45 protein-coding genes are annotated in these 40,584 nt (G+C 58.3%); 29 read left to right on the forward strand and 16 right to left on the reverse strand.

Annotated features, from left to right (window positions below; all coding sequences use genetic code 11):
• Window positions 1-125 precede the first annotated feature (125 nt).
• Together QMM04_RS04045 and fumA are read left to right on the forward strand one after the other, a co-directional pair.
• On the forward strand, window positions 126-1,637 hold the full coding sequence (locus tag QMM04_RS04045; RefSeq protein WP_282995691.1) for an anion permease: 1,512 nt from the start codon (window positions 126-128) through the stop codon (window positions 1,635-1,637).
• A gap of 163 nt (window positions 1,638-1,800) precedes the next feature.
• Entirely contained in the window at window positions 1,801-3,444 is a 1,644-nt protein-coding gene (gene fumA / locus QMM04_RS04050; protein ID WP_058769655.1) for a class I fumarate hydratase FumA, read from the forward strand.
• A 71-nt stretch (window positions 3,445-3,515) separates the two neighbouring features.
• Here fumA and QMM04_RS04055 read toward each other — a convergent pair whose 3' ends face one another.
• Both QMM04_RS04055 and QMM04_RS04060 read right to left on the reverse strand, forming a co-directional pair.
• On the reverse strand, window positions 3,516-3,680 hold the full coding sequence (locus QMM04_RS04055; RefSeq protein ID WP_021506344.1) for a hypothetical protein: 165 nt from the start codon (window positions 3,678-3,680) through the stop codon (window positions 3,516-3,518).
• A 167-nt stretch (window positions 3,681-3,847) separates the two neighbouring features.
• On the reverse strand, window positions 3,848-5,368 hold the full coding sequence (locus QMM04_RS04060; protein WP_104092836.1) for an aldehyde dehydrogenase family protein: 1,521 nt from the start codon (window positions 5,366-5,368) through the stop codon (window positions 3,848-3,850).
• Between the two features lie 272 nt (window positions 5,369-5,640).
• On the opposite strand from QMM04_RS04060, the gene QMM04_RS04065 reads away from it, so the two are divergent.
• Complete coding sequence (locus tag QMM04_RS04065; RefSeq protein WP_150361712.1) at window positions 5,641-6,204, forward strand: methyltransferase; 564 nt, start codon at window positions 5,641-5,643, stop codon at window positions 6,202-6,204.
• On the opposite strand, the gene QMM04_RS04070 is transcribed toward QMM04_RS04065, so the two are convergent.
• Complete coding sequence (locus QMM04_RS04070) at window positions 6,192-6,905, reverse strand: glutamine amidotransferase (RefSeq protein WP_141495542.1); 714 nt, start codon at window positions 6,903-6,905, stop codon at window positions 6,192-6,194. The two genes, QMM04_RS04065 and QMM04_RS04070, sit on opposite strands and share 13 nt — an antisense overlap.
• A 186-nt stretch (window positions 6,906-7,091) precedes the next feature.
• Between QMM04_RS04070 and QMM04_RS04075 the strand changes: the two genes are divergently transcribed.
• Both QMM04_RS04075 and QMM04_RS04080 read left to right on the forward strand, forming a co-directional pair.
• A complete protein-coding gene (locus QMM04_RS04075) occupies window positions 7,092-7,976 on the forward strand; it encodes an EamA family transporter (protein WP_058757622.1) in 885 nt (294 codons plus the stop codon).
• 46 nt (window positions 7,977-8,022) lie between these two features.
• Window positions 8,023-9,384 carry a CoA transferase gene (locus QMM04_RS04080; protein WP_282995692.1) on the forward strand — a complete coding sequence of 454 codons (1,362 nt, stop codon included), beginning with the start codon at window positions 8,023-8,025 and terminating at the stop codon, window positions 9,382-9,384.
• A gap of 4 nt (window positions 9,385-9,388) precedes the next feature.
• On the opposite strand, the gene QMM04_RS04085 is transcribed toward QMM04_RS04080, so the two are convergent.
• The 3 genes from QMM04_RS04085 to ghrA are packed head-to-tail and all read right to left on the reverse strand — an operon-like array spanning window position 9,389 to window position 11,669.
• Window positions 9,389-9,946 (reverse strand): molecular chaperone, encoded by a 558-nt coding sequence (locus tag QMM04_RS04085; RefSeq protein ID WP_282995693.1) that lies wholly within the window; start codon window positions 9,944-9,946, stop codon window positions 9,389-9,391.
• 27 nt (window positions 9,947-9,973) lie between these two features.
• Window positions 9,974-10,711 (reverse strand): phosphatase, encoded by a 738-nt coding sequence (locus tag QMM04_RS04090; protein ID WP_021506351.1) that lies wholly within the window; start codon window positions 10,709-10,711, stop codon window positions 9,974-9,976.
• 19 nt (window positions 10,712-10,730) lie between these two features.
• Window positions 10,731-11,669, reverse strand: coding sequence for a glyoxylate/hydroxypyruvate reductase GhrA (gene ghrA / locus QMM04_RS04095; RefSeq protein WP_282995694.1), 939 nt, complete (start codon window positions 11,667-11,669; stop codon window positions 10,731-10,733).
• Between the two features lie 205 nt (window positions 11,670-11,874).
• On the opposite strand from ghrA, the gene treA reads away from it, so the two are divergent.
• The gene (gene treA, locus QMM04_RS04100) at window positions 11,875-13,551 is read left to right on the forward strand and encodes an alpha,alpha-trehalase TreA (RefSeq protein ID WP_058776498.1); all 1,677 of its coding nucleotides are present in this window, start codon (window positions 11,875-11,877) and stop codon (window positions 13,549-13,551) included.
• Between the two features lie 244 nt (window positions 13,552-13,795).
• Window positions 13,796-15,892, forward strand: a complete 2,097-nt coding sequence (locus tag QMM04_RS04105; RefSeq protein WP_282995695.1) for a TonB-dependent siderophore receptor — start codon at window positions 13,796-13,798, stop codon at window positions 15,890-15,892.
• A 62-nt stretch (window positions 15,893-15,954) separates the two neighbouring features.
• Here the strand turns inward: QMM04_RS04105 and QMM04_RS04110 are convergent, their stop codons facing one another.
• Window positions 15,955-16,203, reverse strand: a complete 249-nt coding sequence (locus QMM04_RS04110; RefSeq protein WP_021506355.1) for a GlsB/YeaQ/YmgE family stress response membrane protein — start codon at window positions 16,201-16,203, stop codon at window positions 15,955-15,957.
• A gap of 184 nt (window positions 16,204-16,387) precedes the next feature.
• Between QMM04_RS04110 and QMM04_RS04115 the strand changes: the two genes are divergently transcribed.
• Window positions 16,388-17,122 (forward strand): flagellar brake protein, encoded by a 735-nt coding sequence (locus QMM04_RS04115; RefSeq protein ID WP_058757616.1) that lies wholly within the window; start codon window positions 16,388-16,390, stop codon window positions 17,120-17,122.
• Between the two features lie 89 nt (window positions 17,123-17,211).
• Window positions 17,212-18,339, forward strand: coding sequence for a mechanosensitive ion channel family protein (locus QMM04_RS04120; RefSeq protein ID WP_211727402.1), 1,128 nt, complete (start codon window positions 17,212-17,214; stop codon window positions 18,337-18,339).
• Between the two features lie 15 nt (window positions 18,340-18,354).
• Here the strand turns inward: QMM04_RS04120 and emtA are convergent, their stop codons facing one another.
• Window positions 18,355-18,984, reverse strand: coding sequence for a membrane-bound lytic murein transglycosylase EmtA (gene emtA, locus QMM04_RS04125; protein ID WP_072208977.1), 630 nt, complete (start codon window positions 18,982-18,984; stop codon window positions 18,355-18,357).
• Between the two features lie 163 nt (window positions 18,985-19,147).
• Here emtA and ldcA point away from each other — a divergent pair, with 163 nt between their 5' ends.
• Window positions 19,148-20,071 carry a muramoyltetrapeptide carboxypeptidase gene (ldcA, locus tag QMM04_RS04130; protein ID WP_136547703.1) on the forward strand — a complete coding sequence of 308 codons (924 nt, stop codon included), beginning with the start codon at window positions 19,148-19,150 and terminating at the stop codon, window positions 20,069-20,071.
• A gap of 23 nt (window positions 20,072-20,094) precedes the next feature.
• Window positions 20,095-20,757, forward strand: a complete 663-nt coding sequence (locus QMM04_RS04135) for an MBL fold metallo-hydrolase (RefSeq protein WP_021506360.1) — start codon at window positions 20,095-20,097, stop codon at window positions 20,755-20,757.
• Here the strand turns inward: QMM04_RS04135 and QMM04_RS04140 are convergent, their stop codons facing one another.
• Both QMM04_RS04140 and QMM04_RS04145 read right to left on the reverse strand, forming a co-directional pair.
• Window positions 20,758-21,171 (reverse strand): GNAT family N-acetyltransferase, encoded by a 414-nt coding sequence (locus QMM04_RS04140; RefSeq protein WP_058757613.1) that lies wholly within the window; start codon window positions 21,169-21,171, stop codon window positions 20,758-20,760.
• 21 nt (window positions 21,172-21,192) lie between these two features.
• Window positions 21,193-21,576: a hypothetical protein gene (locus QMM04_RS04145; protein ID WP_058757612.1), complete on the reverse strand. Its 384-nt coding sequence runs from the start codon at window positions 21,574-21,576 to the stop codon at window positions 21,193-21,195.
• A 217-nt stretch (window positions 21,577-21,793) separates the two neighbouring features.
• Between QMM04_RS04145 and QMM04_RS04150 the strand changes: the two genes are divergently transcribed.
• Window positions 21,794-22,150, forward strand: coding sequence for a DUF4186 domain-containing protein (locus tag QMM04_RS04150; RefSeq protein WP_010617204.1), 357 nt, complete (start codon window positions 21,794-21,796; stop codon window positions 22,148-22,150).
• Window positions 22,151-22,168: 18 nt separating this feature from the next.
• Here the strand turns inward: QMM04_RS04150 and QMM04_RS04155 are convergent, their stop codons facing one another.
• On the reverse strand, window positions 22,169-22,348 hold the full coding sequence (locus tag QMM04_RS04155; protein WP_031279245.1) for a hypothetical protein: 180 nt from the start codon (window positions 22,346-22,348) through the stop codon (window positions 22,169-22,171).
• Between the two features lie 203 nt (window positions 22,349-22,551).
• On the opposite strand from QMM04_RS04155, the gene QMM04_RS04160 reads away from it, so the two are divergent.
• Together QMM04_RS04160 and QMM04_RS04165 are read left to right on the forward strand one after the other, a co-directional pair.
• Entirely contained in the window at window positions 22,552-22,881 is a 330-nt protein-coding gene (locus tag QMM04_RS04160; protein ID WP_282995696.1) for a hypothetical protein, read from the forward strand.
• A gap of 61 nt (window positions 22,882-22,942) precedes the next feature.
• Window positions 22,943-23,491 carry a hypothetical protein gene (locus QMM04_RS04165; RefSeq protein WP_058769856.1) on the forward strand — a complete coding sequence of 183 codons (549 nt, stop codon included), beginning with the start codon at window positions 22,943-22,945 and terminating at the stop codon, window positions 23,489-23,491.
• Between the two features lie 24 nt (window positions 23,492-23,515).
• Here QMM04_RS04165 and QMM04_RS04170 read toward each other — a convergent pair whose 3' ends face one another.
• Entirely contained in the window at window positions 23,516-23,722 is a 207-nt protein-coding gene (locus QMM04_RS04170; RefSeq protein WP_021506367.1) for a DUF2767 family protein, read from the reverse strand.
• Between the two features lie 180 nt (window positions 23,723-23,902).
• On the opposite strand from QMM04_RS04170, the gene QMM04_RS04175 reads away from it, so the two are divergent.
• Window positions 23,903-24,151, forward strand: a complete 249-nt coding sequence (locus QMM04_RS04175; protein WP_021506368.1) for a DUF883 family protein — start codon at window positions 23,903-23,905, stop codon at window positions 24,149-24,151.
• A 34-nt stretch (window positions 24,152-24,185) separates the two neighbouring features.
• On the opposite strand, the gene QMM04_RS04180 is transcribed toward QMM04_RS04175, so the two are convergent.
• Both QMM04_RS04180 and QMM04_RS04185 read right to left on the reverse strand, forming a co-directional pair.
• A complete protein-coding gene (locus tag QMM04_RS04180) occupies window positions 24,186-24,383 on the reverse strand; it encodes a hypothetical protein (RefSeq protein ID WP_282995697.1) in 198 nt (65 codons plus the stop codon).
• A 100-nt stretch (window positions 24,384-24,483) separates the two neighbouring features.
• Window positions 24,484-24,681: a DUF6404 family protein gene (locus QMM04_RS04185; RefSeq protein ID WP_282995698.1), complete on the reverse strand. Its 198-nt coding sequence runs from the start codon at window positions 24,679-24,681 to the stop codon at window positions 24,484-24,486.
• Window positions 24,682-24,949: 268 nt separating this feature from the next.
• Here QMM04_RS04185 and QMM04_RS04190 point away from each other — a divergent pair, with 268 nt between their 5' ends.
• The 3 genes from QMM04_RS04190 to QMM04_RS04200 all read left to right on the forward strand — a co-directional run bounded on the left by QMM04_RS04190 (window position 24,950) and on the right by QMM04_RS04200 (window position 26,905).
• A complete protein-coding gene (locus QMM04_RS04190; protein ID WP_132462912.1) occupies window positions 24,950-25,132 on the forward strand; it encodes a type II toxin-antitoxin system HicA family toxin in 183 nt (60 codons plus the stop codon).
• A gap of 39 nt (window positions 25,133-25,171) precedes the next feature.
• Window positions 25,172-25,564, forward strand: coding sequence for a type II toxin-antitoxin system HicB family antitoxin (locus tag QMM04_RS04195; RefSeq protein ID WP_022548759.1), 393 nt, complete (start codon window positions 25,172-25,174; stop codon window positions 25,562-25,564).
• A gap of 84 nt (window positions 25,565-25,648) precedes the next feature.
• Entirely contained in the window at window positions 25,649-26,905 is a 1,257-nt protein-coding gene (locus QMM04_RS04200; protein ID WP_021506372.1) for a mechanosensitive ion channel domain-containing protein, read from the forward strand.
• Window positions 26,906-27,026: 121 nt separating this feature from the next.
• On the opposite strand, the gene icd is transcribed toward QMM04_RS04200, so the two are convergent.
• A complete protein-coding gene (icd, locus tag QMM04_RS04205; protein ID WP_282995699.1) occupies window positions 27,027-28,277 on the reverse strand; it encodes an NADP-dependent isocitrate dehydrogenase in 1,251 nt (416 codons plus the stop codon).
• Between the two features lie 101 nt (window positions 28,278-28,378).
• Between icd and rluE the strand changes: the two genes are divergently transcribed.
• The 8 genes from rluE to QMM04_RS04245 all read left to right on the forward strand — a co-directional run bounded on the left by rluE (window position 28,379) and on the right by QMM04_RS04245 (window position 36,295).
• Complete coding sequence (rluE, locus tag QMM04_RS04210) at window positions 28,379-29,047, forward strand: 23S rRNA pseudouridine(2457) synthase RluE (RefSeq protein WP_072208614.1); 669 nt, start codon at window positions 28,379-28,381, stop codon at window positions 29,045-29,047.
• 44 nt (window positions 29,048-29,091) lie between these two features.
• Window positions 29,092-29,565, forward strand: coding sequence for an NUDIX hydrolase (locus QMM04_RS04215; RefSeq protein WP_031279253.1), 474 nt, complete (start codon window positions 29,092-29,094; stop codon window positions 29,563-29,565).
• Window positions 29,566-29,606: 41 nt separating this feature from the next.
• A complete protein-coding gene (mnmA, locus tag QMM04_RS04220; protein WP_021506375.1) occupies window positions 29,607-30,719 on the forward strand; it encodes a tRNA 2-thiouridine(34) synthase MnmA in 1,113 nt (370 codons plus the stop codon).
• Window positions 30,720-30,753: 34 nt separating this feature from the next.
• Window positions 30,754-31,395 (forward strand): high frequency lysogenization protein HflD, encoded by a 642-nt coding sequence (hflD, locus tag QMM04_RS04225; RefSeq protein WP_021506376.1) that lies wholly within the window; start codon window positions 30,754-30,756, stop codon window positions 31,393-31,395.
• A 44-nt stretch (window positions 31,396-31,439) separates the two neighbouring features.
• Window positions 31,440-32,810: an adenylosuccinate lyase gene (gene purB / locus QMM04_RS04230; protein ID WP_021506377.1), complete on the forward strand. Its 1,371-nt coding sequence runs from the start codon at window positions 31,440-31,442 to the stop codon at window positions 32,808-32,810.
• 173 nt (window positions 32,811-32,983) lie between these two features.
• Window positions 32,984-33,652: a two-component system response regulator PhoP gene (gene phoP / locus QMM04_RS04235; RefSeq protein WP_010617222.1), complete on the forward strand. Its 669-nt coding sequence runs from the start codon at window positions 32,984-32,986 to the stop codon at window positions 33,650-33,652.
• Between the two features lie 3 nt (window positions 33,653-33,655).
• Window positions 33,656-35,116 (forward strand): two-component system sensor histidine kinase PhoQ, encoded by a 1,461-nt coding sequence (gene phoQ / locus QMM04_RS04240; protein WP_021506378.1) that lies wholly within the window; start codon window positions 33,656-33,658, stop codon window positions 35,114-35,116.
• A 57-nt stretch (window positions 35,117-35,173) separates the two neighbouring features.
• Window positions 35,174-36,295, forward strand: a complete 1,122-nt coding sequence (locus QMM04_RS04245; protein ID WP_104186862.1) for a cupin domain-containing protein — start codon at window positions 35,174-35,176, stop codon at window positions 36,293-36,295.
• Between the two features lie 300 nt (window positions 36,296-36,595).
• On the opposite strand, the gene pepT is transcribed toward QMM04_RS04245, so the two are convergent.
• Window positions 36,596-37,822: a peptidase T gene (gene pepT, locus QMM04_RS04250; RefSeq protein WP_021506380.1), complete on the reverse strand. Its 1,227-nt coding sequence runs from the start codon at window positions 37,820-37,822 to the stop codon at window positions 36,596-36,598.
• 300 nt (window positions 37,823-38,122) lie between these two features.
• Here pepT and potA point away from each other — a divergent pair, with 300 nt between their 5' ends.
• The 3 genes from potA to QMM04_RS04265 all read left to right on the forward strand — a co-directional run.
• Window positions 38,123-39,238, forward strand: a complete 1,116-nt coding sequence (potA, locus tag QMM04_RS04255; RefSeq protein WP_136547110.1) for a spermidine/putrescine ABC transporter ATP-binding protein PotA — start codon at window positions 38,123-38,125, stop codon at window positions 39,236-39,238.
• Entirely contained in the window at window positions 39,231-40,082 is an 852-nt protein-coding gene (potB, locus tag QMM04_RS04260) for a spermidine/putrescine ABC transporter permease PotB (protein WP_262264013.1), read from the forward strand. Before potA ends, potB begins: the two co-directional genes overlap by 8 nt.
• A partial coding sequence (locus QMM04_RS04265; protein ID WP_282995700.1) for an ABC transporter permease subunit occupies window positions 40,079-40,584 on the forward strand: 506 nt, incomplete at its 3' end. The genes potB and QMM04_RS04265, both read left to right, overlap by 4 nt.

Genomic DNA, 40,584 nt, shown 5'->3' on the forward strand with positions numbered 1-40,584 from the left:
TAACGAAGATTCATGTAAAAGACACTTTAAAACGTCCCGGTTGATCTGCTACAAGCGTTTCGTAACTAAAAAAATCAACCCGACCGGGCCGTCAATCGCATTCCCATAACTTGCAGACCAAAACTATGAATACACAAACAACCCAGAGTGAACCCCTAAAGGCGCCACCTGCCGCACCGGGGAAAAAGAACCGGCTAGTCATGTTGTGCCTGCCGATCGTGGTTGCCGTGCTGTTGCTGCTGGTGCCCACCCCTGCCGGGCTGGAACCGTATGCATGGCACTTCTTCGCCATCTTCGTCGGGGTGATTGTCGGCCTGATCTTCGAACCGCTGCCGGGCGCGGTCATCGGCCTGACCGGCGTGGTGATCATCGCGCTGTTCAGCCAGTACGTGCTGTTCAGCCCGGCAGAACTGGCCGATCCGAAGTTCAAAACGGCTGGACAGGCGTTTAAATGGGCGGTGAGCGGCTTCGGCAACTCCACCGTGTGGCTGATTTTCGGCGCCTTCATGTTTGCCGCCGGCTACGATAAAACCCAGTTCGGTCGCCGCCTGGCGCTGATTCTGGTGAAATATCTCGGCCGTCGCAGCCTGACGCTCGGCTATGCCATCACCTTTGCCGACCTGCTGCTGGCACCGTTTACGCCGTCCAACACCGCGCGCAGCGGCGGGACGATCTATCCCATCATTGCCAACCTGCCGCCGCTGTACGGTTCTAAACCTAACGATCCAAGCGCACGCAAAATTGGTTCTTACCTGATGTGGGTTGCTATCACCGCCGCCTGTATCACCAGCTCAATGTTCCTCTCCGCGCTGGCTCCTAACCTGCTGGCGCTGGCGCTGGTTAAAAGCGTGGTTGGCTTTGATATCTCGTGGGGCATGTGGTTCCTCGCCTTCCTGCCGCTGGGGATCCTGCTGATTCTTACCATGCCGCTGCTGGCTTACTGGCTCTATCCACCAGAAGTAAAAGTGAATGACGAAGTGCCACGCTGGGCTAAAGCCGAGCTGGAGAAACTGGGTCCGCTGTCGCGCAATGAAATTCTGCTGCTGGTGTTCGTGGTCGCCGCGCTGATGATGTGGATCTTCGCCACTGCGTGGATTGAACCGGCGATGGCCGCTCTGCTGGTTATCGTGCTGATGCTGTGGACCGGCGTGCTGAACTGGAACGACATCACCAGCAACAAAGCCGCCTGGAACACCTTTGCCTGGTTTGCCACGCTGGTCGCGCTGGCTGATGGACTGGCGCGCGTAGGCTTCATCGCCTGGCTGGGTAAAGAGGGTGCGCTGCTGCTGCACGGCTACGACCCGCAGGTTTCCGCGGTGGTACTGCTGGTGGCCTTCTACCTGCTGCACTATCTGTTCGCCAGCACCACGGCGCACACCACCGCCCTGCTGCCTGCCATGCTGACCATTGCCGCCTCGATTCCGGGCATCAACATGCCGGTGTTCTGCCTGATGATGTGTACCTCACTGGGTGTGATGGGCATTATCACCCCGTACGGCACGGGCCCAAGCCCGATTTACTACGGTAGCGGCTACCTGCCAACCAAAGACTACTGGCGTCTCGGGACCATCTTTGGTGCCATCTTCCTGGTTGCTCTGATGGTTATCGCCTACCCATGGATGGTGATGATGTTCTGATGATGTTGCTCCGATGTTAAAAACGGAGCCGCGTATGACCGTGAAAGTGTTATGATGCTCGCCAGTCAGCCCCTGCGGAGGCTGGCGAGAGAAAAATCGAAAAACAGATCGCCTATTTGTCGCCCGTCATGCTGGCGGGCAACACGAAGCTAAGTGAGCCAACATGTCGAACAAACCCTTCTACTACCAGAATCCCTTTCCTCTCGCCAAAGATGATACCGAGTACTATCTGCTGAGCCGCGACCATGTTTCGGTGGCCAACTTTGACGGCGAAGAAGTCCTGAAAGTCGACCCGAAAGCGCTGACGCTGCTGGCACAGCAGGCGTTCCACGATGCCTCTTTTATGCTGCGCGCCTCACATCAGCAGCAGGTGGCGTCGATTCTGGCGGACGATGAAGCCAGTCAGAACGACAAATACGTGGCGCTGCAGTTCCTGCGCAACTCGGAAATCGCCGCCAAAGGCGTGCTGCCGACCTGCCAGGACACCGGTACCGCCATCATCATGGGTAAAAAAGGCCAGCGCGTCTGGACCGGCGGTGGCGATGAAGCTGCGCTGTCTCAGGGCGTTTACAACACCTTTATCGAAGATAACCTGCGCTACTCGCAGAATGCGCCGCTCGATATGTACAAAGAGGTCAACACCGGCACCAACCTGCCGGCGCAGATCGATCTCTACAGCGTTGACGGCGACGAATACAAATTCCTGTGCATCGCCAAAGGTGGCGGTTCTGCTAACAAAACTTATCTGTATCAGGAAACCAAAGCGCTGATCACACCAGCGAAGCTGAAAAACTACCTGATCGATAAAATGATGTCGCTCGGCACTGCGGCCTGTCCGCCGTACCACATTGCGTTTGTCATCGGCGGCACTTCCGCTGAGAGCACGCTGAAAACCGTGAAACTGGCGTCAACCCACTATTATGATTCGCTGCCGACCGAAGGTAACGAACACGGTCAGGCGTTCCGTGACGTGCAGCTGGAACAGGAACTGCTGGAAGCCTCGCAGAAACTCGGCCTGGGCGCGCAGTTTGGTGGTAAATATTTTGCTCACGATATCCGCGTGGTGCGTCTGCCGCGTCACGGCGCATCCTGCCCGGTAGGCATGGGCGTTTCCTGCTCGGCTGACCGCAACATCAAAGCCAAAATTAACCGCGAAGGCATCTGGATCGAGAAGCTGGAAGACAATCCGGGTCGCTATATCCCGGAAGCGCTGCGTCAGCAGGGCGAAGGCGAAGTGGTCAGCGTCGATCTCAATCGCCCGATGAGCGAGATCCTCGCCCAGCTTTCCGCTTACCCGGTGGCGACGCGTCTGTCGCTGAACGGCACCATCATCGTGGCGCGTGATATTGCGCACGCCAAACTGAAAGAGCGCATCGACAACGGCGAAGGTCTGCCGCAGTACATCAAAGATCACCCGGTGTACTATGCAGGCCCGGCGAAAACGCCGGAAGGTTACGCGTCCGGTTCACTCGGTCCGACCACCGCCGGCCGCATGGACTCCTACGTCGATCTGCTGCAGGCTAACGGCGGCAGCATGGTGATGCTGGCCAAAGGTAACCGCAGCCAGCAGGTCACGGATGCCTGCCATAAACACGGCGGCTTCTATCTGGGCAGTATTGGCGGCCCGGCGGCGGTGCTGGCGCAGCAAAGCATTAAGAGTCTGGAGTGCGTGGAGTATGCTGAACTGGGCATGGAAGCGATCTGGAAAATTGAAGTGGAGAACTTCCCGGCGTTCATCCTGGTGGATGACAAAGGCAACGACTTCTTCCAGCAAATCCACAACCAGTGTGCTGCCTGCGTGAAATAAGCCGGCCAGCTATAAAAAAATCCGCGGCGTAAAAGCTGCGGATTTTTTTTGTCTGCCAGACCCTGCGGCGCTCACACACCGCGCAGCTGCACGTCCAGCAACAGATCGGCATCGTCGTCGTTCTGGCCAATCACGTAGATTGCCTGGCGGCCCGGCAGATTTACGGTAATGATATTCTCTTCGACCGCATCCAGCACTTCGTCGTGCTGCTCCTGAAAGTGGTACAGGGTGTTCATCTTCTCTCCTTAAAAACGGTGCGTTACTGTATAAACTCACGTCTCTTAATATCGACAAGACGCGTCTTAATAACAGGGGGAATAATCTGTTTTTTCTGTCAGCACTGTGACAGGGCTGTGTGACGTTGCCATGAAGGCGGCAGCGGCGCGCACCGCTGCCGGTTAAATCAGAAAAAGCCGAGAGGTTGCGTGCTGTAGCTGACCAGCAAATTTTTGGTCTGCTGATAGTGATCGAGCATCATTTTGTGGGTTTCACGGCCAATACCGGATTTTTTATAGCCGCCAAACGCGGCGTGCGCCGGATAGAGGTGATAGCAGTTGGTCCAGACGCGACCGGCTTTGATCGCGCGACCTACGCGGTAAGCACGGTTGATATCGCGCGTCCACACGCCCGCACCGAGGCCGTAAATCGAATCGTTGGCGATGGCAATCGCTTCCGCTTCATCTTTAAAGGTCAGCACGCCGACCACCGGTCCGAAAATCTCCTCCTGGAAGACGCGCATGCTGTTATCACCTTTCAGCAGCGTCGGCTGAATGTAGTAACCGCTGGCAAACGCTTCACCGATTTTCTCCACCCCACCGCCGTGCAGCACCTGCGCGCCCTCCTGCTGCGCAATCTCCAGGTAAGAGAGAATTTTGTCGAACTGCTGCTGCGACGCCTGCGCGCCGATCATGGTCTCAGTGTCGAGCGGATCGCCACGTTTAATGGTCTGGATGCGCTTCATCACCGCCGCCATAAACGGCTCAAAAATCGACTCCTGCACCAGCGCGCGTGACGGACAGGTACAGACTTCGCCCTGATTGAGGAAGCCCAGCACCACGCCTTCGGCCGCTTTTTCGATGAAGCTCTCCTCCGCCCGCATGATGTCTTCGAAGAAAATGTTGGGCGACTTGCCGCCCAGCTCGACGGTGGACGGGATCAGGCTTTTTGCCGCCAGCTCAAGAATGTGGCCGCCGGTGGCGGTCGATCCGGTAAAAGCGATTTTGGCGATACCCGGATGCGAAGCCAGCGCCTCGCCGGCCTCTTTGCCGTAGCCGTGCACCACGTTAATCACGCCCGGCGGCACCAGGTCTTTAATCAGCTCCATCAACAGGGTAATGGAGAGCGGCGTCTGTTCGGCGGGCTTCAGCACCACGCAGTTACCGGCACCCAGCGCCGGCGCCAGTTTCCACGCCGCCATCAGCAGCGGGAAGTTCCACGGGATAATTTGTCCGACGACCCCAAGCGGCTCATGAAAGTGGTAGGCGGCGGTGAACTCGTCAATCTCTGCCGCGGTGCCTTCCTGGGCGCGCACGCAGCCGGCAAAGTAGCGGAAGTGGTCAACCGCCAGCGGCAAATCAGCCGCCAGGGTTTCACGCACCGGCTTACCGTTATCCCAGGTTTCATTGACCGCGATGGCTTCCAGATTGGCTTCCAGCCGGTCGGCAATTTTCAGCAGCAGCAGCGAACGCGCCTGCGGCGAGGTTTTGCCCCATGCGTCCGCAGCGGCCTGTGCGGCGGCGACGGCGTTGTCGATATCCTGTTTATCCGAGCGCGGAAATTCGCCGATGGTCGAGCCATTAATCGGCGTGGTGTTGACGAAGTAGTTACCGTTCACCGGCGGCACAAACTCGCCGTTGATAAAGTTGCCATAACGCGATTGCAGATGGATGAGAGAACCGGTTTCTCCCGGAGCAGCGTAACGCATGGTGTTTCTCCTTGCGGGACAGAGTGGCGAGTAACAACTATGAAACTTGTTATTAACATTGAACGAACAATGCCAGCCTGTCAGATCGCGCAGCGGGAAACTGTGACCGCACCGAAGGAAAATGCGGCATGACGCCACCGCCCTGCCGTCACGCCATAACCTGCGCCTGTCGCAGACAGATAATTCCGAGTTTGGCCATAAGCGTGATGAAAAGCGGAACATGTGCGATTTGTGCGGTCAATATGAAGCAGACCCGTGAACAGGAGAACAAGATGCTGGCTTCAGCCCTGATGGTAATGCGCGCCAAAGCGAACTTCGTTCAGCAATTTATCCGCAATCCGCGCAAAATGGGCAGCATCACGCCCTCTTCAGCCGCCCTGTGTCGCGCCATGTGTGAAACGGTCAACTGGGAGCACAGCCTGCGCATTGCCGAGCTGGGCGCCGGCGACGGCGTGCTGACCCGTCATCTGCTGGCACATATGGCACCGCAGGCGCAGCTGGATGTGTTTGAAATCAGTCCCGAGCTGGTGAAAGGGTTACGTCGCTGGAACGATGCGCGCATGCAGGTGCGCGCCTGCTCCGCAGAGTATCTGTCCGGGGAGTACGACGTGATTTTTTCCGGCCTGCCGCTGCTGTCGCTGCCGCCCGTAACGCGCGACGCCATTCTCAGCGCAGTGCATGAAGGACTGGGGCCGCGCGGCGTGTTTGTCCAGTTTCAGTACACCTCGCTGACGCAGCCCAGCCTGTCACGCTACTTCACCTGGCAGCGCCAGCGGGTGCTGAAAAATATGCCACCCGCCTGGGTTTATCGCTGCACGCGGCATTACGCGCCCTGAGCCTGCGCCTGCGGGCGCGTCTGCTGCCAGAAACGCTGCAGCAGCTCGCGCGCCCAGTCTTCGCCAGACAGCTGCGCGCCATCATCGCTGACGCCGGAAGGCAGACAGGCGGTCATGATGTTATGGTCGAACTCCGGATGGAACTGCACTGACAGCGCCTGCGGCGAATAGCGCAGGATCTGACAACCATCCAGCGCTGAACGCGCCAGCACCTGTGCCTGCGGCGGCGGTACCAGCACCGACTGGCGGTGCGACAACCACGCCGGGAAGGCCTCTGGCAACTGTGCCAGCCACGGATCGCGGTGCGGGGTGCGCGTCAGGGTTTTAAGCCCGCGCTCCCAGCCGTTCGGGTTATCGCCCACTTTACCGCCCAGCGCATAGGCCATCAGCTGATGACCATAGCAAACGCCGAGCAGCGGCAGTTGCGCGTCGATGGCCGCACGAATCCAGGCGGCGGTGCGCTCGCTCCAGTCGGCGTGATCGGTCACCATCGCCCACGAACCGCTGAAAATCGCACCGCTGATGCCAGAGAAAGCCGGCAGCTCTTCCCCGAGATGCGGCCGCACAATGACATAATCATCCGGCTGTAGCGCCAGGGCTTCAATAAACCACTGTGGTTGTTCACCAATTTTTGCCACCACCTGCGGCGGCGGCGTTTCGAGTTGAATCAGAGCAAGGGGTAAGGTGCGGATCTGTGTCATGCCGAATACGGTCCTCAAATGATCGTGTTTCGGACATCCACTCTGACAGTAAATTTGCCCCCTGTCCTGGATTTTTCGGCATAAGCTAATGCCATTACGAAAAAAAGCGTCGCCCGCGTGCGCTAACCGATCGCCTTCGTGCCATCATTAGACGGTGACAACATCGATAAAACAAAGGACAGCAGCGTGGCGGTGCGGCATTTTTTTCTGGTTCTGATGGTGGTGTGCATCTGGGCGTTTAATAACGTGGCGATAAAGTGGGGATTGCTGGAGCTTCCGCCGCTGTTTCTGACCTGGATGCGCTTTGTGGTGGTGGCTATCGTGCTGGTGCCGTTTTGCCGCATCACGCGCGCCCAGCTGCCGTGGCTGCTGACGCTGGCGTTTACTTTTGGCTTCATGCACTTTTCGCTGCTGTTTGTCGGCATGCGCTATACCGATGCCGGCACCGGGGCCATTGTGGTCCAGCTGGGCACGCCGATTGCCATGCTGCTGGCGATGGTGGTGCTGAAGGAGAAACTGCGGCTGGTGCAGCTGTGCGGTATCGCCATCTCGCTGGCCGGGGTGGTGGTGCTCTCCGGCAGCCCGACAATTCCGGCGTGGTGGGTGCTGTGTATTCTGCTGTGCAGCGCCACCGGCTGGGCAGTGAGCAATATGATTGTGAAAAAGTCACCGCCGATTAAACCGCTGACGCTTACCGGCTGGATCTCTTTCCTTGCGGTGCCGATTGTCGGCGCGGCCTCGTGGCTGACCGAATCGCAGCAGTTTACCGCGCTGAGCCACGCCGGCTGGCGCGGCTGGTTTGGCATCCTGTACAGCGCCCTCGCCTCGTCGATTGTCGCCTACACGCTGTGGTACGCGCTGCTGAAAAAATATAACGTCAACCTGATCATGCCCTACTCGCTGCTGACGCCGGTGCTGGCGGTACTGATGGGCGTGCTGGTGCTGGGTGACAGCATGAACAGCTTCAAAATCCTTGGAGCCTCGCTGGTGGTGCTGGGGACGGCGATTGCGGTGATTAACCTGCGTAACCTGCGCATGCATGCCCGCTTTCCGCGCCTGCGCCGCCGCTAATCCACTCTGCTATGCTTGAAGCTCGCGTGTTTTCCGGAGGTTTAGCATGGATTCTCAACGCGCTGCCGCATTGTGGCAGCAACTGTGGCAGGGATTGCGGGGTGCGGAACACGCGCCGACGATCCACTTTCTTCAGACCGACAGCTTCCCCTCGGCTTTTGCCGTTAGCGAACTCGCCGCCACCAGCATCGGCCTCTCCAGCCAGGCGCTGAGCGATCTGCTGGGGCGTCCGGCCCCGGTCAGCATTAACGTCCGGCTGGCCTCGCGCTGGTTTCAGCACAGCCTGACGCCGCTGAACCGTCCGCCAGCCGCCCAGTGGGATGCGCTGGCCGGTGACTATCCGTGCGAGGATGGCTGGATCCGCCTGCACACCAACGCACCGCATCATCGCGCCGCCATGGCGCGCGTGCTGGGCGAGCACGCCGATCGGTCATCGCTGGCGGCGGTGGTGGCACGCTGGCAGGGACACGCGCTGGAGCAGGCCGTGATCGACGCCGGCGGCTGTGCCGCCTGGATGCGCAGCGCACAGCAGTGGCAGCAGCACGCGCAGGGGCTGGCGGTAAGCGAAGAAGCGCTGATTGCCCAACGGGCAACCGGCGAAGCGCCCACGCCGGGCTGGGCGCTGCTGCCGGCGCGACCGCTGCTGGGCGTGCGGGTGCTGGATCTGACGCGCATCATTGCCGGACCGGTAGCGACCCGCTTTCTGGCCAGCCTCGGCGCGCAGGTGCTGCGCATCGATCCGCCCGGCTGGCGTGAACCGACGCTGGAAGAGGAGATCAACTGCGGCAAACGCTGCGCGCAGCTGGATATCAAAACCCGCGCCGGGCGCGATCGGCTGATTACGCTGCTACAGCATGCGGATGTGCTGGTGCACGGCTACCGCGCGGACGCACTGGAAAAGCTGGGGCTGGATGCGGAGAGCCGTCAGCGGCTGGCGCCGGGGCTGGTGGATGTCAGCCTCAACGCCTGGGGCTGGCACGGGCCGTGGCGCAACCGGCGCGGTTTTGACAGCCTGGTGCAGATGGCCTGCGGCATCGCCGAACAGGGTATGCGCTGGCAGGCAGGCGTTAAACCGACGCCGCTGCCGGTGCAGGCGCTGGATCACGCCACCGGCTATATGATGGCGGCCGCGGTGCTGGAAGGATTACGCCAGCGCCGAATTAACGGCACCGGCTGGCAGGCGCGTTTGTCGCTGGCGCGTACCGCGCTGCTGCTTCAGCAGCACGGCGCAGCGCCACAAGGCGAACAGCGCGGCATTACGCCGCAGCCGCACGATGCGCTGAGCGCGCTGGAGATCAATCGCTGGGGGATTGGCGAGCGCCTGCGCGCCGCGGCTTATCTGCCCGGTACGCCGATGCTATGCGCGGCACCGGCGCAGCTGCCCGGCAGCAGCCATCCCTGCTGGTGACGACTCAGGCGTCGTCGCCCTCTTCACGCAGTTCGTCATACATCGCCTGAATCGCCTCACGGCTCAGCGCCGCCAGCGTGCGATAAAACGCGGTGGTGGCGTGGGCTTCCACTTTACCGAGGAAGGCGCCGCACCACGGCAGCAGGTAGTCATCGAACAGCGCCAGCTGGGCCGCCGCCTCATCTTCTGCAGACTGATCTTCCAGCCAGGAGGCCGCCAGCAGCAGCACGCCAAAGTGATCGACCGGCGACTCGCTCAGTGGCATACCGCGTGAGGTTAAAAACGCCCGCACCTCGGCTTCCTGCGGTCCGTTCGGCCACTGTGAGGCGTACGGCGGTACGCTGCAGTCGCTGCCGACGAACAGCGCATTGTAATCCGCCGCCAGCGCCTGTGGATCGCTATTCTGCTGCAGCCGGGTCAGCAGTTCATCCTGCTCCAGCGGCCACTGATCTTTCAGTTTGCCTTCGCGCAGCAGGGTGAACAGCGGCACCAGCAGCGGGTCCTGCGGCTGGCGATTAAACAGCGAGCCGATGACGCGGCAGAGAATGGAAAACTCATTCATGCAACAGAATTCCTTGAGGCAAAAAAGTTAAAAGTCGGCAAATTCCGCAATGTGTTTGCCGGTGCGCTGTTCGAGAAAGTCGAGCAGGCGACGCGGCGTGACATTTAACACGCGATCCTGCGGAAAATCCACTTCGCGCGTAATACGCAGGCAGTGTTCGAAATCACCGAGCGTAAAGGCGGTGTGCGAATCGGAGCCAAACGCCAGCCGGCCACCGGCGTCACGCACCGCTTCCGCAATCGCGCGGCAGTTAGGTTCACTGCCCGGACGCGAATGGGTAAACGACGAGTTGTTGATCTCCAGCGCCACATCGTAGTGCGCGGCGGCTTCCGCGATGGCGCGAATATCCACCGGGAATTTCGGGTTGCCCGGATGGCTGATGATGTGCACCAGTCCGCTGGCCATGGTGGCGATCATCGCTTCGGTGTGGTGAGCCTTGTCGCGCGGCGCATAGACCGGCTCATGGAAGCCGGCGACGATCAGATCCAGCGCATCCAGCATCGGCCCGCTGCAATCAATCTCACCCTGCTGATTTTTGATGTTGGCTTCAATGCCGCGCAGCACGCCGACGCCGTCAATCACGCGCGGCCAGATGCGCATATTCACAAAATGCCAGTAGTGCGGCGCATCGGCCATGTCCGGACCGTGATCGGTAATGGCGAACAGCTTCAGGCCGTTCTGTTTCGCCTGCGCGACGTAATCGTGCAGCGTGCTGTACGCATGGGTGCTGGCCACGGTGTGCATATGTAAATCGACGGGATACATCCTCTTCTCCTCTGCTGAATTAATAGCCACGCTGGCGATCGACCAGACCGCGCGGCTGTTGGCCCTGCTCCAGTGCCGTGATGGCACCGGCGATATAGTCCATCGCCTCATGCGGCAAGGTGGTGGCGGCATTATGCGGGGTAATCATGACACGCGGATGAGACCACAGCGGACTCGCGGCTGGCAGCGGTTCCACCTGGAATACGTCCAGCGCGGCGGCGGCCAGCTGACCGCTCTCCAGCGCCGCCAGCAGATCGGCCTCCACCACGTGCGCACCGCGCGCGAGATTGAGGAAACAGGCGCCGCGCGGTAGCGCGCGGAGAAAGGCGCCATCGATCAGGTTGCTGGTTTCCGGCGTGGCGGGCAGCAAATCAATTAATACCTGACTGTCAGCGAGAAAATCCGCCAGCTGGTCGCGGCCGTGAAAGGTGGTGACCCCCGCTATCTGCTTCGGCGAGCGGCTCCAGCAGCGCAGCGGGAAGCCCCACTGGCGCAGGCTCTCCAGCACGCTACGGCCAAGCACGCCTGCCCCCAGCACGCCAATGGTAAAATCAGCACGTTCGCGGTCCGGCAGCGGCTGCCACAGCGCCTGTCGCTGCTGCTGGTGATAGTCGGCGAAGCGGCGGAACCAGCCCAGCACGCACCAGTTCGCATACTCCTGCATCTGGCGTGCCATGCCGGTGTCTTCCAGCCGGTAGAGCGGCACCGCGTCAGCCAGCATCTCAGGGTGCGTGCGCAGCTGCCGCAAAATTTCGTCCACGCCGGCCCCCATGGCGAATACGCCACGCAGCGCCCGTCCCGCCAGCATCTCCACCGGCGGCGATCGCACAATGGCGTAGTCGGCGGGGGCACTGTCGCCCGGCTGCCAGTGGCGGATGCGCACAGCTGGCAGTCGCTGGCGCATGCCGTCCAGCCACGGCTGCGGATTCAGCGACGGGTGATACCAGATGATCTCCATACTGCTCTCCTTTTTTCTTTCAGCCTCAGTCAAATAGCGGCGCAGGGCAAGTAAAAACCCGCGCGGCACCGCAATTTTCCGGCGATTAATCGCGAAGGCTTCACATTTCCGCCGCTGCAAAAGGCTAAGCGGCGCGTTAACGTCTAAAGTTGTTCGGGTGGTCAATGCGTTAGCGCACCACCTTTTCGGACAAGGAGAAAAACCGATGATAAAAAATGTAGTGTTTACGCCTGCGCGTCTTACCCTGTTGCTCAGCGCGGCGCTGCTGAGCGCGTCTGCTGTGCATGCTGAGGATAACAGCCGCATGCTCAGCGCCCAGCCGCAGCCGCCGGATGTGCGACTCGGCCCACTATTCAGTGCCGTGCAGCAGGCCAGATTTTATCCGGACCAGAAAACCTTTGCCGATGCGGTCCCCAAATATGATCCGGCGTCGATTCTCGCCGACTGGCAGATGCAGAAAGGTCAGCGTAATTTCGATCTCAGGCGCTTCGTGGACACCAACTTCACCCTGCCCAAAGCGCAGGATAAATACGTGCCGCCCGCCGGCCAGAGCCTGCGCGCGCACATCAATGGCCTGTGGCCGGTGCTGACGCGCAGCACGCCAACGGCCAGCCAGTACGATTCGCTGCTGCCACTGCCGAAACCGTACGTGGTGCCGGGCGGGCGTTTCCGCGAAGTCTATTACTGGGACAGCTACTTCACCATGCTCGGGCTGGCAGAGAGCGGCCACTGGGATCGGGTGCAGGATATGGTGGACAACTTCGCCAGCGAGCTGGACAAGTACGGCCACATCCCTAACGGCAACCGCAGCTACTATCTCAGCCGCTCGCAGCCGCCGTTCTTCAGCCTGATGGTGGATTTGCTGGCCAGCCACAAGGGAGATGATGTCTACCGCCAGTATCTGCCACAGCTGCAAAAAGAGTATGACTACTGGATGGCGGACAGCGACAAGGTGGCTGCTGGCCAGGCGAGCAAGCGCGTGGTGAAGCTGAGCGACGGCACCCTGCTCAATCGCTACTGGGATGACCGTGACGTGCCGCGCACCGAATCCTGGCTGGACGATGTCAACACCGCGAAAAAAGCGCCTGAGCGCAATAAACAGCAGGTGTATCGCGATCTGCGCGCGGGCGCCGCCTCGGGCTGGGACTTCAGTTCACGCTGGTTCACCGATGCGCACAATCTGGCCTCGATTCGCACCACCCAGCTGGCCCCGGTTGACCTCAACAGCCTGCTGTTCCACCTGGAGCAGACGCTGGCGAAAGCCGCGAAGCTGGCAAAACAGAATGATAAAGCGCAGCAGTTTGCGGCGGATGCAGAGAAGCGCCAGGCAGCGATCAATCGTTACCTGTGGGATGACAAACAGGGCTGGTATGCCGACTACGATTTCCAGAAAAAGCAGGTGCACAATCAGCTCACCGCCGCCACGCTGTTCCCGCTGTATATGCAGCTGGCGGGCGACAAACAGGCGGAACGTACCGCCGCCGCCGTGGAAAAACAGCTGCTGAAACCGGGCGGGCTGGTCACCACGACGGTAAACAACGGCCAGCAGTGGGATGCGCCTAACGGCTGGGCCCCGCTGCAGTGGGTAGCGGTCGAAGGTCTGGAGCACTACAAGCAGAACCAGCTGGCACAGCAGATTGGTCAGCGCTTCCTGCAAAATGTGCAGCAAACTTACGATCGCGAACACAAGCTGGTTGAGAAGTATGTGGTCGACGGTGCCCAACTGGGCGGTGGTGGTGGCGGCGAGTATCCGCTGCAGGACGGTTTTGGCTGGACTAACGGCGTAACGCTGAAGCTGCTGGATAAGTATTGTCCGAAAGATAAAACCTGTAACAGCACACGCGACATTCCCTCAATGCCGACGCTAAACGCGGCGAAATAACCCTGACGTCAGGTGCGCCGCCGTGCGCACCTGCTTTTCAAGCCCGATGCCAAAGCCAGGCGATGACCACGCCCGGCGTTGCGGCATCCCCCTGCGCATCACACTTTTTCATTACTTATCTTTTACATCTTGAAACACCCCTTACTAAAAGATAATAATTCTCAATCTTAAAATGACTCTTTTTCTCATCATTAACCGCCGCGCTGGTGTGGTGCGGCTTTTGTTCTCAGCCAAAGGAATCATTATGACCGCGCTGTTCCCCCTTAACCGTGGCCGGCTGCTGTGCGCGCTGGCGCTGGCGTTTCCGGCACTCGGCGTTGCCGAACCCTCTCTGGTGGTCACCGCACAGCCGCAGGAGAGCGCCACCTCGCCCACGGCGGGCTATCTCGCCACCCGCAGCGGCGCCACGAAAAGCGATCGTCCACTCGTCACCACGCCGCAGTCCATTTCCGTGGTGACGCGTCAGCAGATTGACGATCAGGGCGCGCAGGATCTGAACCAGGCGCTGGGCTATACCCCGGGGGTTTTCACCAACTTTGGTGGCGCGGCCACGCGTTACGACACCATTTCGCTGCGCGGTTTCCACGGCGGTGACGTCGACAACACCTTCCTTGACGGTCTGCGCGTGATGAGCGACGGCGGCAGCTTCAACATCCTGCAGGTGGATAACTGGTTCCTTGACCGCATCGACGTAATTAAAGGCCCCTCTTCTGCCCTTTATGGCCAGACGGTGCCGGGCGGGCTGGTGAACATGGTCACGAAGCGGCCGCAGTTTGCTTCACAGGGCCATTTACGCTTCGCCACCGGCAGCAATGCCAGTAACAGCGCCGCCTTTGATTACACCGACGCGATTAACGATCAATGGGCGTACCGCCTGGCCGGCATCACGCGCAACAGCGATACCCAGTACGACCACACGCGCGAAGAGAAATACGCGCTGTCACCCCAGCTGCTATGGCAGCCGGATGAAGACACCAGCCTGCTGCTGCGTGCTTATCTGCAAAAAGATCCCTCAGGCGGCTATCACGGCTCGGTGCCGGCGGAAGGCACGCTTTACAGCCACAATGGCCGCTGGCTGAGCGACGGTTTTTATGAGGGCGACAGCGCGCTGGATCAGTTCAAACGTCATGAGCAGATTTACGGCTACGACTTTTCGCACCGTTTCGATGAGGTATGGTCGGTGCACAGCACCGGCAGCTACAGCCATTCCAGCGTGGCGCTCGACCAGGTGTACCAGATTGGCTGGAACAGCGACAATCCGGACCTGCTCAACCGCTACTACTCCGGTGAGCGCTCTTCGCTCAGCGCATGGGCGACCGATAACCAGCTGCAGGCGGAGTTTGCCAGCGGTGCGCTGCAGCATCGCGTCACGCTCGGCGCGGAGTATCACCGCTACAAAAATGATCTGAGCGACGCCAGCGGCGCTGCCTCACCGCTGAATGCCTGGAGCGGCGAGGCCATCGGCAGCCAGCCGGATTACCTCTGGACAGCACAGACGCGCCGCTACTATCAGAGCGGCCTCTATCTGCAGGATGAGATGGCGTGGCAGCGCTGGCATCTGGATTTGTCTGGTCGCTATGACCGCATCGTGTCAGAGAATGGCAATAGTCGTCGTCAGGACGATCACGTCAGCGGCCGCGCCGCGCTGCTGTACGCCTTTGATAATGGCGTGTCGCCGTACGTCAGCTGGAGCCAGGCGATTACCCCGGCTTCGCTGACCGATCCCGACGGGAATCAGCTGAAACCGACCACCTCAGAGCAGTATGAAGCCGGGGTGAAATACCAGCCGAACGGCACGCGCGATCTCTACAGCGTGGCCCTGTACGACCTGACGCAGAACGATGTGGCCAACCGTAACGTGCAGGACGGCACCTACACCCCGTCCGGCAAAGTGCATGCGCAGGGCATTGAACTGGAGGCGCGCAGCCAGCTGACCGAACGGTTCAGCACCATTGCCGGTTATACGCTCAACCATCTGCGCTTTAAGGATTCCGTGGACGGCAACGATGGCCATACGCCGTACGTCACGCCAAATAGCATGGCGTCGCTGTGGGGGCATTATCAGTTTGATTACGGCCTGAGCGCGGGTGCCGGGGTGCGCTACATTGGTCGCCAGTGGGCCGATAACGAAAACACCACCCGTTTGCCGTCGGTGACCCTGTTTGACGCCTCGCTGCGCGCCGATCTGGGCGCGTGGCAGTCGAGCCTGAAAGGTGCCTGGCTGCAGCTGAATGCCCGCAATCTGACGGATAAAAAGTATCTGGCAGCCTGCTACGGCACCGGTTACTGCTATCGCGGCGCGGAGCGGACGCTGACCGCCACAATCGGCTACGATTTCTGACGACATAAAAAAATCCGCAGCCCCGGACGGGACTGCGGATCTTGTTGAATCGTGATTTGGCGTCAGCTGCGGACTTTACGGTAGATCCACAGCACCACAATGGCACCGATCACCGCGACCACAAAGCTGCCAAAGTTGAAGCCGTCAACCCGGCCAAAGCCGAACAGGGTACTGATCCAGCCGCCCACCACCGCACCGACAATCCCGAGTACCACGGTCAAAATAAATCCGCCGCCATCTTTACCTGGCATGATCCATTTAGCGATAATCCCGGCAATCAAACCAAAAATAATCCATGAAAGAATACCCATTTACTGCTCCTTACGTTATGAATCAAGGTGTTCATCGCGCTAAGTATAGCCGGGAATTTTTTCTCTGCTACATCAACATCATGATGAATTCGTTCACGCCGGCTAAAGCTTTTATCGCCCCGGTCGATAACCGACGAAGAGCAGTGGCACTCGTAAAATAGCAATCGGACAGGTGGAGCAGGACGTGAAAGACGCCGATAAAGAACAATATCTCAAGCGCGGTACGCTAGCGGTGTTGAACGTGATGAAGGATTTGTTGCGTTATCAAACCCTGCTGATGGTCAATTTCTCCCGTGGTCAGTTCATCAGCCGGCTGCTGGCCGCGGATGAAGATCGGGTGATTTTTGATCTCGGCAGCAACGCGCTGGACAATGATTTGGCACTGCAGGGTGGCGAAGTGAATATTGCGGCCGAAACCCACGGTGCCAAAGTGGAGTTTGGGCTGCAGGGATTAACCCGCATCGATTATGACGGCCTGCCCGCCTTTGCCGCCGCGCTGCCCGACCTGGTGTGGCAGATTCAGCGCCGGGAGTTCTTTCGCGTCAACGCGCCGCTCGAACCGGTATTTTACTGCCACAGCCAGTGGCCAGACGGCAGCACCGCGCGCTTTCGCCTGCAGGATCTGTCGCTCGGCGGCGTCGGCGTGTTGCTGGATGAGGCGCTGCCGGAAGGTCTTAACCGTGGCGATACCTTCAAAAAGCTGCGCGTTGAGCTGGGCGAATATGGCCAGTTCGAAGTGACCGCACAGCTGCTGCACATCGGCGAGCGCAGCACCGTGACCAGCAAGAACGAAACCCGCATCACGCCGCGGCTTAGCTTCCGTTTTACCGCCATCGAACCGGTGCAGGAGCGTCAGCTGCAGCAGGTGATTTTTGCGCTGGAGCGGCTGGCGCGCGACAAGGCCAATCGCTTCCAGTAAACCGCCGGCGTCCCGCGCGACGCCAGCGTAGTCTATGCTTTCTCCTTGCACATTCTTTTCACCGGCTCCCAGCAAAGAGATGCTCCCCAATGGAAAACTGGCTTTCTGCCCACCATTTGCAACTTATCTTTCTCAATCAAAACTTCTGGATTAATAGCGCCATCATTGTGTTCGGCACGCTGATTGTTTACTGGCTGCTGCGCACCGTCATTCGCTTTGTCTCTAACCGTATCGCCCACTACAGCGAACAGCGCCACGTGCGTTCCACCGGCATTCTGGTGGAGATTCTGCGCAGCACCAGTCAGCTGCTGCTGCTGATCTTCTCGCTGCTGATCGCGCTGAAATTTGTCGACCTGCCGGACAGCTGGAGCGTCGCCATCGCCCACGGCTGGTTCCTGGCGCTGATTCTGCAGCTCACGCTGTGGATTGACGGCGGCATTCGCCTGTGGCTGCACTCGTTGCTGCGCGATCCGCTGCACGTGCGCAATCCGGTCACCACGGTGATCCTCGGTATTCTGCTGCGTGTCGTGGTGTGGGTGATGATGCTGCTGGCGATCCTCTCCAATATGGGGATCAATATCACCGCGCTGGTGGCCAGCCTCGGCGTCGGCGGTATCGCCATCGCGCTGGCGATTCAGACGGTGCTGAGCGATGTGTTCGCTTCGCTGGCGATTGGCTTCGATAAGCCCTTTGAGCACGGCGACTTTATTGTGTTCGGCGACATCGCCGGCTCTATTGAGCACATTGGCCTGAAAACCACCCGGCTGCGCAGTCTCGGCGGCGAACAGATTGTCTGCTCCAACACCATTCTGCTGCAGCAAACCATCCACAACTACAAACGCATGCAGCAGCGGCGCATCGTGTTTAAGTTCGGGATTAATTACGGCACGCCGGCGGAGAAAGTGCGGCAGATTGGCGGCATGGTGCAACGCATCATTGAAGGCGTGCCGGACACGCGCTTTGATCGCGCCCATTTCCTGTCGTTTGACGAATCGCAGCTGACGTTTGAGGTGGTCTATTTCGTGCTGAGCGCCGATTACAACAAATACATGGACATCCAGCAGGAGATTAACCTGCAACTGATGGCGCAGCTGGAGCAGAAACAGATTCGTTTCGCCTTCCCGATGCGCCGCGTGGAGTTCACCGGCGGCGTGCTGCCGCGCATTAACCTCAGTGATGCCTCAAATGAGGGCGCGGCAGAGCGCGCACAGCACTGAGCCCCGCCAGCCGTATTAGCCGATGGTGCGATAGGCGGTGGTGACTTTCCACAGGTAGCGCGGCGCCTGGGCAGCCGGATGCTTGTTCTGCACGTGCTGGTAGAACTCATCCGGCGTCATGGCGTTGATCATTGCAATGGCGCGATCGCGGTCGCGCGAGAAGGTACGTAGCAGCGCGCCGGCACCGTTGGCATAGGAAACAATGGTGGCATAGCGCAGCGTCAGCGGATCGCGAATGCCCGCCAGGGCGGAATCCTGCAGAATCCGGATATAGGCCGCGCCGATATCAATATTTTTCGCCGGGTCGCGCAGTTCGGAGTTACTCGGCTGGCCGTGGCGTCCCTGTGCGCGATACACCTCGCGTCCGGCGGTGGCGGCTTTGATCTGCATCAGCCCGACCGCGTTAGAACGGCTTACCACGGTTGGGTTGCCCCCGGATTCGACACTAATAATGGCGCTGATCAGCTTCTCATCAACGCCATAATGACTGGCGGCATCTTCGGTAAACAGTGACCATGCATCATTCACTTTCGACGGCGGCGCCTGGGTTAATGGCGTATTTTTCTCCGGCGTCACCGGTTTTTCCGGCTCGCTGGCACAGCCAGCCAGCAGCAAAGCAGACAGCATAAGTAATCGAATTTTCACTGATTTTTGGTTCCGCTATAAGATTGGCGCAAGCTATCATAACCATGACGGTAAAAGGTAAAATTACCGTTTATCCTAAATACGTAAAAAACCTTGTGCTACCGTGACTTCGGTAACGCATTTCGTCATCATCGGCAGGCCAACAGACAGCAGGATGGAAGTTATGCTCGCCCCTCGATCAATACGCCTCATCGCCCCTTCCGGTTATTGCCACAATCAGGACGCCGCCTGGCGCGCGGTACAGCGCCTGCAGGCGGAGGGCCATCAACTGCAAAATACGGAAGCCATTACGCGCCGCTGGCAGCGTTTTGCCGGTGATGACGCGCAGCGCCTGCAGGACGTGAATGCGCTGGCGTCGCTGGCGTCGCTGCCGGATATCGTACTGGCGGTGCGCGGCGGCTATGGTGCCTCACGCCTGCTCGATCACCTCGACTATGTGGCGCTGCAGCGTCGCCTGCTTAATCAGCCTGTCGCGCTGTGCGGCCACAGTGATTTCACCGCTATTCAGCTGGCGCTGCTGGCGCAAACCGGGCTGATCACCTTCAGCGGACCGATGCTGGCCGGCAATTTTGGCGCGGAGGCTTTATCTGAATTTACCGTCAGCCACTTTTGGCAGGCGCTAACATCTCCTACAGTCAATCTGGCGTGGCACAGCGCCAGTCCGGATCGCGGCCGCTGGCAGGGCACGCTGTGGGGCGGCAATCTGGCGATGATCTGCTCCCTGATTGGCACGCCGTGGCTGCCGCAGATTGAAGACGGCATTCTGGTGATCGAGGATGTGAATGAGCATCCGTTCCGCATTGAGCGTATGCTGATTCAGCTGCAGCAGAGCGGTATTCTGGCGCGCCAGCGCGCCATTGTCACCGGCAGCTTCACCAGCACCGCCCTGTCCGATTACGACAACGGCTTTGATTTCGCCACGGTGTGGCAGCGGTTGCGTGATGAGTACCAGATTGCGGTAATCAGCGATCTGCCGTTTGGCCATGATGCCGATACCGTGACGCTGCCGCTTGGCGCCAGCGCCACGCTTGAGATTGACCAGGGCGCCGCGCGGTTAGCCTTTACCGGCCATCCGACGTTGCGCTGACGTGTTGCCGCAGGAGACCGCTATTGAAGCCGCTGTACGAAGACTTGTGGATCTCCACGCCGGAATTTCCCGCCGAAGAGACGGCCAATGATTTAATGATGCACGGGTTTATGCTGCGCCATCCGCGCGGCAACCTGTTGATTGGTCGCGTTGAGCAGCTGCTGGATCATGAAGTGCTCGCGGACGCGGGCGGCGTGATTCGCCACTATTTTACCCACTGGCACGAAGCCGCGCCGGGCGCGCGGGCCATTCAGCAGCGATTCAATAGTGCGCTGTATTGCCACAGCCGCTCGCTCGGCCCGGTGAGCCTGGTGATTGAGCCGGACGAAACCTTCACGCATCAGGACGTGCACTTTGGCGACTTTCACCTGCTGCCCACGCCGGGCCACACGCCGGGCAGCTGCAGCTACCTGTATCACTCACCGCTCGGCCAGACCTACCTGTTTGTCGGCGACACCCTGACGCGCGATTACCATCGCTGGATCAGCGTGCTGGTGCCGGACAGTAATCCTGCGGAGCTGCAGCAGTCGCTGGAGCTGTACCGCTCGCTGCGTCCGGATGTAGTGCTGATGAGCACCACGCGCGGGCATCTCTCCTGGGCGAAGGTCGATTTACAGAGCTGGCTGGCCGCGATTGATGAAGCGGAACAGTCGCCGCTGGATCTGCGCCAGCAGCCACTGCTGTGATTACAGCGTCTTGCTCAGATAGTGACGCTGATGTTCGCGCGGATAGTGATCAAGGCTAAAACGTAGCGTATAGCCAAGCTTTTCATAAAACGGCCGAGCCTGAAAGCTGGCGGTATCCACCTGCGCGTAACGGCAGCCGCGTGCGCGGGCTTCCTGTTCGGCAGCCTGAATCAGCTGGCTGCCGGCGCCCTGCCCGCGTAACCCATCGCTGACCCACAGCATATCAATGCGTAACCAGTTGCCATAGGTTGAGCCCGTCAGTCCCGCCAGCTTTTTCCCGGCGCCGTCTTTAATGAACACACCGATGGCTTTCATCTCATTGATGTCAATAAAGCGGCTGTTGAAGGCGTTCAGGCCGAGGCGCATTTCATCCAGATCCTGATGCGTGACGCTATCCGTAACGCTTAATTGCATGGTCGGCTCCTTGTGGCGGCATTATGAAGAGGGGTGCTGGCGGTCGTCGTAGCGCTCCAGCGACAGAATATCAGCATCGCGTTTTTCCGTGCGGTTGCAGGGCAACAGCTTATCGCTGTCGGCGTAGACGAAAAAGGTTTCGCCGCTGTTTTTATTCACGATCAGCTGATCGCCATTGCGGAAACGGGTGATGGCGACCTTATCGCCGTCCTGCAGACGCGTGCGCTGCTGCCCGGCGGCAATCTGGAAATGCCGGGTTGGCCACATCAGCGTGCTGAGCCCGTAGGCGGCACGCGATACCGTCATGGTGGGGCGGCCCGGGCAGGTAATCTGGAATTCGCTTTCGCTCCACGCGGGGGCAATCTGGCAAGCCATCAGGAGCGCGGCAAGGGTTATCGCCTTCATGGGGTTCTCCACTGAGGTTAGATCATGATTTTACAGGAATTTAATTGGCCAGAGGGTAACATACAACCGCCGCCGGTGCGGTAACCTGCGACCGCAGTTCAGCCAGTGCGGGTAGGAAGAAATCCTACAAGTAACTGATTTTGTGATGTTTTATTCGAACGGGATATCTTTGTAACGAGTTAAGTAAAATGCGCTAAGATCGCGTCAGGAGGATGTTATGCGAGATGAACAGGCATTATTCGCGCGGCTGGCGCAATCGCCGTTTCGCCGCCGCTTCCATTTAGGCGCGAAAGAGCGACAGTACTGTATTGAGAAAGGCCCGGCGGTGATCGACCAACACGCGGCCGATTTTATCCAGCAAAGACTGGCCGCAGCCGAACCAAAGAATGATGGCAAACAGACGCCAATGCGCGGCCATCCGGTATTTATCGCCCAGCACGCCACGGCAACCTGCTGCCGCGGCTGTCTGGCAAAATGGCATGGCATTGCTGCGCATCAGCCGTTAACGGCAGAGCAGCAGCAATATATGGTGCGGGTGATTCACCGCTGGCTGGTGGGTGAAATAAATGGTTAAGACCGGGATGGGATGGAGCTACTCTGCCGCGACCTGCGCGGCCACCAGCATCAGCGCCAGTCCGGCATCGTCTGGATCGAAACGCTGCATAACTTCATGGATCGCCGTCACGCAGTTCATCACCTGCTGTTTTTTGTCGGCGTCTAACTTATCAATCGCGTGCTGAAGAATCATTAAACTGGCTTCTTCTTCTCTCATGGATTTACCCTTGTTTTGCTTACCTGGTGCGCAACGCTGGCAAGAATAACGTTTATCTGCTAGCAAAGTCACCCCTTTACATGCTTACCGCTTAACGATTAAACAAATGGCAAATGGGCAGTGGCGTCAGACATGCTATGATCGGATCAGTGGCGCGCATCGTCAGGCCAGCATAAATCAGGGAATGCACCAGGAACAGGACCATGTTAAGACTCAGTTTTCTACTCACACTTATCCTGCTGGCTGGCTGCAGCTCCACGCCGAAAGGCGTCGATTGCCCCGGCGAGGTCGCAACGCTCCATGGTCAGTCGCTGGGCCACACCGAAGGGCGCATTTTCGATTTGGTGAATTCGTTTTCGGTGGCGCGCGATGGCGTAACGCTGAGCAGCGGCGCACTGCACTCCACCGACCGTTTCCGCTATGTCCCTTCTGCCGTGACGCCGGAAGGCTTTTATGCACAGCGGCTCAGCGACAAGCAGTTCCGCCTGATCAACCCGGCGCGTAACACCATGATTACCTGGACGTGTCCATAAGCCGTGCGTGGCGCGCGCAGATAGTTTATTGTCAGCGTTTGTCATGCTGCGGACCTGCATTATGGAAAAGAGTCTGGACAATAACGGTTATATTGATTTCCCCTTTCCGGCCACCCGAGACGCGGATGGCTCGGTCAACCCGTGCGGTTTTGACCTGACGCTGGAAACCGATCGCATTGATGAGATCGCCGCCGGTAAACATTCTGAAAATTTGCGTCGTCTGCTGGAAGAGGTCAATCTGCAGGATGGCCTGTTTATGACGCTGGCCTGTGACTGGCAGCAGCGCGCAGACGGCGTGTGCGGCTTTCTCGATGTGGCGTTCCGCCCCACGCTGGACTGTAGCAGCGAAGAGACACAGAGCCTCGATCAGTTCTTTGAGATGTATCTGCGCCGCCAGGAGCAGCAGCACAGCATGCCGCGCGACGCGCTGGTCAACTATGCGCGCGCGGTGCTGGACTGGAGCTGGTCGCCGCTGCAGCAGCGCCATCGCCGCTATGAGAAGGTCACCATTCGCTATTACTGCCAGCAGGCAGACGATGCCGAATGGTGTTTTGATCATCTGCGCCACTTCCTGGTGAGCTGGTACCCGGCGTATCGCGGCCAGCAGTGAGGGCGTCCGCGTGACGCCCTGCGCTTACGGCCGTACCAGACGAATCGCGTGCTCGAGCATACGCTGTTCATCGCGTTCGTCGTGGGCGCGATCGTGGCGCGTACGCTGCAGCAAACGGGCAATCTCCTCCCGTCTGGTTTCATGACCGCACTCGGAAAGGACAATCACCGCATCGCCAATCACCCGGCAAACTTCATCGTAATCGTCTTCATTAAGGATATCGCGTTTCATTTCTCCTCCGTTCAGTGAGCGCTGCGTGAGGTTCGTGCAGCTTAACGTGGTCCTTACCAGGTATGGACAGCAATGCCGATTCCTGCAAACCACTGTTACATCCTGAAAAGCCACCAGGTTGCTGGTCTGCACTTCTCTGTCTACGCTGAAAGAGACATTCACCACTCTCAGGGAGTTAATATGACCGATAAAGCGGAAGCAAAATTGAATGAAGCGGCGGGTGCCGTACAGGAAAAATTTGGCGAGTTCACCGGTTCACGCCGCCATCAGGCACGCGGTGCCGCGCGACGCTATCCGGCGCAGGCCAGTTATGCAGTGCAGGATGCAGCAGACTGCGTGGTGAGATCGGTACGCGACAACCCGGCGACCGGGCTGGCTGTTGCCGCCAGCATCGGCGTGATTGTCGGTTTCCTGCTGGGCCGTAAATAATCCCCGGCAATCGGGGCCCGTGCGGCCCCGATACTCAATGCCGCTGCGGCACGCCGTCCCGTCGTTCCTGAATATGTTCATCCGGCGTCTCGGCGACATCTGCCGTACTGCTGTGCCCGGACAGGTGGCGCCCATGCTGTCCCGCTATCACCACAGGCCCTACCGGTAATTGCGCACTGGCCGCCAGTGATAGCAGCAATAAAAACCATCCCGTCAGTAACGTTCTTCCCATCCTGCCCGCCTTACACGCTGATTAGTGAGCGCTCAGCTTGCCGGATGTCATGCAAATTAGCGTCAGCGCGACGCAAAGCTATGTCGGCAGTTGTGAATAATCAGGCCTGTGCGCGCCGCGCTTTGTAACGCGCCACCATGGTCATTAATGCCTGATAAATCAAACCGGCATACAGGCTCATGACAATCATCATGCCCGGCGTTTTGCCCTGTGCCTGCCAGGATACAAACCACATAAAAATGCCCCACAGCAGGGAAAAAATCAGCCAGCCTTTTACAAACTTGATCACACTTTGCATAGCACCTCCGGATTGATGAAGGCTGAAGATAGCGGTTCAGCCAGCAAATGGCACGCGCGCCGGTGCCGGGATGTTAACTGTTTCAAAGTTTTACGCAAACCACTATCGCAGCGGGAAAAAGCCGTGGAAAACAGCACGCAGAACGCAGCATCAACGGGTGCCTGTCATGGCCGTCCCGGTTAGTTTGGCCATGACCCGCCGATGTGATGGCAGAGACCGCCTTGCATCAGTGTGTATTGTGTGTATAATTTCACCTACAGGAAGTCCGATGAAGAGCGCGACGCTGATTAAAGTGCTGCAAAAGAATGGCTGGAAGCTGGAGCGCATACGCGGCAGTCATCATCAGTTCTCACATCCGGATTTTGCTCATCTGATCACCGTGCCGCATCCGCAGAAGGATATGAAGACAGGCACGCTGATGCAGATTCTGAAAGACGCCAGGCTGGATTGATCCATGCTGGTTTTATTCCGCTTGCTCAGAGGTGACATGATGCTGTTTCCCGCTTTGGTAGAGATTGACGCTGACGGCTCGGCCAGTGGTTATTTCCCGGATGTCACCGGCTGTTATTTTGCCGGTGATACGCCCGAGCAAACGCTGCAGGATGCGCAATCTGCGCTGCATGCCCACTTTGAACTGATGGCGGAGAAAGGCTTGTTGATTCCGGAGCCGGCGCAGCACTGGCAGCAGGAATTTAGCCAGCCCGGCGTGTGGATCTACGTTGATATTGATGTCACCCGCTATCTGGGCAAATCCGAGCGCATCAATATCACTATGCCGCATCTGCTGATTGAGAAGATCGATAAGATGGTCAGTAATAACGCGCGCTACAGCAGCCGCAGCCATTTTCTTGCCGAGGCGGCACGCAAAGCGCTGGTCTCGTAGCAACACTATTGCGCACGCGTCGCTTATCGTCCGTGGCCGCTTTATGTTTGAATTCCCGCCTCAACCGGCCGGCATGTGGTTAAAATGAATTACTTACGCGACATACAAACGTTTATTGAAGGCAACACGGTGCTCTCCGCCACCTTCAGCCTGCTGCTGTTACTGGTTGCCGGCATGGTCACCCATCTGATCTGCAAGTTCTTCGTGGTAAAAGTGGTGCGCCGCGTGTTCTTTAGCACGCATAAAAACCAGGTGCCGCTGGATAAAGACGTCCGGCTCTCAGAAAAGCTGTCGAATTTTATTCCGGTGATCACCGTCTATTACCTGCTGCAGTTTATGCCGGACCTGCCCGAGCATCTGCTGATCGCGGTGAAAACCATCTGCGGCATTCTGTTTTTTGTATATCTGTCGCTGTTCTTTAACGAAGTGCTGGAGATCGTTAATAACTCCTATTCGCGTAAGTCGAAGCGCAAGAACCACTCGATAAAAGGTTATATCCAGATCGGTAAGATTCTGGTGCACATCATTTCCGCCATCATGATTCTGGCTATCATGTCGAACAAATCGCCGGTGATTATCATCTCCAGTCTGGGTGCGGTCGCGGCGGTATTGATGTTAGTGTTTCAGCACACCCTGCTGTCGCTGGTGGCCAATATTCAGGTGTCATCGAACGATGTGCTGCAGCTTGGCGACTGGATTGAAATGCCGGATAACGGCATCAGCGGTGAAGTGATTGATATCGCTCTGCATACCATTACCATCCGCAACTGGGACAATACGCTGTCGCGGATCCCGACCAAAAATTTCCTGACCGAAACCTACACCAACTGGCAGGCGATGTTCTCTTCCGGCGCGCGGCGTATCATGCGCAGCTTTCATCTCGACCAGACCTCGATTCGCTTTCTCGATCAGCAAATGGTGCAGCAGATGAGCCAGATTCGCGGCGTCAGTGAGCAGCTTTCAATCCTGATGGATGGCCGCGATAGCAGCGTGGTCGGTGACCGCTGGTTTGCCGAAAACGGCATTACCAACCTCACGGTGTTCCGTCACTATCTCACCGCCTGGCTGGCACAGCGCGACGATATTAAAAAAGATATGTATATCGTGGTGCGCGCGATGAAACCCTCACCGGAGGGATTGCCGGTAGAGGTTTATTGCTTTACCTCCTCGGTACTGTGGGTTGATTACGAAAATTCCCAGTCGGCGATATTTGAATTCATCTACGCCATTGTCGGTCAGTTTTCGCTGCGGATTTACCAGCATCCGGCCGGCAATGATTTCTGGCGTTTGTCGCAGGCGCGCGATAGCCAGATCGGTCAGTTACAGCCTCCGGCGGAATAAAGCCACGCATCGCACGGTCGTCATGCATGGCAAACCGGCGGTGACAGAAGTCCTTCCCGCTGCCAGCATAAAAAAAGGGAGCCCTGCGGCTCCCTTTCATGTTGCATTTGCTCAGGGCAAATTACATGTTCGCGATGATCGCGTCACCAAACTCAGAACATTTCAGCAGCTTAGCGCCGTCCATCAGACGCTCAAAGTCGTAGGTCACGGTTTTGGCAGCGATTGCGCCTTCCATGCCTTTAACAATCAGGTCAGCCGCTTCGAACCACTCCAGGTGACGCAGCATCATCTCTGCAGACAGGATCACGGAACCTGGGTTCACTTTATCCTGGCCCGCATACTTCGGTGCCGTACCGTGGGTAGCTTCGAACAGTGCGCACTCGTCACCGATGTTGGCGCCCGGTGCGATACCAATACCGCCTACCTGTGCCGCCAGGGCATCAGAAATGTAGTCACCGTTCAGGTTCATACAGGCGATAACGTCATACTCGGCTGGACGCAGCAGGATCTGCTGCAGGAAGGCGTCAGCGATCACATCTTTAACGATGATCTCTTTACCGGTGTTCGGGTTTTTGAACTTCATCCACGGACCGCCATCGATCAGCTCGCCGCCGAACTCTTCTTTCACCAGCTGGTAGCCCCAGTCTTTGAAAGAGCCTTCGGTGAACTTCATAATGTTGCCTTTGTGCACCAGCGTCAGGGAATCACGGTCATTGGTGATGGTGTATTCAACCGCGGCACGCACCAGACGTTTCGTGCCCTCTTCTGAACACGGCTTCACGCCAATACCACACTGCTGCGGGAAGCGAATTTTCTTCACGCCCATCTCTTCACGCAGGAATTTGATCACTTTGTCCGCTTCCGGCGTACCGGCTTTCCACTCGATACCAGCATAGATATCTTCGGAGTTTTCGCGGAAGATCACCATGTCGGTATCTTCAGGACGTTTAACCGGGCTTGGCGTACCTTTGTAGTAACGTACCGGACGCAGACACACGTACAGGTCCAGTTCCTGGCGCAGTGCCACGTTCAGGGAACGAATACCGCCACCTACCGGGGTAGTCAGTGGGCCTTTAATGGCCACGCGGTACTCTTTGATTAAATCGAGGGTTTCCTGCGGCAGCCAGACATCCTGGCCATAGAGTTCGACGGATTTTTCGCCGGTGTAAATTTCCATCCAGGAAATTTTACGCTCGCCGTTGTAGGCTTTCTTCACAGCGGCATCAACCACTTTCAGCATGACAGGGGAAACATCAACGCCGATGCCATCACCTTCGATATAAGGAATGACTGGGTTATTCGGAACGTTCAGTTTGCCCTGATCCAGGGTGATTTTTTGACCTTCCGCCGGAACAACTACTTTGCTTTCCATTAACCTCTCCTTCGAGCGATTTTTTGTTAATGATTTGTAAGATGCGCGTCAATACTACTTGAATATTTCCGCCACGCCAATCACCGCAGTTTCGCGCTATAATGCGCCGATTGTTACCAACTGCAAAGCCCATGCGAAAAACTTCTCAACGAATTCACCAGCATAAGCGCCCTGCTGCCCCGGCGCGCCAGCCCGCGCGGCGTGACACGCGGCCAAAAGGTCCGCGTCGCGTCATACTCTTTAACAAACCTTTCGATGTTCTGCCGCAGTTCAGCGATGAGGCTGGCCGCCGCACGCTGAAAGATTTTGTGCCGGTGAGCGAGGTGTATGCCGCAGGCCGTCTCGACCGCGACAGCGAAGGGTTGATGATTCTGACCAACGATGGCGCACTGCAGGCGCAGCTGACGCAGCCGGGCAAGCGCACCGGCAAAATCTATTACGTTCAGGTGGAAGGCGTGCCGCAGGAATCAGATTTATCCCGCCTGCGCAGTGGCATCACCCTTAACGATGGTCCAACGTTGCCGGCGGGCGCAGAAGTGGTGCCTGAACCCGCGTGGCTGTGGCCGCGCACCCCGCCGATTCGCGAGCGCAAAGCTATCCCCACCTGCTGGCTGAAAATCACGCTGTATGAAGGGCGCAATCGCCAGGTCCGAAGGATGACGGCGCACATTGGCTTTCCAACGTTACGCCTGATCCGTTTTGCCATGGGTGATTACCAGCTGCAGGATTTGGCACCGGGCGAATGGCGCGACATCAGCGACCGGACGTAGTTTATACATTTCGATAACGTCAGGTTAACTATTTGGGAGGAACGATGTTTAAACCTCATGTAACCGTCGCCTGTATGGTGCACGCGCAGGGCAAATTACTGGTGGTAGAAGAGCGCGTCGACGGCCGCGTTACCTGGAATCAGCCGGCCGGTCATCTTGAGGCCGATGAAACGCTGCTGGAAGCCGCGCAACGTGAGCTGTACGAAGAGACCGGCATCAGCGCGCAGCCCGACTATTTTCTCGGCGTGCAGCAGTGGATCGCCCCGGACCATACACCTTTTGTGCGTTTTCTGTTTGGCCTCGATCTGCCTGCCACCGTGACCACCACGCCACACGACAGCGATATTGACTGCTGCTGGTGGCTGTCGCCCGCGCAGATTCTCAGCGCAGAGACGCTGCGTTCGCCGCTGGTGGCCGAAAGCGTGCGGCTGTGGCAGCAGGGGGCCCGCTATCCGCTGCAGCTGATAGCCCCGTATCAGTGGCCGTTTCATGAGGGTGCGCACAACGCTTCCGCGTGATAGAATGCGCCGCCTGTTTTTATCGTAATCAAGAGTGCGTCATGTCTGACAACAGCCAGAAAAAAGTGATCGTCGGGATGTCCGGCGGCGTCGATTCTTCCGTTTCCGCCTGGTTACTGCAGCAGCAGGGCTATCAGGTTGAAGGCCTGTTCATGAAGAACTGGGAGGAAGACGATGGCGAGGAGTATTGCACCGCCGCTGACGATCTGGCTGACGCACAGGCCGTGTGTGACAAGCTCGGCATCAAACTGCACAAAATCAATTTCGCCGCTGAGTACTGGGACAACGTGTTCGAGCACTTTCTGGAAGAGTACAAGGCCGGACGCACGCCGAACCCGGATATTCTGTGTAACAAAGAGATCAAGTTCAAAGCGTTTCTCGAATTCGCTGCAGACGATCTCGGCGCAGACTACATTGCCACCGGCCACTATGTGCGCCGTGCCGATGTCAATGGCACCAGCCAGCTGCTGCGCGGTCTCGACGGCAACAAAGATCAGAGCTATTTCCTCTACACGCTCAGCCACCAGCAGATTGCACAGAGCCTGTTCCCGGTCGGCGAACTGGAGAAGCCTGAGGTGCGCCGCATCGCCGAACAGCTCGATCTGATTACGGCGAAGAAAAAAGACTCCACCGGTATTTGCTTTATCGGCGAGCGTAAATTCCGCGACTTCCTCGGTCGTTACCTGCCGGCCCAGCCGGGCGTCATCGAAACCGTTGACGGTGAAGTGGTCGGTGAACACCAGGGGCTGATGTATCACACCCTGGGTCAGCGTAAAGGGCTGGGCATCGGCGGACGCAAAGAGAGCAATGACGATCCGTGGTATGTGGTCGACAAAGATGTCGCGCGCAATACGCTGATTGTCGCACAGGGCGGCGATCATCCGCGCCTGATGTCGGTGGGCCTGATAGCACAGCAGCTGCACTGGGTCGATCGCCAGCCAGTGACTGCAGCGCTACGCTGCACGGTGAAAACCCGCTATCGTCAGAGCGACATTCCCTGCGAGATCATTCCGCACGGCGACGATCGCATTGAAGTGCGTTTCGATGAGCCGGTCGCGGCCGTCACTCCGGGCCAGTCCGCGGTATTTTACCTCGGTGACGTGTGCCTTGGTGGCGGTATTATTGAACAGCGCCTGCCGCTGACAGAGGCCTGAGTCGGCACTGCCGACGCGTCTACAGGAGTGAAGCGTGGCTAAAAACTATTATGAGATAACGCTGGCGCTGGCCGGCGTTTGCCAGGCAGCCCATCTGGTGCAGCAGCTGGCACACCAGGGGCACTGCAACAACGCGGCGCTGCAGGTGTCGCTGCGCAGCCTGCTGGATTTAAATCCAGGCTCAACGCTGGCGGTGTTTGGCAACGATGAAGCCAACCTGCGCCCCGGGCTGGAAGCGCTGATGGCGGTGCTGAACAGCGGCAGCCGGCAGGGTGCCAGCGCCGACCTGACGCGTTATACCCTGAGCCTGATGGTGCTGGAGCGTAAACTGCACGGTAACAAAACCGCGCTAAACACCCTGGCGCAGCGCATCGGCCAGCTTGATCGTCAGCTGGCGCATTACGAACTGGAATCAGACACCATCACCAGCGCTATGGCCGGCATTTACGTCGATGTGATTAGCCCGCTCGGCCCGCGCATTCAGGTGACCGGCTCACCGCAGGTGCTGCAGAATTCGCAGGTGCAGAGCAAAGTTCGCGCTGCGCTGCTGGCCGGTATCCGCGCGGCGGTGCTGTGGCAGCAGGTCGGCGGCGGTCGTCTGCAGCTGATGTTTGCGCGCCAGCGTCTGCTGCGCGAAGCGAAAACCCTTTTATCCCGGCTGGGTCCGGCGTATTAAGCGCCGCCCTGCCCTATATTGTTAACGATTCAGGAGTTGCACTGATGGAATTATCCTCTCTGACCGCCGTCTCACCTGTCGATGGTCGTTACGGCGATAAAGTCAGCCCACTGCGCGCCATTTTCAGCGAATACGGTTTGCTGAAGTTCCGCGTTGAGGTTGAAGTTCGCTGGTTACAGAAACTGGCCGCGACCGCAGAGATCAAGGAAGTTCCTGCATTTGATGCCGACGCAAACGCTTTCCTTGATGCAATTGTCGCCGGTTTCAGCGAAGAAGATGCGGCGCGCATCAAAACCATTGAGCGCACCACCAACCATGACGTGAAAGCCGTCGAGTACTTTCTGAAAGAGAAAGTAGCGAACGTGCCGGCGCTGCACGCGGTGTCTGAGTTTATCCATTTCGCCTGCACCTCCGAAGATATCAATAACCTGTCACACGCGCTGATGCTGGAAACCGCACGCCGCGACGTGATCGTGCCGTTCTGGAACCAGATCATCACCGCCGTGAAGGGCCTGGCGCAGGAGTACCGCGACATTCCGCTGCTGTCGCGCACCCACGGTCAGCCGGCAACGCCCTCCACCATGGGCAAAGAGATGGCCAACGTGGCCTACCGCATGGAACGCCAGCTGCGTCAGCTGAGCAAGGTGGAAGTGCTGGGCAAAATCAACGGCGCGGTGGGCAACTACAATGCGCACATCGCCGCGTATCCGGAAGTGGACTGGCATCAGCTGAGCGAGCAGTTTGTGACCTCGCTGGGCATCAGCTGGAACCCGTACACCACGCAGATCGAGCCGCATGACTACATCGCCGAGCTGTTTGACTGCATCGCGCGCTTCAATACCATCCTGATTGATTTTGACCGCGACATCTGGGGTTACATCGCCCTGAACCATTTCAAACAGAAAACCATTGCTGGCGAAATTGGCTCTTCAACCATGCCGCACAAGGTTAACCCTATCGACTTCGAAAACTCCGAAGGGAATCTGGGGCTGGCCAATGCGGTGATGCAGCACCTGGCCAGCAAACTGCCGGTATCACGCTGGCAGCGCGATCTGACCGATTCTACCGTGCTGCGTAACCTCGGTGTCGGCGTCGGCTATGCATTGATCGCCTATCAGGCCACGCTCAAAGGTATCTCCAAGCTGGAAGTGAACCGCGATCGCCTGCTGGACGAGCTGGATCACAACTGGGAAGTCCTGGCTGAGCCGATCCAGACCGTGATGCGCCGCTACGGCATTGAAAAGCCGTATGAGAAGCTGAAAGAGCTGACGCGCGGCAAGCGCGTGGACGCAGCCGGTATGCAGGCGTTTATCGACAGCCTGGAGCTGCCGGAAGCAGAGAAAGTGCGCCTGAAGCAGATGACGCCAGCCAACTACCTCGGCCGCGCGATTCAGATGGTTGACGACCTGAAGTAATTCCTTGCTCTGAAAACTCAGGCTATGGCAAGTTGGTGTTACCTCAGTCATGCACGTCACGTGGTGGCTGAGGTTCCCCTGCTAGTGCATCACAGCGGAGTGTTAATCTGCGGTTTAGCTGGCGTAGCGTATACTTTTCGCCATCATCACTGAGTTGAAGGTAAGGAAATTCTATGCGTGTTCTGGTTGTGGAAGATAATGCCCTGCTGCGCCATCACCTCGCAGTCCAGTTACGTGACATGGGTCATCAGGTGGATGCCGCCGAAGACGCCAAAGAAGCCGACTATTTCCTGCAGGAACACATTCCCGATATCGCGCTGGTCGATCTCGGCCTGCCCGACGAAGACGGCATGTCGCTGATTCGCCGCTGGCGTGGCGATGCCATTCGTCAGCCGATTCTGGTGCTGACCGCGCGCGAAGGCTGGCAGGCGAAAGTTGAAGCGCTGGAAGCCGGTGCCGATGACTACGTGACCAAGCCGTTCCACATTGAAGAGGTCGCCGCCCGCTTACAGGCGCTGATGCGTCGCAACAGCGGACACGCCTCGCAAATTATCTCCATGCCGCCGTTCCAGGTTGACCTGTCGCGCCGCGAGCTTACGGTGAACGACGCGCCGGTCAAGCTGACCGCGTTTGAGTACACCATTGTTGAAACACTGATCCGCAATGCCGGTAAAGTGGTCAGCAAAGACTCGCTGATGCTGCAGCTGTATCCCGATGCGGAATTGCGCGAAAGCCACACCATTGATGTACTGATGGGCCGGCTGCGCAAAAAAATTCTCGCGCTGCACCCGACCGAAGTGATCAACACCGTGCGTGGCCAGGGATACCGCTTTGATCTCTGATTTATGAAGCTGCTCCGTCGTCAGCGCCCTTTCTCCTTACGCGCGCGTTTCCTGCTGGCGACGGCGGCGATCGTGCTGTTTTTGTCGCTGTCGTATGGCATGGTGGCGGTCATTGGCTATGTCGTCAGCTTTGATAAAAATACCTATCGCGTGATGCGCGGCGAGAGCAATCTGTTTTTCACCCTCGCGCAGTGGAAAGACAACAAGCTCACCATCGCCCAGCCGGAACGCATGACGCTCAATTTCCCGACGCTGGTGTTCATCTATGACGAGCGCGGTAAGCTGCTGTGGCAACAGCGCGACGTGCCGGAAATCCGCAAAAACATTCGCCGCGACTGGCTGATGAAGCCAGACTTTTACGAGATTGATACCAGCAATCGCACCAGTATGGCGGCGATGGGTAACAATCCGCAGGCACAGCAGCGGCTGCACGCACTGGACAGTGACAGCAATGACACCTTCACCCACTCGGTGGCGGTCAACCGCTACGACGCGACCACCAATCTGCCGGCGCTGACCATTGTGGTGGTGGACTCGATCCCGCAGGAGCTGCAGCACTCAGACGTGGTGTGGTCGTGGTTTAGCTATGTGCTGGCGGCCAATCTGCTGCTGGTGATTCCGCTGCTGTGGCTGGCGGCACACTGGAGCCTGCGCCCGATTGGCCACCTGACTTCGCAGGTGCGCGAGCTGGAAACCGGCCACCGGGAAAATCTTGACGACAACCCGCCGCAGGAGCTGCGCAGCCTGGTGCGCAACCTCAATCTGTTGCTCACCAACGAACGGCAGCGCTACACGCGCTATCGCACCACGCTGTCGGATTTGACGCACAGCCTGAAAACGCCGCTGGCGGTGCTGCAAAGCACGCTGCGCTCGCTGCGCGGTGGCAAAGAGCTGACCATCGAACAGGCTGAGCCGGTCATGCTCGAACAGATCAGCCGCATCTCGCAGCAGATTGGCTACTACCTGCATCGCGCCAGTATGCAGGCGGATCACAACCCGCTGCAGCGCGATCTGCATTCGGTCTCGGCCCTGCTGGATAGCCTGTGTTCCGCGCTCAATAAGGTGTATCAGCGCAAGGGCGTTGAGATCACGCTGGATATTTCGCCGGAGCTGACCTTTATCGGCGATCAAAATGACTTTATGGAAGTGCTGGGCAACGTGCTGGATAACGCCTGCAAATACTGCCTCGAATTTATTGAGGTCAGCGCGCGCCAGACGGAAAACGCGCTGCATCTGTTCATTGACGACGATGGCCCCGGCATTCCCGAAAGCAAGCGCGATCTGATCTTTGTGCGCGGCCAGCGTGCCGATACGCTGCGTCCCGGTCAGGGACTGGGACTGGCGGTAGTGCGCGATATTCTCGAGCAGTATGCCGGTCAGGTAATCGCCACGACCAGCCCGCTCGGCGGCGCCCGCATGGAGGTGATTTTTCAGCGGCAGGAAGTTGAACATCACCGCGAGTAGAACCGGACGCGGGCTGTTATACTTGGCAGCAATTATGGCCCTAACCGGAATCCTCGCATGGACTATCAGCTCGACATCAACTGGCCCGACTTTATTCAGCGCTACTGGCAAAAACGCCCGGTGGTGCTGAAACGGGGTTTCAAAAACTTCATTGATCCGATTTCTCCGGATGAGCTGGCCGGTCTGGCAATGGAAAACGAGGTGGACAGCCGCCTCGTCAGCCACAACAACGGCAAATGGCAGGTCAGCCATGGTCCGTTTGAAAGCTACGATCATTTGGGTGAAAGCAACTGGTCGCTGCTGGTCCAGGCGGTGAACCACTGGCATGAACCTTCTGCTGCGCTGATGCGCCCGTTCCGCTTTCTGCCCGACTGGCGTATCGACGACCTGATGATCTCGTTCGCAGTGCCGGGCGGCGGCGTAGGCCCGCACTTTGATCAATACGATGTGTTTATTATTCAGGGCACTGGCCGCCGTCGCTGGCGCGTAGGCGAAAAAGTGCCGATGAAACAGCACTGCCCACATCCGGATCTGCTGCAGGTTGAACCGTTCGACGCCATCATCGATGAAGAGCTGGAACCAGGCGACATTCTGTATATTCCACCGGGTTTCCCGCATGAAGGCTATTCGCTGGAGAACGCGCTCAACTATTCAGTCGGCTTCCGCGCACCTAACGGACGCGAGCTAATCAGCGGCTTTGCGGATTACATGCTGGCGCATGAGCTGGGCAGCTACCGCTTCAGCGATCCGGATGTGCCGGCGCGTGACTGCCCATCGCGGATTCTGCCGTCGGAAGTAGAAGGGATCCGCAAAGTGATGCTGGATGTGATTAATCAGCCGGAGCAGTTTAACCAGTGGTTTGGCGAATTTATTTCCCAGTCGCGTCACGAGCTGGATGTGGCTCCGCCGGAACCGCCGTATCAGCCGGATGAGATTTATGACGCGCTGCAGCAGGGTGATGCGCTGACGCGCCTCGGCGGCCTGCGCGTGCTGACGCTGGGCGACGCGGTGTACGTCAACGGTGAGCGCGTTGAGTGCGCGCATCCGTCGGTACTGGCTGCGCTGGCACACAAACACGTATTGACGCTGGAAGATTTCGGCGATGCGCTGGATGACCCTTCGCTGCTGGCTCAGCTGGCGGCACTGGTGAACAGCGGGTACTGGTTTTTTGCTGATTGAGTTGATCAGGTCCTCTGCGCCCGTTTCCCTCACCCCGGCCCTCTCCCGCCCGCGGGAGAGGGAGAAAACCGTGCGACGATTGCAGTAAAGCGCCGGCGGCGGCATGGGCAAATGAAGAGCCTGATCCTCGCTCGAACGGTCCTCTCTCCCGCCCGCGGGAGAGGGAGAAAACCGTGCTCGCCTTGCGACAAGATGGGTAAAGCAGTGATTAAGGCAATAAACAAAACCTGATACCCGCTCGATCGGTCCCCTCTCCCGCAGGCGGGAGAGGGTTAGGGTGAGGGCAAGCCCCTCTCCGCCCTACTTCTTCTCCGCCGCGAGCGCGGCCAGGCGCACGATCACCTCAACCGACTTCGCCATCACATTCAGCGACGCAAACTCATGTTTACCGTGGTAATTGTAGCCGCCGGTAAACAGATTCGGACACGGCAGTCCTTTCCATGACAGCGCCGATCCGTCGGTGCCGCCGCGAATTGGCTTCACGTTCGGTTCGATACCGCAGTCGCGCATCGCCTGCAGCGCCAGCTCAATGATGTGCGGATGCGGTTCCACCTTCTCCCGCATATTGCGATAGCTGTCGCTGATCTCCACCTTGATGGAGCACTCAGCCTGCAGACCTTTACTGACGCGGCGGCCAATCTCCTGCAGCAGCTGCTTACGCTGTTCGTAGCTGTCGGCATCAAAATCACGAATCAGGTACATCAGCTCGGCGTGCTCAACCGATCCCTTAATAGTGTGCAGGTGGAAAAAGCCTTCATAGCCGTCGGTAAACTGCGGCTTCTCTTTGGCCGGCAGCTCGGCGTGGAAGCGCATCGCCAGGTCCAGCGCGTTCACCATCACGTTTTTCGCACTGCCGGGATGCACATTGTTACCGGTGATTTTGACCAGCGCCGTCGCGGCATTAAAGTTCTCGAACTCAAACTCGCCGAGATCGCTGCCGTCAACGGTATAAGCCCAGTCAGCCGCAAACCCCTCAACGTCGAAGTGCGACGTGCCGCGACCGATCTCTTCATCCGGGGTAAAGGCCACGCGAATGGCGCCGTGCGGCACATCCCCTTTGGCCAGCTCGGCCATTGCCGTCATGATCTCAGCGATACCGGCTTTATCATCAGCGCCCAGCAGCGTTTTACCGTCGGTGGTGATCAGCGTATGCCCGGTCAGCTTGTGCAGCACCGGGAACATCACCGGCGAGAGCACTTCATCCCCGTTGCCCAGCGCGATGTCACCGCCACGATAGTTTTCAATGATCTGCGGATTGACATTTTTCGCGGTGAAATCCGGCGAGGTATCCATGTGGGAAATAAAACCGATCACCGGCGTCGGCCAGTCGACGTTTGCCGGCAGGGTGCCCATCACACAGCAATGATCGCTTAAGGTGACGTCCACAAAACCCAGCGCAATAAGCTCTTCCTGTAACTGACGCGCCAGCGTCCACTGCCCTTCGCTGCTCGGCACCTGCCGCGCCTGAGGTTTTGCCTGGGTTTCTACTGCCACATAACTGAGAAAACGCTCAAGTAATTGATCCATCTGTCATCCCTCTAAAGAACCTGCATTATTATCATGGGGCCTGATTATCGCCATGTTGCGTCAAATCATTATCCTTCAGGTTAGCCCTCTCAGCTCAATCGTGCGCTGAAATTCGCCCTGCCAGCCACCCGTCCGGCTGGCCCGATGAGCATACTCCAGCAATTTGCAGACTTTTCAAGGTTATTCCGTGTCTGAACATGGCAATGGCGCATTTTTCAGGTATTATCGCGCCCTTCATCACGGCAAGCTGTCGCCGGCGGCTATGCTGTAACCTGATTATCATCAGACTGAGTGACTAAAATGACGCAAACACGCGCGCAGCAGGCGCTGGTTACGCTTTCTGGCATCAGTAAAGCTTTCGATGGCAAAACCATCATCCCGGATTTCGACCTGACCATCGGTCATGGCGAATTTATCACCCTGCTTGGCCCCTCCGGCTGCGGTAAGACCACGATTCTGCGCCTGATCGCCGGGCTGGAAAGCGCCGACAGCGGACGTATCCATCTGGATGAGAGCGACATCACTGAAACGCCCGCCGAGCATCGCCATATCAATACCGTGTTTCAGAGCTACGCGCTGTTTCCGCACATGTCGGTGTTTGAAAACGTCGCGTTTGGCCTGCGCATGCAGAAAACCCCGGCGGCAGAGCTGACGCAGCGCGTCAACGAGGCGCTGGCGATGGTGCAGCTGGAAAGCTTTGCCGCGCGCCGGCCACACCAGCTCTCCGGCGGCCAGCAGCAGCGCGTGGCGATTGCGCGGGCGGTGGTCAACCGGCCCAAAGTGCTGCTGCTTGATGAGTCGCTCTCCGCGCTGGATTACAAACTGCGCCGCCAGATGCAAAACGAGCTGAAAGCGCTGCAGCGCAAGCTGGGCATCACGTTTGTGTTTGTCACGCACGATCAGGAAGAAGCGCTGACCATGTCCGATCGCATCGTGGTGATGCGTGACGGGCGCATTGAGCAGGACGGCACGCCGCGCGAGATCTACGAAGAGCCCGCGAACCTGTTTGTGGCGCGCTTCATTGGCGAAATCAACGTGTTTGATGCAGAAGTGATCGGTAGCGCGCACGCGCCGCAGGTACGGGCTCGCGTCGAAGGCCGCGAGTGTGATATTCACTGCCCGTTCCCGGTCAAACCCGGCGATCGGCTGCATGTGCTGCTGCGACCGGAAGATTTGCGCGTCGAGGAGATCGATCACGACAGCCGCAGCGAAAACCTGATCGGCTATGTGCGCGAACGCAACTATAAAGGCATGACGCTGGAATCCACCGTCGAACTGGAGAACGGCAAGCTGCTCACCGTCAGCGAGTTCTTTAATGAGGACGATCCGGATTTTGACCACTCGCTGAACCAGAAAATGGCGGTCAGCTGGGTGCCAAACTGGGAGGTGGTGCTGCCGTATGAAACGGATGCGTAATCGTCTGCAGAAAGCCATTGTGGCGCTGATCGTCGGCTGGCTGACGCTGTTCGTGTTGCTGCCGAATCTGATGATCTTCGTCACCAGCTTTCTGACGCGCGACGACGCGCACTTTGCCAGCATGGTGTTCACCCTGAACAACTACGGCCGGCTCCTCGATCCGCTGTATGCCGACGTGCTGCTGCACTCGCTCAACATGGCCTGCATCGCCACGCTGTGCTGCCTGCTGCTCGGCTACCCTTTTGCCTGGTGCCTGACCAGACTGCCGGCGCGTCTGCGTCCGCTGATGCTGTTTCTGCTGATTGTGCCGTTCTGGACCAACTCGCTGATCCGCATTTATGGTCTGAAAATTTTTCTTAGCACGCGCGGCTGGCTCAATGAATTTCTGCTGTGGCTCGGCGTCATCGACAAGCCGTTTCGCATCATGTTCACCCCGGAAGCGGTGATCCTTGGGCTGATCTATATTCTGCTGCCATTTATGGTACTGCCGCTCTACTCCAGCCTTGAGAAGCTGGATAAATCCTGCCTGGAAGCGGCGCGCGATCTTGGCGCCAGCAGGCTACAGACCTTCATCCGTATCATTTTGCCGCTGACCCTGCCCGGTATCGTTGCCGGCGCGCTACTGGTATTTATCCCGGCGATGGGGCTGTTCTACGTAGCGGATTTAATGGGCGGAGCAAAGAACCTGTTGATCGGTAACATAATCAAAAGCCAGTTCCTCAATATTCGTGACTGGCCGTTCGGCGCCGCCACCAGCATTGTCATGACGCTGCTGATGGGGCTGATGCTGCTGGTTTACTGGCGCGCAGCGCGTCTGCTGAATCACAAGGCGGCATTGCAATGATGGCGCGCGGATTACGCTACGGCTTCATGGCCGTGATTTATGCCTGGTTCTACATTCCGATCATCATCCTGATCGTTAACTCCTTCAATGCCTCGCGCTTCGGCATCAACTGGCAGGGCTTCAGCACCCAGTGGTATCGCCTGCTGGTCAATAACGACAGCCTGATTCAGGCGGCGCAGCATTCGCTGATCATGGGCGTGCTGTCGGCCAGCTGCGCGACGCTGATCGGCTCGCTCACCGCCGTGGCGCTGTACCGCTATCGTTTTCGCGGCAAGCCGTTTGTCAGCGGTATGCTATTTGTGGTGATGATGTCGCCGGATATCGTGATGGCGATTTCGCTACTGGTGCTGTTTATGCTGCTGGGGATTTCGCTCGGCTTCTGGTCGCTGCTGTTTTCCCACATCACTTTCTGCCTGCCGTTTGTGGTGATTACCGTCTATTCGCGCCTGAAAGGCTTTGACGTGCGCATGCTGGAGGCGGCAAAAGATCTCGGCGCCAGCGA

The sequence above is a fragment of the Pantoea sp. Pa-EAmG genome, assembly GCF_030024295.1.
Lineage (GTDB): Bacteria > Pseudomonadota > Gammaproteobacteria > Enterobacterales > Enterobacteriaceae > Pantoea > Pantoea dispersa.

Bases quoted from the DNA above. Each gene is read 5' to 3' on its own strand.
- QMM04_RS04045 (WP_282995691.1), top strand. From the start codon at position 126: ATGAATACACAAACAACCCAGAGTGAACCCCTAAAGGCGCCACCTGCC.
- fumA (WP_058769655.1), top strand. From the start codon at position 1,801: ATGTCGAACAAACCCTTCTACTACCAGAATCCCTTTCCTCTCGCCAAA.
- QMM04_RS04055 (WP_021506344.1), bottom strand. From the start codon at position 3,680: ATGAACACCCTGTACCACTTTCAGGAGCAGCACGACGAAGTGCTGGAT.
- QMM04_RS04060 (WP_104092836.1), bottom strand. From the start codon at position 5,368: ATGCGTTACGCTGCTCCGGGAGAAACCGGTTCTCTCATCCATCTGCAA.
- QMM04_RS04065 (WP_150361712.1), top strand. From the start codon at position 5,641: ATGCTGGCTTCAGCCCTGATGGTAATGCGCGCCAAAGCGAACTTCGTT.
- QMM04_RS04070 (WP_141495542.1), bottom strand. From the start codon at position 6,905: ATGACACAGATCCGCACCTTACCCCTTGCTCTGATTCAACTCGAAACG.
- QMM04_RS04080 (WP_282995692.1), top strand. From the start codon at position 8,023: ATGGATTCTCAACGCGCTGCCGCATTGTGGCAGCAACTGTGGCAGGGA.
- QMM04_RS04085 (WP_282995693.1), bottom strand. From the start codon at position 9,946: ATGAATGAGTTTTCCATTCTCTGCCGCGTCATCGGCTCGCTGTTTAAT.
- QMM04_RS04090 (WP_021506351.1), bottom strand. From the start codon at position 10,711: ATGTATCCCGTCGATTTACATATGCACACCGTGGCCAGCACCCATGCG.
- ghrA (WP_282995694.1), bottom strand. From the start codon at position 11,669: ATGGAGATCATCTGGTATCACCCGTCGCTGAATCCGCAGCCGTGGCTG.
- treA (WP_058776498.1), top strand. From the start codon at position 11,875: ATGATAAAAAATGTAGTGTTTACGCCTGCGCGTCTTACCCTGTTGCTC.
- QMM04_RS04105 (WP_282995695.1), top strand. From the start codon at position 13,796: ATGACCGCGCTGTTCCCCCTTAACCGTGGCCGGCTGCTGTGCGCGCTG.
- QMM04_RS04110 (WP_021506355.1), bottom strand. From the start codon at position 16,203: ATGGGTATTCTTTCATGGATTATTTTTGGTTTGATTGCCGGGATTATC.
- QMM04_RS04120 (WP_211727402.1), top strand. From the start codon at position 17,212: ATGGAAAACTGGCTTTCTGCCCACCATTTGCAACTTATCTTTCTCAAT.
- ldcA (WP_136547703.1), top strand. From the start codon at position 19,148: ATGCTCGCCCCTCGATCAATACGCCTCATCGCCCCTTCCGGTTATTGC.
- QMM04_RS04140 (WP_058757613.1), bottom strand. From the start codon at position 21,171: ATGCAATTAAGCGTTACGGATAGCGTCACGCATCAGGATCTGGATGAA.
- QMM04_RS04145 (WP_058757612.1), bottom strand. From the start codon at position 21,576: ATGAAGGCGATAACCCTTGCCGCGCTCCTGATGGCTTGCCAGATTGCC.
- QMM04_RS04150 (WP_010617204.1), top strand. From the start codon at position 21,794: ATGCGAGATGAACAGGCATTATTCGCGCGGCTGGCGCAATCGCCGTTT.
- QMM04_RS04155 (WP_031279245.1), bottom strand. From the start codon at position 22,348: ATGAGAGAAGAAGAAGCCAGTTTAATGATTCTTCAGCACGCGATTGAT.
- QMM04_RS04160 (WP_282995696.1), top strand. From the start codon at position 22,552: ATGTTAAGACTCAGTTTTCTACTCACACTTATCCTGCTGGCTGGCTGC.
- QMM04_RS04165 (WP_058769856.1), top strand. From the start codon at position 22,943: ATGGAAAAGAGTCTGGACAATAACGGTTATATTGATTTCCCCTTTCCG.
- QMM04_RS04170 (WP_021506367.1), bottom strand. From the start codon at position 23,722: ATGAAACGCGATATCCTTAATGAAGACGATTACGATGAAGTTTGCCGG.
- QMM04_RS04175 (WP_021506368.1), top strand. From the start codon at position 23,903: ATGACCGATAAAGCGGAAGCAAAATTGAATGAAGCGGCGGGTGCCGTA.
- QMM04_RS04180 (WP_282995697.1), bottom strand. From the start codon at position 24,383: ATGGGAAGAACGTTACTGACGGGATGGTTTTTATTGCTGCTATCACTG.
- QMM04_RS04185 (WP_282995698.1), bottom strand. From the start codon at position 24,681: ATGCAAAGTGTGATCAAGTTTGTAAAAGGCTGGCTGATTTTTTCCCTG.
- QMM04_RS04190 (WP_132462912.1), top strand. From the start codon at position 24,950: ATGAAGAGCGCGACGCTGATTAAAGTGCTGCAAAAGAATGGCTGGAAG.
- QMM04_RS04195 (WP_022548759.1), top strand. From the start codon at position 25,172: ATGCTGTTTCCCGCTTTGGTAGAGATTGACGCTGACGGCTCGGCCAGT.
- QMM04_RS04200 (WP_021506372.1), top strand. From the start codon at position 25,649: ATGAATTACTTACGCGACATACAAACGTTTATTGAAGGCAACACGGTG.
- icd (WP_282995699.1), bottom strand. From the start codon at position 28,277: ATGGAAAGCAAAGTAGTTGTTCCGGCGGAAGGTCAAAAAATCACCCTG.
- rluE (WP_072208614.1), top strand. From the start codon at position 28,379: ATGCGCCGATTGTTACCAACTGCAAAGCCCATGCGAAAAACTTCTCAA.
- QMM04_RS04215 (WP_031279253.1), top strand. From the start codon at position 29,092: ATGTTTAAACCTCATGTAACCGTCGCCTGTATGGTGCACGCGCAGGGC.
- mnmA (WP_021506375.1), top strand. From the start codon at position 29,607: ATGTCTGACAACAGCCAGAAAAAAGTGATCGTCGGGATGTCCGGCGGC.
- purB (WP_021506377.1), top strand. From the start codon at position 31,440: ATGGAATTATCCTCTCTGACCGCCGTCTCACCTGTCGATGGTCGTTAC.
- phoP (WP_010617222.1), top strand. From the start codon at position 32,984: ATGCGTGTTCTGGTTGTGGAAGATAATGCCCTGCTGCGCCATCACCTC.
- phoQ (WP_021506378.1), top strand. From the start codon at position 33,656: ATGAAGCTGCTCCGTCGTCAGCGCCCTTTCTCCTTACGCGCGCGTTTC.
- QMM04_RS04245 (WP_104186862.1), top strand. From the start codon at position 35,174: ATGGACTATCAGCTCGACATCAACTGGCCCGACTTTATTCAGCGCTAC.
- pepT (WP_021506380.1), bottom strand. From the start codon at position 37,822: ATGGATCAATTACTTGAGCGTTTTCTCAGTTATGTGGCAGTAGAAACC.
- potA (WP_136547110.1), top strand. From the start codon at position 38,123: ATGACGCAAACACGCGCGCAGCAGGCGCTGGTTACGCTTTCTGGCATC.
- potB (WP_262264013.1), top strand. From the start codon at position 39,231: ATGCGTAATCGTCTGCAGAAAGCCATTGTGGCGCTGATCGTCGGCTGG.